Here is a 56,577-nt window from a genome sequence, read left to right as displayed (position 1 = left end):
GAACAACTCACCGCGCGCGGCTTCAGCGCCGAAGAACCAGCCGGCCACGGCGATCACCATGACCAGCGTGGGCGCGAGCGAGAATGCCGCATAGAAAGCGATGCTGGCGGCCATGGCCGCGCAACGGTCGTCGGCAAACTGTTTGAATGCGCCGATTGCCCAATTGGCCTGCTTGCGGGCCACCAGTTGAAGGTTCTCGGCGGAAAGCGTGTCGATGTCCATGGTCGTTTTTCTCAATGGGATACTGGCGCCGGATGCGCCGTGTGCGTGCCGTTGAGGTGGCATCGACGCAGTCTTCGCATCGACACCTTTCGCAAACCTTGTGCCTGTCACTATATCAAGTGCTGTTTGCGCATGGGCGTGATGCGCCGCAAGCAGGTGTGCCGTTAGAATGCCGTTGGACCTTCACTTTGATCACTATGCACTCGCACGAACCCGTAAAGCAGCTGGACATCATTCCTGCGGAACAATTGAGCGCGCATTTGCCAGCGCATGTCGTCGAGAATTTGCCGGCTCAGGGCGTCACCGTATTTGCCGTTAGCGATGACGCTTCTGACACCGCCGAATTCAGCGCGCGCTACGGCTTCGGCCTTGATGACTGCGCCAACACGATCGTGATCCGCTACAAGAAGGAGGGTGCCGAGCACTACGCGGCGCTCGTTTCGCTGGGTTCGCTGCGCCTCGACATTAACGGTGCGGTGAAGGCGGCGCTGGGTGCGCAGCGCCTTTCGTTCGCCAGGCGGGAGGCCGCGGTGGAGCATAGCGGGATGGAGTTCGGCGGAATTACTGCCTTTGGCTTGCCGGACGACTGGCGCATCCTCGTCGACGCCGCGGTCATGGAGCGCGCTCAGATCGTGATGGGGGCAGGGGTGCGGGCGGCCAAGTTGCTGTTGGCGCCCGAGGTGCTGCAGCAGTGGCCGCGTTGTGAAGTTGCCTCGCTTGTGCTGCCGGTCGAGTGAATTGTCTTCAACGCGGCCTTGAACGCGGCCATTAAAGCGACGCGCGCCGATGAAGAAGGTCGCCGTTTCCTGATATCTCAACGCCGGCCTGGGTCAGCAGGCGCAGGCTGCGCTCCGACAGATTTTTCACGCGTAGTTGCTTGCCGGCTTTCCGGTAGCGTTCGACCAGTCCCTGCAGCGCCGCCAATGCGGAATGGTCCGCGAGCATCAGATGGCTGCAATCGACCGTGATGTCGGCTGGATCTTTGACCGGGTCGAAAAGCTCGTGAAAGCGGGTGGTCGACGCAAAAAACAGCGTGCCGCGTGGAACGTAGGTTTTGTCGCCGCCGTGGTCTTCGATATGCGCGTGAATTTCGCGGGCATGTTGCCAGGCGAAATTGAGCGCGGCGATCACGATGCCACACAACACGGCAATCGCGAGATCGGAGAACACGGTAATGATGGTGACTGCAACGATGACCAGCGCGTCGTTGCGCGGCACCTTGCCCAATACCCGCAGCGAGCCCCATGCGAAGGTCTGCTGCGCCACCACGAACATCACGCCGACCAGCGCCGCCAACGGAATCCGTTCGATCAGCGGTGACAGAAACAGGATGAACATCAGGATCATCACGCCGCTGACGATGCCCGACAGCCGCGAACGGCCGCCCGAATTCAGATTGATCATGGTCTGCCCGATCATCGCGCAGCCGCCCATGCCGCCGAACAGCCCCGAGGCGATATTCGCCGCGCCCAGCGCCAGACATTCGCGATTCGGCTGGCCGCGGGTTTCGGTGATCTCGTCGGTCAGGTTGAAAGTCAGCAGCGTTTCCAGCAGACCGACGATCGCCATCAGCAACGCATAGGGCAGCACTACATGCAGCGTGTCGAGATTCATCGGTACGCTGGGTAAATGCAGGCTCGGCAGGCCGCCGGCAATGTGGGCCATGTCGCCTAGCGTACGCGTAGGCAGATGCAAAATCTGACTGAAGAGCCCCACGCCGACGATCGCCACCAGCGCGGGCGGCGCGGCGCGTGTGAGCCGCGGCAGCAGATAGACGATCAGCATCGTCAGCGCGACGAGACCGCACATCATCAGCAACGCGCTGCCGTGCAGCCATTGTTCGCCTTGCGGCGTGCTCTGCCTGAAGTGCGCCAGTTGCGCCATCGCGATGATGATTGCGAGTCCGTTGACGAAACCGAGCATCACGGGGTGCGGCACCATGCGAATCAGCTTGCCCAGCCGTAACGCGCCGAACAGCACCATCAGGATGCCGCTGAGCACCACCGTGGCGAGCAGATATTGCGCGCCGTGCTGCACGACCAGCGCCACGATCACCACAGCCATCGAACCGGCTGCGCCGGAAATCATGCCGGGCCGTCCGCCGAAAAGCGCCGTGATCGTGCAGATGAAGAAGGCGCCGTACAGACCCATCAGCGGATTGAGGTGGGCGACCAGCGCGAAGGCGATACATTCCGGCACCAACGCGAACGACGAGGTGAGACCCGCGAGGACATTGCTCTTGATACCGGGAAGATTGGCGAGCCAACCGTGAGTGGGACTAGCGGTGTTCATCTGAAGGGAGCTGTGATTGCGGGTTGCGAGCGCGTCGGTCGTGCGGCTGCGCTATCAATGTGTAAAAGGTGGCGTGCCGCCGCTTTCATACACAAAAGCCGTCCGCGAGCGGTCGGCGAAGTGGGAAGCCGGGGCAAACAGCGTGGCGATACACGAGGCGCCAGACAGAATAATGTCGTGGCCAGGAGAGAGCAGTGGCCAGCCTGGATTGCAAAACGGGTGAATTTTACAGCAGACCGGTCAATGTGACCTGGCGAGGCGAACAGAGCTGCGGCCGTGGCGCGGATGACGCCGCCAGATGGCGGCGTCACGCAGCCGGTTGCAAGGCCGCGTGACTGCGCCTGACTGTCTTTAGCGAGCGGAGCGCGCTCAGATGATCAGACGTGAGACTTTGGTGCCTTCGAGCGACAAACCAGCCATCAGGCCGCCGTTCGTCAGTACAAACGCTTCGACCGGGCTGGTGGCGGTCGAGGTATCGACCGCGCCGTTCGCGCCGACCTTCAGCACGGCGACCGTTGCATCGGCGCCGGCTGCCCATCCCTGGCTGCCGAGGAATTTATCCAGCGCCTCTTGCGTCATGAACAGAAACACGAGCGCCTTGGACTGCGCGCCGATCTGCAAACCGAACGAGCCCGCGACGGTGCTGTAGTAGCCCGTCGTGCGTCCAGCCACGCGCAACGCACCTTCACCGTACTGCCCACCGACCCAGAAGCCCGCCGAAATCACCGACGGGAATACGAGCACGCCACGCGCTTTGGCGACCAGTTCACGCGAGCCGGTGACGTTCGCGTACAGACGCGACAGCGTGGAATCGACACCGGCGTTGATTGTGTCGCGCTTGCCGGCGTTTGCCGACGGCGATGCGCTCGAGGACGGCGACGTGGTCGTGCAACCGGCAAGGCTAAAACCCGCCGTAGCCAAGGCAGCGCTCGTGGTCATGATGAATTGTCGTCTGCGCATGATTGTTTTCCTTTTTGCGTGGTGAAGGTTGCGTTTTCTTATGTGACAGTGAGTGCCGTGACGCCGGCACGTCCATACGCCTGGAGCCCGTATGCCTGCTAACCAGCATTTAGTGCTAACCAGCATTTAGCGTGCCTGACGCCACGGCTTGTGGTTCAGACAACCGTAATGCGCTGACGTTCGCGGGGATTCGCGGCATTCAACGCCGCTTCCCCCTCGATCCCTACGCCGCCGGGCGGATATTCTGATTGTGGCGGAACAAATTGCGCGGGTCGTAGCGGTTCTTCACGGCGACGAGACGCGCGTAGTTCGGCCCGTACGCGTCAGCCACCCGGGCGCCTTCCTCCTCTGTCATGAAGTTGACGTACACGCTGCCTAGTGCGAACGGTGCGGCGGCGTCGAAGAAAGCGCGGGCCCAGGCAATGCAGCGCTCGTCATCGCTCGCGTCGTCCCAACGGCCGTGCACGTTCATCGCGTATTGCGTGTCGCGGCTCGAATAGGCCGTGGCTTCGACCGGCACCCGGCTCGTCTGTGCGCCGATCTGCCCGAAGAAGATTTCGCATTGCGGCGACGGCAGCTTGCCAATCGCATCGAGCAGTGCATCGATGAGACCGTCCGATATTTTGTCGAGGTTGTGCGACTTCCAATAGTTACGGGCGCCCGGCGTCAGCAGTGGATCGAACGCCTGTTGCCACATGGCGTACGGCATCGGCCCAAGATGTTCGCCGACCGGCGTGCCGAAGCCGCGTACGGCCTCCACCACGGACGGGCCTTTTTCGACGGGGCCCGAGTAGCACATGGCGAATACAATGACCGGCTTGCCGTGCACTTCGGGCGGCAGGAACGGCAGCGGTGGCGCAAGCCGCAAAACGGCCCATACGCTCAATTCCTCCGGCATCTGTTCTGCAGCCGTGCGGTACTGGAGCAGGGCATTTTTCGCCTGATCGAGCGGCAGCACAAAGAGGCCGCCGTACACGAGCGGTCCGACCGGATGCAGCGCGAACTCGAAGCGTGTCACGACGCCGAAATTGCCGCCGCCACCGCGAATCGCCCAGAACAGATCGTCATGCGAGTCGGCGCTCGCGTGCAGCAGCTCGCCGTCGGCGGTCACCACATCCGCTGAAATCAGATTGTCGACGGTCATGCCGTATCTGCGGCTTAGCCAGCCGAATCCGCCGCCGAGCGTCAGACCTGCTACGCCGGTGGTCGAGTTGATGCCGAGCGGCGTGGCGAGCCCGAACGCTTGCGCCTCGTGGTCGAAATCGGCGAGCGTCGCGCCAGGTTCGACATACGCGCGCCGCGCCAGCGGATCGATATGTACCGATTTCATCGGCGACAGGTCGATCACGAGGCCGTCGTCGCACAGCGCGGTGCCGGCGATGTTATGGCCGCCGCTGTGCACCGCCAGCGGCAAATTGTTGTCGCGCGCGAATGCTACGCCGCGGCGCACGTCGGCCACACCGGCGCAGCGCAGGATCATCGCTGGATGCCGGTCGATCATTGCATTCCAGATGCTGCGGGCCTCGTCGAAACCCGCGTCGCCGGGCAGCAACAATTCGCCTCGGATCGCGGCTTTGAGTTCTCCGGCGGCGCTGCTGGACACGCTAACCATGACACACCTCCATAAATAATGGGAGACGCTCCCAGAACACAATTCAGCTGGGCAAAGTAAATTGAAAGCGTCTGGGCTGGCTCAAACTGCGTCCAGTAAACGGCCCTGCTTCCTTAAGTCAAACGAAGGTAAACCCGCGTCCGCGATCGACGCCGCGCGAAAGCGCGTGCGGCAAGTGTCCGCGTGTTGCGGGGCGAGTCATGGCTGGCGTCACTGCTGCATATGGTGGAAATGCTTCGGAAAAAGACCGCGAGAAGAAGTGTTGGTTGTGCGCCGTGGTGGTGGTTGCGCGGCGACACTTTTGTGGACGAACGGTGGCATTTTTGTTTGCGTGCCGTGCGGAAGTGTCGATTTACACGCTGTATCGCGGGGAGGACTATGCCTGTATCGACTCGTTCACAATCAATCGCAGGGGAAGCGTTATGTCCATGCAAGCTCTCGTTCTCAAACGGCACAACGGCCCGCTCGAACTAACTGAATTGCCGCGCCCCGAACCTGCGCGCGGCGAGGTTCTGGTGCGAATCGCCGCGAGCGGCCTGAATCCGCTCGACACCAAGATCCGCGCCGGCGCCGCCGGGCACGCGAAACACCCGTTACCGGCGGTATTGGGGATCGACATGGCAGGCGTCGTCGAGGCAGTCGGCGACGGTGTCGGCGCCTTCAAAGCGGGTGATCAGGTATACGGAATGACGGGTGGCGTGGGTGGCTTGCAAGGCTCGCTGGCGCAATACGCATGTGTCGACGCGGATCTGCTGGCCTTGAAGCCGTCCAATCTCTCGATGCGCGAAGCCGCTGCGCTGCCGCTTGCCTTCATCACGGCGTACTCGGGCATTGTCGATCGCGCGCATTTGCGCTTGGGGCAAACGGTGCTTGTACATGGCGGGGCGGGCGGGGTCGGATACGTCTCAGTGCAGTTGGCGCTCGCGCTCGGTGCGAAAGTCTTTGCGACAGTGAGCGAGCGCGACCGCAGTTTGATCGAGGCGCTCGGTGCTAGGCCGATCGACTACCGTGCGCAGTCGGTCGAGCAATATGTCCAGTCTGCGACGGATGGCGTGGGTTTCGACCTGGTCGTCGATACGGTCGGCGGGGCGACGCTCGACGCATCGTTTGCCGCCGTGAGGCATTTCGGCCATGTGGTGAGCGCGCTCGGGTGGGGCACGCATGCGCTAGCGCCGCTGTCGTTTCGCGAAGCCACTTACTCAGGCGTGTTTACGCTGCATGCGTTGCTGTCCGGCAAAGGCCGCGCGCATTACGGCGAGATGCTGCATGTGGCGGCGCGGTTCGCTGAAGAAAACAGGCTCGCGCCCCGCCTCGACGCACAGCGCTTTGATCTGAGTTCCGCGCAGCTTGCTTATGACGCACTGTCCGACGGTAGCGCGCGAGGCAAAGTTGTGGTCGAGGTGAGCTGAGCGGAACGTTGAACGCGGCGTTGCTGCGCGCCTTTCAATTAGCCCTTCACGAGGCCGCCGTCCACGATCAGATTCTGACCCGTGACCGCGCGCGCCCAAGGCGACAGGAAGAACAGCACGGCGTCGGCGAACTCTTCGGGGGTTGTGACGCGCCGCACCGGTGTTGAACTGGCGATCAGGTCGAAAACAAATTCCGGCGTGGCCGCGCTCGCGTCCGTGGTGCGTAGCAGGCCGCCCGACACCATGTTCACCGTGATGCCGTCCGGGCCGAGATCGTGAGCAGCGGTGCGCGTTAGCGACAGCAGCGCCGCTTTGGCCGCGGTGTAGTCGTGATAGGGGACCACGGGGTTCTGAAACAGATTGGTGCCGACGTTGACGATGCGGCCGAATCCGCGTGAGCGCATACCCGAGGCGGCCGCTTGCATCGTATTGAGCGCGCCCTTGAGCGAACCGTCCAACTGTTGCTGGAAGCGCGCCCAGTCGATTGAGTCGATTTTCGGGCGAGCGTCGCCGTCGAACTGGAAGTCGGCCAGCGCGTTATTGACCACGGACACGATAGGCTGCCCGGCTTGCGCCTGCGCCGTTTCGAACAGACGCGCGACAGCCGCTGCATCGGTCACGTCCGCCTGGATCGGCACGATACGGTCGCCGAGTTCGTCTCTGAGTGCGTGAGCCAGCGTTTCACTCTTACGGTAATTCACCACGACGCCCGCGCCTTCGCGTACCAGTGCACGCGTGATCGCGGCGCCGAGTCCGCGGGCGCCCCCCGTTACCAGCACCCATTGTTCGGATAAAAGCATCTCTTTTCCTGTTGTTGATGAGGTTTCGATTTTCCTATTGTCGCCTGATTCGGCTTTCTCGCTTGTTCAGTGGGGCGGCGCATCGAAAACGACAGCGTTTGTGCAGAGGAGATGTCAAGGCGCATGACGGAGTGCGCTTCCTGCCCGATGTGCACGGTGTGTGTGGTTGCCCTCACTCCTGGCTTTGTAAATTCTCGTTTGTGCCTGGGCAGACACTGATGCGAGACATTTACTCGCATCGCGGTCTACTTTTCTCCGTAGAGACTGCTCACCATTAAGTCGAAAATTCGCCCGTGATTGTTCATTTCATCTGGCGAAGATATCCGGACGGAAAAATAATGGATAGTTTGGAGTGCATATCTAAGGAAAGAAATTTCCATCGTTTTTTAAAGGCGGTAATTAACGATCTTTGACAGTCGAGCGACGCAATTAATCGAAAACCGGCCAGCAATATCGCATTGCGTGGGCTAGCGAACGGTCACTGGATGGCTCTCCGAATAACTTCAACGTCCATCAGGTCCTGCTGTGTTCTTTTCAAGGCTTTGTTCGCGCACAGCTAGTCGTTTCTCCCGGATCACGTCAAATCGGACCGGGATTATCTTCGGGAGAAAGTCCGAAGTCGCGCGGTGTTCGAGCGGATGCGGCAATGTCGACCGGGTCTTGAAGTTTCATTTTTAACAGCGAACAGAGATTCACTCGTTATCTGGATCTGTTTTTCGGAATATATGGTTAGGAGAATGAAATGAAAAAGCAAAACGGGGACGCGCGGACATTGGGGACAGGCAAAGCGGTATTGGCGGTTGCTGTGAGTCTTTATGCGGCGATGGCTGGTGCTCAAACGAGCCCGGCCGCATCTGCAGCGCTGTCGGCAAATTCGACGAAGCTGATGATTGCGCAAGTATTGCCGATCGACTGTCCGCTATTCGACGCGCTTGGCTGCAAACAGGAATACGGTGGATTGCGGGCGTCCGGTGGAATTGGTGTGGCTGCGGGAGCGGCTACGGGTCTGGGGTCGGGTTCGGGGTCGACATCGGCTTCGGGTTCGCAGAGCAGCAATGGAAGCGGAACTTCGTCGACTGGATCGGGAGTTAATAGTGGTGGAGGCGGTTCGACGTCCGGCGCGGCTGGATCCGGTGCCGGAAGTGCAGGGAGTGGCAGTGGTGGGAACGGTGGGACTGGAAGTGGTGGGACTGGAAGTGGTGGAACTGGAAGTGGTGGAACTGGAAGTGGTGGAACTGGAAGTGGTGGAACCGGAAGCGGTGGAACCGGAAGTGGCGGGACCGGCGGCAATGGTGACGGCGGTGGTAACGGTGGGCATCACGGCGGCGACGGCGGTCATGGTGATGGTGGTCATGGTGACGGTGGCCACGGCGACGGCGGTCATGGTGATGGTGGTCATGGTGACGGTGGCCACGGCGACGGCGGTCATGGTGATGGTGGTCATGGTGACGGTGGCCACGGCGACGGCGGTCATGGTGACGGTGGTCATGGTGACGGTGGTCATGGTGACGGTGGCCACGGCGACGGCGGTCATGGTGATGGTGGTCATGGTGACGGTGGCCACGGCGACGGCGGTCATGGTGATGGTGGTCATGGCGATGGTGGCCACGGCGACGGCGGACATGGTGATGGCGGTCATGGCGATGGTGGCCACGGCGACGGCGGACATGGCGATGGTGGCCACGGCGACGGCGGTCATGGTGATGGCGGTCATGGTGATGGTGGCCACGGCGACGGCGGTCATGGTGATGGCGGTCATGGTGATGGCGGTCATGGTGATGGTGGCCACGGCGACGGCGGCCATGGCAATGGCGGCCACGGTGACGGCGGTCATGGCAACGGTGGTCACGGCGACGGCGGTCATGGTGACGGTGGCCACGGCGACGGCGGTCATGGTGATGGTGGCCACGGCGACGGCGGTCATGGTGATGGCGGTCATGGCGATGGTGGCCACGGCGACGGCGGTCATGGTGATGGCGGTCATGGTGATGGTGGCCACGGCGACGGCGGCCATGGCAATGGCGGCCACGGTGACGGTGGTCATGGCGATGGTGGCCACGGTGACGGCGGTCATGGCGATGGTGGCCACGGCGACGGCGGTCATGGTGACGGCGGCCACGGCGACGGCGGTCATGGCAACGGCGGTCATGGCGATGGTGGCCACGGCGACGGCGGTCACGGCAACGGCGGTCACGGCAACGGCGGCCACGGCGAAGGTGGTCACGGTGACGGTGGCAAAGGCAGTAGCGGCCATGGCAACGGCGGCGGCTTCGGTGGCAGCGGCGGCCATGGTGGTGGTTACGGCGGTGGCCACGGTCACTGATGCAGCGAGTTCCGCACAGCGTGCGGCGGCCGGTAAACGGCCGCCCGCGTTGAGGTCCCGTCCGGAATCACATCACGCATATCTCGACCACGCGGCTCGCGGCCATCCCCTCGCGCGAGGCCAATGCACTGGGGCATCGAGTTCCCCAAACGACAACAACTCACTCTCCAATCCCGCTGTCCAATCGAATGGTTGTGCGGACAACAACTCGAAGCCGCAACCGTCCATCGAAAAGGCAGTCGGAGTACGCACAGCAATGCCGTGTCGCCTTCGACAAAACGACGCCCCCAGTCAAACTCCTTCCGCGTCATTTGCCGCTACGCGTAGGCGCCATGAATAATCGAAGGTGTTTCACAAACCTACCTTCGCACTCACGCACGGCACGCAGCCCGTGTTTAAATGCCAAGGCCCCGCTCGCCATACAAAGCGCCAAAGCCACTCCCCGGCGGGCATACCCCAACAGTCGATTCCTGACGGAGTTCGTGTTGAATAACAAACAGGCCGCGCTGCCGCAAGCGCCACTGCGAATTGCCGCAGCGCAAGCGCAACCCGTTTCCGGCGACGTCACGGCAAACATTGCCAGAACGGTTGAACTGGCCGGTATCGCCGCCGACCATGGCGCGAAACTGGTAGTTTTCCCCGAGAAATTCCTAAGCGGCTACGAGCCCGACCTGATTGCGGGTGACCCCGCAAAATACGCATTCGACCGACACGATGCACGCATCGAGCCGATTCGGGATATCTGCCGCGAGCGCGAGATCGCCGTGATCGTCGGCGCGGCAACACGTGGCGTAGGCGGGGCGAACGGCCTTCATATTTCTTCGCTGGTGTTCAACCGTTCCGGCGAGCAGATCGAGCCGTATCACAAGCAGCATCTCTACAGCGGCGAGACGAAGATTTACCGGCCGGGCACGCAAGGCTGCATGCTGGAGATCGACGGATGGCGGCTCGCGCTCGGCGTGTGCTACGACTCCGGTTTTCCGGAGCACGCGCGCCGCGCTGCGGTAAACGGCGCGCACGCGTATCTCGTGAGCGCGCTCTTCAGCGTGAAGTCTGGCTACCACCAGTCACGCATCTGGTTTCCTGCGCGCGCTTTCGACAACACCATGTATGTGCTGTTATCGAATCACGTCGGCACGACAGGCGGCTGGGAAACGTGCGGCGCGAGCGCGATCTGGGGCCCCTATGGCGACGTGGTGGAGGAGGCGAGCCGTGAACAGGAAGAAGTGATTACCGCGCTACTCGATCCGGCTGTGCTTGCCGATGTCCGCGAGCGCGAGACGGTGCTCGCGGACTTCAAGGCGTACGGCGATGACGCGGCTGCTGATTATGTGGTGTGTCATCTGGATTGACGAACAGCACGGGCGAGTGCTTACTTCAACGTAGCCGGCTGCACCGTGCTCAATCCTTTGCGTTCTGGCGCGGGCACGGCCCACAGCAGCGCGACCATGCCCACGACCAGAAGTACGGCGATAACCGCGAAACCTGCGTAGACGCTGCCGGTTTCGGCCTTCAGCATCCCGACCAATGAAGGGCTCACCGCGCCGCCAATCGCGCCGATTGCGGTAATCGTCGCGATACCGGCTGCAGCGGCGCCGCCGTCCAGATAGGCGGTGGGGATCGTCCAGAAGATGCTCAGGGTCGCGTAGATGCAGATCGACGCGACGACCAGCAGGGCGACCGTGAAGGGTACGCTATGCGCGGCGAGCGGGAGCAACAGAAAACTACCGGCCACCGCGAAGCCGCATCCCGCCACATGCCAGCGCCGTTCGGCCTGACGATCCGAGCTGCGCCCGATCACCACGATACCTATTGCTGTGCAAACCGAAATCGCGCCGCTGAGCCAGCCGATATTGCCGATCTGCTGCACGCCGACATGCCGCAGCAGTGTCGGAATCCAGAAGCCGACCGCATTGAGTCCCATGAACACGCAGAAATAGATCGCCGACAGCAGGTAGATCCGCGGGTTGCGCAACACATCGGCGAGGCGCGCGGGCGGCGCGTGCTGAACGCCGCGCTGTTTTCGATCCGCTTCGAGCGCGGCGGTGATGTGGGCCTTCTCCGCGTCGCTCAGCCATTTTGCATGCAGCGGACGATCGTCAAGATAGAGCATCGCCATGATGCCGAGCACGATCGCCGGCACACCTTCGATCAGGAATAGCCACTGCCAGCCATGCAAGCCGAGCGAGTCGTGGAAATGCACCATGATCCAGCCCGACAACGGTCCGCCGATGATGCCCGCCAACGGCACGGCCATGATGAACAGACTGGTGATGCGTCCGCGTTGCCGATCGGGAAACCAGTAGGTTAGGTAAAGAATGATGCCGGGGAAAAAACCGGCTTCGGCGGCGCCCAGTAGAAAGCGCAGCAGATACAGCATGCCCGCGCTCCTGACAAACATCAGCAGCACCGTCAAAGCACCCCACAACACCATGATCCGCAGGAGCGTCTTGCGCACGCCGATGCGCTCAAGCAGCAGATTGCTCGGCAACTCGAACACCAGATAGCCGACGAAGAACATCCCTGCCGCGAGACCGAACACGGCGTCGTCGAGTTTCAGATCTTGCAGGAACTGAAGCTTTGCAAAGCCGATGTTGACGCGGTCGATGAAATTGACCACGTAGCAGATGAACAGAAACGGCACGATACGCCGCGCGATCTTGCGATAAATCGCGTCGTCGGGCGTAAGGGCTGGCGAGCGCTGCATGGTGTCTCCTGGCGGCCCGGCACGTTGGGCCGGGCGCGTATGATGGTTTTGTGAGGCGCTGAGTCAGGCTCTGCTCGAAACTCTGATTGAGGCTCTGCCAGAGGCCGCATTCGCCTTTACTGCCAATTGCCTGTATTACCACTCGCCGAAAAAGACCCCCCAGTCCTTGTGCGTGTCGGTCTTGCTTTCGACCGTCGGGTTGTCGATCGTGACCCGCTGTTTCAACGCGCCGTACCAATCGGCGAGCTTCGCATGCATTTGCGCGTGGATGATGGCGTGACTCGCGTCGGCGCCGAGATCGACGTATTCGTCCGGATCGTTCGCCAGGTCGAAGAGTTGCGGGCGATAGCCCTGCCAGTGTACGTATTTCCAGCGCGTATCGCGCACCATCCAGCCACGGCATTCGTCGGGCTTGCGTTCCAGTGCGAGACGCGCGCCGCGGAAACTGTAATCGAGTTCGGAGACCACGTAATCGCGCCAACCTTCGGCACGGTCCGTTTCGCCGCGCGTGAGTGCGAGAACCGAGCTTCCTTCGATGCGCTCTTCATAGGCCGGCAGACCGAGTGCATCGAGCACGGTGGGCACGACGTCGATGCCCGACACAAAGCGCGTTTCGACGCTGCCGCGGGTGGCGTCAGCACGCGTCGACGGATCGTAGACGATCATCGGCACGCGCTGCACGGTGTCATAGAACAGTTCCTTCTCGCCGAGCCAATGATCGCCGAGGAAGTCGCCGTGATCGGCCGTGAACACGATCAGGGTGTCCTGCCAGCGGCCGAGTCGTTCGAGTGTGTCCCACAGTTGGCCGAGATGGTCGTCGATCTGCTGGATCAAACCTTGATAAACCGGCCGCACGGTGTTCGACACTTCTTCACGCGCGAAATTGACGCATTCTTCCTGAGTGCGATATGCGGCAACAACCGGATGGGCATTGTCGAGTTCGGCGGGCTTGCGCACGGGCGGCAGGCATTGATCGAGCGAATACAGGTTGTGATAGGGACGCGGCGCGACATAGGGCCAATGCGGCTTTACGTACGACAAATGCAACGCCCACGGCGTGTCGCCTTGCTCCTCGATGTAGCGGATCGCCTGATTCGTCATATAAGCGGTTTCGGAATGCGGCTCGGCCACCCGCGCCGGCCAGCGCACGTTGCGCATTTTCCAGCCGGAATGCACCGCGCCGCTGTCGTCTTCCACACTGATCGCGAAATCGCTCCACGGTTTGTCGCTGGCGTAGCCGTGTTCGCGTAAAAAGGCGGGGTAGCCGCTCTCCTTGCCGGGTTCGTGGTGGCCGTCATAGCGGTCGAGTTCGTCGAACGAACCGGTCGAGAGACGCTGTCCGAGCGGACTTTGACGCGCGATATCGAGGCGCTGCATGCCGTTGCCGTCGGCCATCACGTGCGTCTTGCCGGCCAGCGCGAGCGAGCGGCCATTCAGGCGCAGGTATTCGCCGAGCGTCATTTCGCCGATCGAGAGCGGCACGCGGTTCCAGTTGGCGCCGTGACTGCTCATCGTGCGGCCGGTGTAATACGACATGCGCGACGGACCGCATACGCCGGAACTGACGAAGGCATTGTCGAAACGCACGCCGCGCGCGGCCAGCGCGTCGATATGACGGGTTTGAAGGTAGGGATGGCCGTAGCAGCCGAGATGATCGCGGCGAAGCTGGTCGCACATGATGAAGAGAACGTTGCGGGTGTCCGCCATCGATAAGCACCGTCTGCGGCCTTGCGGCCTGAAGTGGGAAAAACCGGGGAGATGCTTCGATGCTAAAAACGAACCTGACGATTGACCTAATCAAATATATGTGCGAACGCACAATGCGCCGGGGCCGGTGCCGCCAAAGCGCGTCATAATGGCCGTCAAACCCTTATTGGACGTGCTCATCGTGCCCGCGACCGACCCTCAATCGATACCCGTGCTGAAGCATCCCGAGCACATCGACGAATTTCTGCTCTACAGGCTTCACAACCTGGCTCGCGTGGCGACCCAGGGCGTCGGTTTGATGTTCCGGCGCGAACTCGGCATTAGCCGGCGCGACTGGCGCATCCTCGCGTTCGTCGGCAAATACCCGGACGCGAGTCTGACGCAGCTCGCCGAATCGGCCGCGCTCGACATGGTGGTGGCGAGTCGCTGCGTCGCCAATATGGTGAAGAAGGGGTTGATTGCGAAAACGCGCCTGCCGGAGAACAAGCGGGTGACCGTGCTCGCGCTTAGCGAAGCCGGCCGTATCGCTTATGAACAGGCACGGGTGATTGGGCAACGCTATAACACTGAGTTCGCGGCTTGCCTGAGCGATGAAGAAGCGCTTTTACTCGACGGCTTGCTCAAGCGGATGGAGCAGCAAGCCGTGCAACTGACGCAACGCGAGATCGCCAGAAGCGGTCCCATGCCATTACTCAGTGAAGACGTCGAATAAGTCCACACACGCAATCATGTCGGCCAGAACATGCCGACCGCGGCGAGCCCCATTGCGGCGGTGGCGATCCAGCCGAGCCAGCGCAACCATCCGGTCACGGCGAACTGGCCCATCACTTTGGGGCTGGCCGACATGACCATCACGAGCGCCATGATCGGCACGGCCGCGACGCCATTGATCACCGCGCTCCAATACAGCGCTTTGATCGGGTCGAGCCGCATGAACGTGAGCGCAATACCGCCGACAATCGCTACCGCGATCACGCAATAGAACTGCTTTGCCAGATTCACCTGCAATGCCAGGCTGTTGCGCCATTTCATCGTGCCCGCCGCCGCGTAGGCGGCCGAACCCGCCAGCACCGGCAACGCCAGCAGACCCGTGCCGATGATTCCCAGACTGAACAGCGCAAACGCCAGATTGCCGGCAATTGGTTTGAGCGCACTGGCGGCATCGGCGGTGGTTTTGACTTCGACGTGATGCGCGTGCAGCGTGGCGGCGGCGGTAAGCATGATGAAAAACGCCACGCCGTTCGAAACGGCCATTCCGACCCATGTGTCGATGTTGATCCGCTTCAGTTGCGTGGACGCCTGGATCGGCGCGCGTAATAGCGCTTTCTGCACAGGTTCCGAGCGGATTTCCTCGACTTCCTGCGACGATTGCCAGAAGAAAAGATATGGGCTGATCGTTGTCCCGAGCACGGCGACCACGGTGGTCAGATAGCCGCCTGAAAATTGGATCGGCGGCTTCACGATACTCAGACCGACTGCTTTCCAATCGACCGGAATCACGAAGATGATGGCGACGTAAGCGAACAATGCAAGCGTTAGCCATTTCAGAATGCTGGCGTAGCGTTGGTATGGAATGAATACCTGCATCAACAAGGACGCTGTGCCGAGCAACGCCACGTAGAGTTGAACCGGGCCGCCGATCACCAGTTTGGCGGCGGCGCCCATTGCCGCGAGATCGGCCGCGATGTTGATGATGTTGGCCGCAAGCAGCACGAGCACAGCAAGATATAAAAACGGCGCGGGGTAGTGGCGGCGCAGATTGGTTGCGAGCCCGCTGCCCGTCACCCGTCCCATGCGTGCGCTGATCAACTGGATCGACACCATGAGTGGGTAAGTAATCAGCAGCGTCCATAACAATCCGAAGCCGAATTGGGCGCCGGCCTGCGAATAGGTGGCGATGCCGCTCGGGTCGTCGTCCGCGGCGCCGGTGATCAGGCCAGGGCCTAGCCGCTTCATCCAGGAGCGTTCGGCGGGGTCTTCAACGACAAGTTCCGGTTCCAGGTTGTCCGTGGTCATTGTCATCCGCCTGCAAGGGAAGTCGTATTGAGTCGCTTATATAGCGCGCGTGTGTGCGCGCCTGGTGGCGGCGGTACACGTCGCTCGTCAGGAAGTAGCATTCTCTGTGCCACTGGTCCCGGCGCTCAATTGCCATTGCATCTGCGATTATTTGCATCGCAGAGCGGCGGCCTGCAACAGCTCATCCGCTACAATGACGCGCACTACCCACCTGGAGACTCGCTTTGAAATCTATCGTTGCTTTGGTCGCCGCAGCTGTTCTTTCTTCCACGGCGATGGCCGCTTCCACCACTGAAAAGCTGCCTTCCGGCGTAATCGTTGAACATCTTACGCAGGGCACGGGTGCCCAGCCGGCCGCTGACGACGTCGTAAAGGTCAACTATCGCGGCACGCTCGCCAACGGCACCGAGTTCGATAGCTCGGCGAAGCATGGCGGCCCGGCAACCTTCCCGCTCAATCGCGTGATTCCGTGCTGGACGCAAGGCGTGCAAAAAATGAAAGTTGGCGGCAAGGCCAAGCTGACCTGCCCGGCGGCCACTGCCTATGGCGATCGCGGCGTCGGCACGATTCCGCCGAATAGCGATCTGACGTTTGAAGTCGAACTGGTGGGTATCGTCAAGTAATCCGGCGCGAAACGCGCTGAAACTGAACCCCGCTCCGGTGATCGAAGCGGGGTTTTTTCTTTTTCAGGGCACTGCATTGCTCATTGACACTGAACCCTGATGCGGTTGAAGTACCTGGATTCGTATAGGAACAACTGCCTGAGGATTACCCGCCTGTTTTAAAGCCGGTTATGCTCGCGCGGTGAACGGGCCTGACGTATTTTCAATAGCCCGGTTTTTCTGAAAGAATAGAAGTTCTGGTCTCACTCGGCCGGCGTGAATAGCATCGACACGTACACAATAGTGGACACGACGATAATGCCGACGCCGACGAAGACTTTGGTGCGATTGAATTCAAGGCCGCCGTCGAGGGCCACACCGATACCGACGACAGAAGAAAGTGTCCCGATCGTGGCCAGCAATACGTGAAGTTTGCTACGAATCAAGGTGCGCCGTTCCGGACTTGCGCCCTCTCTCCATTCATTGAATTTCATTGCAGTATCCTCTTCCGCTAGTGTGCAAGTGGCCAGAAGGTTCAATTAGAGGCAATGCGACAAAGCGCCCCGTTTCGCATCGCGACTGGTTTTCCAATTACACCAAGCATATATGAGCCGTCAGACCGTGCAAACAACAAACCTGAAAATTCAGCATCTGGTTGTCGCTGCGCGTGTTTCTCGGGGAAGGGCTGGGTGCCGGCTGGGTACAGGGCTTCAATCAACCTGCTACGGCGTGACCGCGGAAGATGCCGGGCGCAGCGGTCTGCCCGCAGTCGGTCCGTCCGGCGGACTGGAACACATCACCGGTCGGGGCGCCGCGATCTACCCGTTCAACAAGAACTGGCTCGGCGGTGCGATGATCTACTGCCAGAGATTGACGGGCTCGGCCCCCGATAGTCCAATTGTCGCGCAGCGCAGCGCGGCACGCGCAATCAGATCACGTATGGCGTCGGCGTGGCCTATGCTCTCCGTTGAGTGCGGGCGGAGTCTTTTTTAAAGTTCCGCTGTACTTGGTCGTTTACCTTCTGCGCGTGCGCTTGCGTCGTCGTTGCAACAGTCGCTTTGCGCATTCCGGAAGATCTGGCTGTCATTCGTTGAGCGTGGGGAGCGCCTGCATGAACATCGATTTTCACTACGGTGTGGTCTATATCGTCGCCCGCACTGGCGGAATGACAGCCAGCGATGCGCTCACAGTGGCGCATGCGTGCCAGTATGTCGACGATGCGACCACTTCAGGAATACTGCGTTTTTCGGGTGGCGAGACTTTCGAACGCTTCGCCACCGCGCACAAGCTATTTGACTATACCAATACGGAAAACGACCAGAACCGGCTGGTGTGGACACCGTTTCATTTTCTGCCCGCGGGTGTTGGAGAGACACTCGAAGATAAGGCGGTGTGCCGGGCGGATAGCGCTGTCGCGCGCGAAGTGGTTCGTCGGGCGATCCGGCAGCGGGACACCGATACGGCGTTGCATCGCCTGGGCGTGACGCTTCACACGTACGTCGATACGTGGGCCCACCAGGGCTTCGCCGGTATCGAAAGCCCGACGAACCGCGTTCGTATGCTGGAGGCGGAAGACTGCACGCAGGAAGGCTGGTTTGCCCACCTTACCCGCGCCACGCGGCATCTGGTCCAGCGTATCGAGGAAGATGTACTGACGCTTGCACTGCCCGTCGGCCACGGTGCCGCTTTGCACTATCCCGACCAGCCGTGGGCGAAATGGCATTACGTCGACGGCAAAAATGTGTGCGTCAAAAGGCACAATCTGCCCGAATTCATGCAGGCGGCCGAGATGACTTGCCGCGCGGTACGCGCCTACGTTGCGGGACGGGAAGATTTTGAATACCAGCCCGGACTGCCGGAAGATGTAAAAGCCGCGCTTACAACGTTTCTCGACACCAATCGGAACCCGGACGACAACAAGCGCCTGCAGACCCTTTGCGAAGCGGTGGAAGCCGGCGCCATTCCGGGCCTCTCTGAGTCAATTCCGGACTATGTACCCAAGGGGCCCGGCTCCTGGAAATACAAAGCCACCGGTTTGCGCTCCGACGACGATTCGGGGGACCGCCCCCGGTGGAGCGAAGTCTTCGAGAAAAGCGATTACCGGCGTTTTCACGATGCAGTCAAAGAGCACCGTTTCGTTACTACGCAGGAAATTCTGCCGGCTTGCGGACTGCGGATCGCGTGAACAGGTGGGCTATTCCACTCGCGCTTGCTGACGTTGCCCGGCTCGTTCTTCTGCTTGCTTCTTCGCCATGTGTCTTCCCACCAGGCAGCCGCCCATCGCGCCCACTACCGCGTGGTGCCCGGCATAATGTCCGGCGACCCCGCCCACAACCGCGCCTTTCATGCAGCCGGCCGCGTTCGCCGTGCCGACCGCGGCCGACGTCAATGCAATCGCCGCAAAGGCGGTCTTGATAAAACCAGCTTTCATCTGAAAGTACCCCCGCTATTGAGTTTTTCTAAAGTGGTGCTTTTACGCGTCATTTCAATAGCCCCCCCAGCGGCCGCGTTCATGCCATTTGTGCTCCTTTCCCTCGTGCTCCAGGTGCGATGCATCCGATTACTACCGGGTTGCCATTGCGTTGCTTCTGAGCGCGGTTCGGAGTGTAGAAGGGCGGGCCGGACACAGGTGAAACAGCGCTGCGAGATTGGTAACGCGCGGTTACGGTTAAAAAAAAGAACTGCCACCCTTTGAATCTCCGGATGCTTGCCTATAGTAGAAGCGACTATTCCCGCATTGCACAGCGGCCGGCTTCTCTTGATGGGTGACGGAGAAACAGAAATGACGCCATCGAACGCTGCGATCTGTCAAGCCCAGGCTTGCACGCCGGATTCATTACGAACGCTTGCCGGCTATCTCGAACTGGCGCTCGACGAAGGAGAAAGCGTGGTCCTGATGCGGATCGGTACGCAGGTGCGCTGCGTTTATGTCGGCAATCCGTCCGGTACGCTGGAGGATTTGACGGATCACGGCGTAGTGGCCGCTTTTCAGGCCGATGAGATGCTGGCGTTGACGCAGTTGGGGCTCAACCGGATAACCGCGGACGATCAACAGTACCGGTTCATGCGCAGCGTACGGTATATCGCCGATCGCCAGGCTGTCGTTTTTACGCCGACTTAAGCGGCTGGCCAGCAATTGGAAAGGTTAAAGAATGCAACGATTGAGTCGTGGACTCGAAAGGTTCGTACTCCACTAGATGCGTTCCGGTGTAAACCTGATGTCTTTATAGGCGCATAGATCTGCCTTTCTCGCGCCATTCATGGCATAGTTCGATCGATTACCACATAAGGAGCAATCAAATGCCCACGTTAGAGCAAATCCAGGCAAAGCTTAAGAAGCTCCAGGCACAAGCTGACGTCCTTATTGCCAGGAAAGCACAAGTCGCGGTCAACCAGATTCGCGACCTGATGCTCAAGCACGGCCTGACCACTGCAGATATCGAAGCAAAGGCAAAGGCGAGACGCGCCGCGCAGGCCTTGAATGGCCATGCCGCAAGTGGCAAGGCAAAAGCCGTCGGCGCGGGCAAGTCGCTTCCAAAGTATCGTGACCATAAAACCGGCGCGACCTGGACGGGTCACGGGCGTGCACCTGCGTGGATTGCCGCCGTGAAAGACCGGACCCAATTCCTGATCGAAGGCGCAAGCGAACTGAAGTCAACGGCAAAAGCGGCGGTTACTCGCGCCAAAGCCGGAAGCAAAGGTCAACCCAAAGGTGCCCAGCCGCCGAAGTACCTCAATCCGAAAACCGGCGCTACCTGGAGTGGGCGCGGTCCGGCACCGGCATGGCTCGCAACGGTCAAAGACCGCACCAGGTTTCTGATCGATGGCGCCGCGGCTACCCAGAATGTCGCCGCCAAAAAGGTAGTCACGGCGAAAAAGGCAGTAGTGCCCAAAGCGGCTGCGAAGAAGGGCCGTGTGGCGACTAAAAAAGTTGCGGCAAAGAAAAGCGCTGGCAGACCTGCAGCGAAGAAAGCTGCTGTGAAGAAAACCGCTGCGGCAAAGAAAGCACCGGGTCGCAAAGCGGGTAGTAAAGGTAAAGCCGGCGCGGCGAGCGCTGCAGCAGCGCCGCAAACCTCGACGGTACAAGCCGGCGCGTGAGTACAACGGAGTCGCGAAGTAGATGACTAGTACGCTCGCAACACCCCAGCAGGAAGACCACGTCGTCCTGCTGGACTCTGTTCCTCATCCGGCCGCCCATGCCGCCGAACCATTCATCGTTGTTAGCGGCCGCCGGGTGATCCTGGCTTATCCGATTGCCGAATCCGACTTTGAACGGTTCGGACCATTCGATTCCGACGACGATCCATTTTGCACGGTGCTCTTTCCAGACGCCGTCTTTCATCGACTGGGGCCACCCGGCGATGCCGATCTCGAGATCCATCCTCTCGCTTCGCAAGGTCTCAGTGGGTACTCGGTTCACGAAGTGATGAATTCGTCGCTGGCCGCCGAGATTTCGGCCGTCACATCAACCGGCCTAATGCAGCGCCATTTTGTCATCACGTTTCAGGACGCGACGTTCGAATGCGTGGCGTCGGACTATACGGTGGTCGGTGTGTATGGCGCGGGTGAGATCGCCAGCCGGGAAGCATTCTCGCTGGTCCGGTAGTGTGATCCGTTAGTGTGGTTCGTGGCTAGGGTTCGTGCTATTAGATGTAGCCGCTTCTTTCCATTCCTTTCCTGCTGCCCAAACGCTCGCGTGCTCGCGTGGCGTTTCGGGCTATCCGTGCATGCCTCGTTGAGGTATGCGCAACGCAATGCCGTTTCCTTTCAATTGGATTTCTTTTGGTATTTCGAACGTATGCGCAATGACTTTTTTAGCTTTTATTTTTGAAATATGTTAAAAAGCTTTCCGTCATCGTATATTGACATCAAGTCTTCATGCAGTGAGGCCAGACTGGCGTCAACGAATGGCGTGCCGCAGAGATTGAAGCACCGTTTTCGAAATTACATATAAATATATTACGAGGCATCGAACGCTCGATTGAAGCGCACCCTGAGTTCGGGCGCGTGTCACGGAGAGCCGGCGGACATCACGTCAGGTGATGCATGTTTTCGATGCAGCAGTGGTCGTCGCGGATCGGATTTGCCGGCACAAAGGCAAGTCGCATGGGCCTGATCCGCGGTAGTACGGCCGCAATGCGTCCGCGAATGCGGGCGCGGTATCGGTACGCATTTGCTTTGCGCAAGTGCATGCGAATACGCCATGCCCATCGAAAAACTCCTTGTTCCGCTACCGGCGGGCCTGAAAGTCTACGTTGAACGTCACGTATTCGATCCGGCCTTCGAGAGTGTCATTCTGATCAACGGCGCGCTAGCCACCACAGCGTCGTTCGGACAGACAATCAAATATCTCGGCGAACGCTACAACCCAATTTGTTTCGATTTACCTTATGCGGGTCAATCGAAAGCGCATAACGTGTGCGACTTCGTTCTTACAAAAGACGATGAAGTCGGCATTCTGCTGCATCTAATAGGCTTATTCGAGCCGAGCTTCCTGTTGTCGGTGTCGTGGGGCGGGGTGGCGTCGCTGCTTGCGCTCTCGCGGGCGCGCACCAGCGTGAGGCGCGCGGTGATTGCGTCGTTCTCGCCGCGGCTCAACGAGGCGATGACCGCGTACGTGACCGCGGCACGCGACCACATCGCCGCCGGCGAAAATCTGAAGGCCGCGCAGTTGCTCAACGATACCGTTGGCCAGCATCTGCCGCGCATCATGAAGCTCTACAACTATCGCTACCTCTCCACGCTGCCACGCGATGAGCAGGACCAGGTGGCGTTTCACGTCAACCAGATTCTGGCGATTCGTCCTGAGGACTATCTGCACGAGTTCCGCAACATCGATTGCGGATTGAAGTTCCTCAACGGCGAGCTCGACGAGTACACCACGCCAGAGGACGCCCGCTCACTCAGCACGCATCTGAAGCGCGCCGAGTTTCTTACGATCGAGCAGGCCGGGCATTTCCTCGATCTCGAAGGACGGCCCGCGCTGCGCCAGGTTCGGACGGCGATCTTCGATTACTTCGGCGCCGCGCCGGTGCCGGCGACAGGCCGTGCGCTCGATAGCTTCGACACGTTCGCCGCACGCTCGCCCATCATGCCGGTGCAGCAACCCGCTATCGCGAACGTCGCGATGCAGGCCACCGCCGATCACTCGTTCCAACAGGTCGAACTACCGTGAATATCGTTCAGAGCATCGCCATTGTCGTACCCTGGGGGCTGTGGCTGCTGTATTGGGTCGCGACGTCGAACCGCGTCAAGGAGACCGCGCGCAAGGAGGCGTCTCTTTCGCGCACGTTGCAGTCGATTCCATTGATTGGCGGTGGCGCGCTGATCGTGCTGCCGGACTTCAACGCAGCGGCGTTGTCCCTTGATCCCCATGCGATCGGGCCGCTGCAGCTTGCCGGCTTCGCCGTGCTGCTGGCGGGCCTCGCTTTTTCCGTATGGGCGCGGCTGCATCTCGGCACCAACTGGAGCGTGTCGGTCACGCTAAAGGAAGGGCATGAGCTGGTGCGCAGCGGACCGTATGGACTGGTTCGTCATCCGATCTATACCGGCTGCCTGCTGGCGCTCCTCGGGGCCGTGCTGATCGGCGCGCAATGGCGTGGCGTGGCTGGGCTATTGCTGGTTTTCGCGTCGCTGGCTTACAAGGTGCGGGTCGAGGAGAGCTGGCTGACCGGTCATTTTGGCCGAGCGTATTCGCAGTATCGACGCGACGTCGCCGCGCTGATTCCTGGTCTCTTCTGAGCCACAGGCATGGCGAGAGTCATCATCACCGCGATCGGCTCAGCGGGCGACGTGCACCCTTTGCTTGGCATCGGCGCGGCTCTGGCTGCGCGCGGTCACGAGATCGTCTTCTGCACGCATCCGCCGTTTGCTGCGGCCGTTACGCGCCAAGGCTTCGCATTCGTGCCAATCGGCACCGCCGCCGAGTATGAAGTGGCGATGGCGAACCCGGCGCTATGGCATCCGCGTACCTCGTTCCGTACGCTGTGGGCAGTGATTGCGCCGACGCTGCGGCCGCATTTCGACACGCTGGCTGCGTTGACCGATGACGACACCGTGCTGGTCGGCACGTTATGGGCCTTTTCCGCACGCTTGATGCAGGAGCTGTACCGCGTGCCATTCGTATCGGTGCAGGTGTCCCCATCGACCCTGCTCTCGGCGCATGCGCCGCCGACGCATCCGCGGCTGACGATTCCGCGTGGCTTACCGCTGGCTGTAAAAGCGGCGCTGATGCGGTTGATCGAGCAGTATGCGCTTGACAAGGTCTGTGGCCCCGCATTGAACGCGTTACGTGCGGAACTGGCGCTCGCACCGGCACGACGCATTTTCGGCGAGTGGCTGCATTCGACCGACGGCGTGCTGTGTCTCTTTCCGGAATGGTTCGCGCAACCTCAGCCGGATTGGCCGACGCCGCGCCGCCTCAGCGGTTTTCCACTATTCAACGACACGGGCGTTCAGGCGTCCGATCCGCAACTCGACGCCTTTCTCGCCGCAGGCGAGCGGCCCGTGGTTTTCACGGCGGGCTCGACCTTGATCGATCACGATCGCTATACGAATGCAGTGAGTGCTGCGCTGATGGAAAGCGGGTTGCGCGGCATTCTTCTGACGCCGGATGCGGTTCGATCCGATGCGACTACCGCTCAGACGACGGGTGTGTTGGCTGACGCCCAGGGCGTACTGCTCAAGCGGCGTTACGTGCCGCTTCAAAAGCTGTTGCCAAACTGCCGGGCGATGGTGCATCACGGCGGTATCGGCACGGCGGCGCTTGCGTATGCCGCCGGCATTGCGCAAGTCGTGACGCCCTTTGCCCACGATCAGTTCGATAACGCGCAGCGCGTGGCCGCGAGCGGTTGCGGTGTTCTGCTCGATAAACCCCTGCAGCCGCAGGCTCTCTCGCGTGCACTGAAGCATGTGCTGGGCAGCCTGTCGATCGCGACGCAATGCGGGCGCATGCAGGACCGGCTCGCGTCGTCGCCGGATGGTTGCGAGTCGGCCGCCAGCTATATCGAAGGCCTTATGCCCACCGGCGCGCGAACGCAAACGGTCGACCGCGTGTCTTTGCCGGCACTGGCAGACAGCGGGCATAGCGTATGAGCGCCGTCACGCCGTCGCCGAAGCACGCCGCATCGGCCCACGAGACGCAAAGCGTCGGCGACGACCCCGCCGGCGAGCGCAGCGTCCCCCGCATGCGCGGCGCGCAGCTCGCCTTGCTGACGTTCGCGCTGTCGCTGGCCACGTTCATCGAAGTGCTGGATTCGACGGTGACTAATGTCGCGGTGCCGGCTATTTCCGGCGGCCTTGGCGTGTCCAACAGTCAGGGTACGTGGGTGATCAGCTCGTACTCCGTGGCCGCCGCCGTCGCCGTGCCCTTGACGGGCTGGCTCTCACGGCGGCTTGGCGAAACGCGGCTGTTCCTCGGTGCGGTGATCCTTTTCACGTTGACGTCGCTGCTCTGCGGCGTGGCCGGCGATTTTCACCTTCTGGTGGTATGCCGGGCATTGCAGGGGCTCTTTTCCGGGCCGATGGTGCCGCTTTCGCAAACTATCCTGCTGCGTACCTTTCCGCCGGACAAGCGCGTCGTGGCACTGGCTTTGTGGGCAATGACGGTGCTGCTCGCGCCGATCTTCGGTCCGGTGGTTGGCGGCTGGATCATCGACAGTTTCTCGTGGCCGTGGATCTTTCTGATCAATCTGCCGATCGGCATCTTCTCGTTCGCGGTGTGCATGACGCTGCTGCGCCCCGACGCAAAGGCAGCCGCCGCCAAGGCGGCGCCAATCGATCTGCCCGGCATCATTTTGCTGGTAATCGGCGTCGGCTCGCTGCAGACGGTGCTCGATCTCGGTCACGATCGCGGCTGGTTCGATTCGCCTTTGATCTTGACGTTGGCCATTGTTGCCGGGTTGGCGATCGTGTCGCTGTTGATCTGGGAGGCGGGCGAACGGCATCCGGTGATCGATCTGAGCCTGTTCCGTGACCGCACGTTTTCGTTTTGCGTGCTGATCATTTCGCTCGGCATGATGGCCTTCTCGGTGGTCGGTGTGATTTTCCCGCTCTGGCTGCAGGCCGTGATGGGCTATACCGCGTACCAGGCCGGGCTTGCCACCGCGCCACTCGGTGTGCTCGCGCTGGTGTTTTCGATTCTGGTCGGCATTTACGCAGCGCGTGTAGATGCACGTGTGCTTGCGACATTCGGTTTTCTCGTGTTTGCGGCCGTGCTGTGGTGGGACGCGCATTTCACGCTGACGATGACCTTCACGCAGATCATTACGCCAGGTCTGATCCAGGGCATCGGCTTGCCGTGCTTCTTCATTCCGTTGACCGCGGCAACGCTGTCGCGTGTGTCCGACGACAAGCTCGCCGCAGCTTCCAGCCTGTCGAATTTCTTGCGCACGCTCTCGGCGGCGTTCGGCACGGCGATGAGCGTTACGCTATGGGATAACCGTGCGCTGTATCACTACGACGTCGTCGCACAGTCCGTGACGAAATCGTCGGGCAACACGCAGCGCTTCGTTCAGAGTCTGCACGGCATGGGCATTGACGGCGTGCGCGAACTCAGCACCTTGCATCACCTCGTGCAGCAGCAGGCTTACATGATGGCGACCGGCGACATGTTCTACATGGCAAGCATCACCTGCCTCGTGCTCGCCGCGATGATGTGGCTCACGCGTCCGAAACGTGGCGCGGCGATGGCTTTAGGTCACTGAGGGATTTCCGATGACGATCCTGGGCGCATTAATCATTCTGTTTCTTCCGAGTGAGGAGCAGCTCGCGCGCGCGGTGGCGATGCGCTCGGCGTGTGACCGCTTGCTGGTCGTCGACAACTCGCCATTGCCGGATGCGCGCGCCGCGATGATGCTGGGCGAGGCGGGCGTTGCGTTGCTGCATCACGGTAATCGCAACGGCATTGCAGGTGCTTTCAATTGCGGCCTGAGCGCGCTCTTCGAGGCGGGCGCGGATGCGGTCGCGCTGTTCGACCAGGATTCCGAGGCGCCACCTGCTTACTTCGATGTGATGCGCGACCGGTGCGCATCGATGAGTGGCCTGGCGTTTTTAGCCGGCCCGCGCATTTTCGACGAAAATGATCAACGTTTCCTGCCCGAGCTCGCAACAAGCGGTTTGACGGTGGAGAGGCTGTCCATACACGCCGACGCGGCGTTGCAGCGCTGCGCGTTTCTGATTTCGTCCGGCTGTGTCATTTCACGCGAGGCGTTCGCGCGGCTCGGCCGCTTCGACGAAGCGCTCTTTATCGACCATGTCGATACCGAGTACTGCTTGCGTGCGCTACTGAGCAATGTGCCCGTGTACGTGGTGCCGTCACTCGTACTGCTGCATCGAATCGGCTCGCGGCGCCGTCACAAACTGGGTTCTCTGGAATTGACGACAATGAATCACCCCAGTTTTCGCCGCTATTACAGCGCGCGAAACGCAATGCAACTGGCGCTGCAATACGGACCACGATTGCCGGTGGCGATCGTGCCGAACGTGCTGACGCTCTGGCAAATCGTGCAGATCGTGCTGCTGGAAAAAGACAAGCTGGCGAAGCTCAATGCGATTGCGCTAGGTCTTTTCGATGGCTTCTTCGGGCGCATGGGGCCGCTCTCGCGGACGCGTCCACGGCTCGCGGCCAAAGCGGCTAAACCTGCTAAACAGGGCAGCGCAGCGAGGCCCGGCGAGATAAACGCACCGGCGGCGGGAGAGCGTGCAATGCATCGTACCCGGCACTCATGAGGCAGCCTATGCAATTTTCCATGCCGCGCGCCTGGCCGCTGCTGCTGATTGCTGCGGCGCTGACGGGTTGCGTGAGCGATTCGGGTCTGCATACCAACGTCAACCCGCTCAAACCATCTGCCGATGCGCTCGCGCAGACCATTGGGCCAGGCGCGAACGGCGTGTGGCCCACGCCCGATTGGGTCAAGCGTTATCGCGATCCGCAACTGGATGAACTGAGCGCCGAAGCGTTGCAGAATAATCCCGACCTGCAGATTGCCAAGGCGAGGGTGGGCGCCGCGCAGGCGCAACTCGAACAGTTTGCTTCGCTCACGGGCCTCACCGGCACCGCGGGCGCGACGGTGAGCAAAACCCGTTTGCCGCAGTCGAATGACGTGGCTAACGTATCCGTCGGCGGCCAGCAGATTCCGGTGCAGTTGTTCAGCGATCCGAATGTCTCGCCAGCCGCATTGTTCGCAGGCTTGAGCTACCAGCTCGACTTGTGGGGCAAGAATGCGGCGCTGACCGGCAGCCTGCTGTCCACGCGCGACGCGGCGCGAATCGATGCAGAGCAGGCCCGGCTCACGTTGACTGTCGCGCTCGTGACGCTTTACTGTGAGCTCGATCGCGCCTTTGCGATGCAGGATATTCTGCTGCAAAAGCAACAGGCCGCGGATAGTGTCGATGCGGTGTTGCGTGAGCGCGGTGCGCGCGGCCTCGATAACGCGTACGACGCAGCTGACGCCACACTCAAGCGAAGCCGGCTCGCCTCACAACAGGCGCTGAACGACGAGCGCATCAAACTGACCGAATTGCAGATCGGCGTGCTGACGGGGCGCGGCGCGGAGCGGGGTTTGTCGCTGCATCGTCCGCAACTGGCCGCGGCGGCTGATGCGTCGATGCCCGCGCAACTGCCGGTCGATCTGCTGGGCCGCCGGCCCGACATCGTGGCGGCACGTTTGCGGGCCGAAGCCGCGCTCGCCAACATCGACGCCACGCGGGCGCAGTTCTATCCCGATGTGAACCTGGTGGCCTTTGCCGGGCTGACAGCATTGACGCCTGCTGCGCTTTTTTCGCGCGCGGCGTTGACCGGCTCAGTGGGGCCGGCGATCTCCTTGCCGATTTTCGACCGGACCCGGTTGCGCGCGCAACTAGGCGGCGATTACGCCAATGTCGACGCGGCGATAAGCCTCTACAACAAGACCGTTGACGAGGCGCTCGGCGAGGTCGCGCGCCAGCTGACTTCCCTGCGTACGATCGATACGCTCGCTACGGAGCAGACGCGCGCAGTGGACGCAGCCTCACGCATCGTCGCGATCGCCGAAGAGCGGCATCGGCGCGGTATCGGGATGCAGAAGGACGTGACGCTGGCCGACCTGTCTTTACTCGACGAACGCGCGCAGCAAGTGGATTTGCAGGGCCGCCGCAGGCTGCTGCAGGTCGCGCTGGTCGGCGCGCTCGGTGGCGGCTTCGACGTACACAAGGTGGCCGGCGCGCCGATCTCTCACTATCAGCCGACCTTTCCCTCTCACGCACGCATCACGGATACGCACTTCGATTGAATGCACAACGATAAACAGGCACAGCATGCCGCCGGCTGGACCCAGGGGCAGGAAAACCCGGCAAACACGGCAGGCATAGCGACCGACGCCCACGATTCGAAACGGACGGTGCGCCGGCGCCGTTTTGCCGTTTTCTTCGGCGTGGTGGCGCTCGCCGGTGCGGCTTGGCTGACCTATTGGATTTTGAGCGCGCGTTTCTTTGAAGAGACCGATGACGCTTACGTGGCTGGCAACATCGTGCAGATCGCCGCGCAAATACCCGGTACGGTCACCGATATTCTGGTGGACAACACGCGGCAGGTGCGCGCGGGTCAGCCGCTCGTCAAACTCGACGATGCCGAAGCGGCCGCCGCGTTCGCGCAGGCGAAAGCGCAATTGACGCTCGCCGTGCGCCAGGTGGCGAACGCGACGATCTCACGCAAGCTATACGTCCAATCGATCGACGCGCGCCGCGCCGAACTCGCGTTGGCGCAACGTGCGCTGGCCGCACGCGATCATGCTTCGGTGGAGGTCGTGTCGCCGGAAGAATTGGCGCGCGCCCGCGAAACAGTGGCAGTCGCGCAAGCAAACCTCGCTTCGGCGCAAGTCCAGCTCGACGCCGCACGCGCGCTTGGCGGAAAATTTCCGGTCGAAGCCAGCCCGCCGGTTCTGCAGGCCGCTGCGCAATTGCGGCTTGCTTATCGGAATCTGCAGCGCACTACCGTCATCTCTCCCGTCGACGGCACGGTCGGGCAGCGGTCGGTGCAGATCGGCCAGCAGGTCGGGCCGGGGCTCGCACTCATGTCGATCATTCCGCTCGAGCGTCTGTGGGTCGAGGCGAATTTCAAGGAAGGCCAGATACGCAGCATGCGCGTGGGGCAGCCGGTGCGCATCGTGTCGGATGTGTATGGCTCGCAAGTGGTGTATCGGGGGCGCGTGGAAGGCTTTTCGGCAGGCACGGGCAGCGCGTTTTCGATGCTGCCTTCGCAGAACGCGGCCGGTAACTGGATCAAGGTCGTGCAGCGCGTGCCGATTGTGATTTCGCTCGAACCTGCCGAGCTCGCGGCGCATCCGTTGCGCTTAGGGCTGTCGATGCAGGTGTCGGTGGATACGCATGTGCGCAGCGGTCATCTGATCGGCAACGATACACCCGCGGCCACGCAAAGTACTCGCGTCCACGATAGCGTCTCGCGCGACGCCGACGCGTTGATCGCGCAAATCATTCGTGAGAATAGCGATCGCGGTGGCGCTGCCGATTAGCGATCTGCGCCACTGAGGTACGCCTCGACGTACGGTACACGAGACGGTTGACTACTGGAGTCGCCAGCGGAGACAGGCACGGCAAGAATGGCTTTTGCGCGTTGATAAGCGCTGGCGAATCCCCGCAATTCCTGCGTAAACGGCCGGTCATCAAGCCGTCGGCGTAGCAGCGCTTGCGCAATGCAACGCTCGATCAGTGCGAGCTGGCTGTCGATATAGTCAAGGCACAATTGACGACAGCGCGCTGAAACACCTGCTACCGCTAACAATGCCGGCGCAATTGAAATCGTCAGGAAACCGCCTGCGGGAACGCGCGCCAACGCAGCGGGAGACTCGAACAGATCTTTGCGCAGCGATTCGAATACTGTTTTCCCCCATACTTCACGCTCGGCAGCGAGTGAGGCGCGGCGGCGTGCGAGTGCATCTTTTGCGCTCGCGTCTTCAATGCGGCCTTCAGCGACCATCAACGCAGCGCCGGTGCGTTCGCCTTCCTGAATGCAATCTGCGCCGAGGTAGGCGGCGCTCTGATTGCGTCCAGCCAATACCAGGTGTTGCAACGCATCTGGCACGAGCGGATCGAGCGGGACCACTTCGCAGGTGACGGGCTTGCCTTCGAAGTGAATCGCGCAGCGTCCATCATCTTCGAGCGCCGGGCAGCGTGCGAGGGAAGGGTAATCGTAACCCTGTGTCGTGATGCTGAATGTGTCGCCCGCGCGATGCAGCAGCGTATCCGCGATCGTATCGAAGGCGGCGATCTCCGCGTCGCTCAGTATGGTTTCGTGTTTGCCGACGCGAAGCTTTTCGTGCAATCGCCTGCGAGGCACGCGCCCAATCGCAATACAGCCGACGAACAGATCGCGATGCCGGAACAGTTCCGGCAACGACATCGCCGGCGGACTGTTGCAGCATTTGCCGCATGCCGAGCACGCGAATGAAAACGCATTCACCATGGCCGGCGTACCGAGTCCTGATAGTGCGCCAGGATGAAATGCGCGACGTCGGCGGAATGATAGGCGCCGACCAGTTGGGCAACCCACGGCTGCGCGCGGTCATCGTTGCGCACGGTCAATACGTTAGCGTAGGGCGAGCGCGCGTCTTCGAGACCGAGGCTGTCACGCGCGGGATAAAGGCCTGCGCGTGCCGCGTCGTCGCTATCGATTACGGCGAAGGCCACACTATCCAGGCTGTCGAACAGGCGAGCACGCGGCACCTGGCGGATCTTCAGCTTCAACCGGTTGCTCGTGATGTCGGCGAGCGTGGCATGCAAGCCGGCGCTGTCCCTGAACGTCAGCAGCGTGAAGTTTTGCAGCAGGATCAAGGCGCGCGCGGTGCCTGCGCGGTCGTCGGGAATCGCTATCGTCGCGCCGCGCTGCAATTGGCCGAGGTTCGTCAGTTTTCGCGAGTACAGCGCGATCGGAAACGTGACGGTAGTGGCGACGCTCGTTAAGGCGTAGCCATGCTGTTTTCGCCGCGCCTCGAAACCTGGCTCGTCTTCGAAGCTCGCGGCGTCGATCTGTTTCGCGGCGAGCGCGGCATCGATGCCATCGGGCTTGTCGAAGACAACCACATCGAGCGTGAGTCCTTGTGTGGCGGCGACACGCCGCACTTCGTCCATGATCTGCGCGTGGGCGCCGGCCGTGACGCCGATTTTCACGACCTGCGATGCGGCGGCCTGCCCCGGTTGAACCCATGAAGCCGCAATCAGCAGCACTGCTGTGATGAACGCGCGTGGCTTCATGATGCGTCCCTCAACACCGTGCGAAAGCCGATATGCGAAGCCGGCAAATCTGCTTCCTGCTGCTCGCGGGACGCCGCACGATAGCGCACGCAATAGTCGCGGGAACAGAGGAACGAGCCGCCTTTGATGACCATCGGCGTATCGTGCTTGCGGCTGAGCGGCGCGACCGCTGCCGTATCGCCATTGGTGTGCGACTGATGCGGACCACTGTAGACGTCTCGGGTCCATTCCCACGCGTTGCCGATCATGTCGTAGAGCCTGAAATCATTGGCCGCATAACAGCCGACCGGGGCGAGGCCGACGTGACCGTCCTCATTGGTGTTCAGCACGGGAAACACGCCTTGCCAGTAATTCGCACTCGGCTTGCCGTGTTCGTCGCGTGGTGCGGTGTCGAGATCCGTGCCCTCATGGCCGGCTTTTCCGGCGTATTCCCACTCGGCTTCGGTGGGCAGATCGCGGCCGAGCCAATGCGCGTAGGCGAGCGCGTCGGCCTGCGTGACCATCGTCACTGGCTGGTTCATGCGCCCGTCGAGATTGCTGCCGGGGCCCGCCGGGTGATTCCACGCGGCGCCTTTGACCCACGTCCACCACGCCAGATCGCGCGCGTTCATTTCTTCGCGCGTCGGCGTATGAAAGACCACGGCGCCGCCCTGGCGCTCCGAATCGCTGATATAGCCCGTCGCCTTCACGAATGCCGCGAACTGCGCATTCGTCACGTCGGTCTGATCGATCCAGAAACCGGTGACGTGGGTTTTGCCGTCGCCCGCAGGTCGCTCATCTTCGTAACCGAGCTTGCTGCCGAATACGAAGTTGCCGCCGTGCAGATGCACCATGCCGGCTTTCGGATCGTCGCGCCAACGCGAAGGCAAGCCGGCGTAGCGCTCGCATTGCTGTTCAGAGCCTAGCGCCACTAATGCGCGTGAGCGGTTCAGATCGTCGAACGCGCTTTGCTTACCGCCGCTCAATGCCGCTGAGGCGGCCATCGCGGCGGTAAAGGCGGCCGCAAACGCGACCGTGGCGATCGCGGCATAGGCTCCGTACCACGCCGCGGTGCTTTTCAGCTTGAATCGGACGGACATGGCGTGCTCAGTAGTAACCGCGCGGACGCAACGGTTCGACACCGCCGACGCTGCTCATATAGGTGTTCCACTGTTGCACGAGGCCGTCGATTACGGACGGATTCTGCGTCGACACGTCCTGCGTTTCGCCGCGGTCGGCGCTCATGTCGAACAGTTGCCAGTGTCCATCCACCGGGCCCAAGGGCGGTTCGGTCCACAAGGCTTTCCAGCGGCCGTCGGCGCTGCGCAGGTAGCCGCGGCCGTAGGCTTCGTCGCCGAACGACGCGGTGTGCACGGCGTCGGTAGTCTGATCGTTCAGCAAAGGCAACAAAGACTGCCCGGTGATCGGATAAACGTAGCGATTGTTGTAGACCACCTTGCCCTTGTTCTGATCGACACCGGTGAGCGTATTGATCAGCGGTGGCGCGGCTTGTGTGGGCGGCGGGATCTGCGCGACGGCGAGGAACGTGGCGGTGTTATCGGTCACGTGCGTGAAGTCACGCAGCGTGGGTTTCTGGGCGGTCTGACCCGGCAGATGGACGATCAATGGCGTGGATACGCCACCTTCACCCGAATAACCCTTCGTCAAACGGAACGGCGTGGCGCTCACTTCGGCCCAGCGCAAACCGTATTGCAGGCGCTGTGCGTTCTGCTTGCCATTGTCGGTGCCGAGTGTCGAATAGACCGGGTCCGCGGCGTTGGCTGTGTCGGTGGCGGTTGGGTCCGCGCCGGAGTCGATTGGCCAGCCCTCGGCGCCGTTGTCCGACTGGAACATGATGAAGGTGTTGTCGTATTCGCCGATGTCTTTCAGATGCTGGATCAGCAGGCCGATGTTGTGGTCGAGATTTTCGACCATGCCCGCGTAGATTTCCATGTAACGCGCCTGGGCCTTCTTCTCGGCGGGCGAGAGGCTTGCCCATGTCTTGTTCACGTTGCCTGGACCATAGTCGGTATAGCCCTGCGCGGCGCTATGCACGGCGCTCACATACTTCGCATTGGCGGTGCCGTTGTTTGCGGTGGCCGCTGTTGCTACAAGCGTTTCCGATGCGCCGCCATAAGGCACGAAGTCGTTCGGAATGATGCCGAGCGCCTTTTGCCGCGCAATGCGCGCGTTGCGGATCACGTCGTAGCCGGCATCGTATTTGCCGACGTAATTGTGTAGATAAGGATCGGGGACTTGCAGCGGCCAGTGCGGTGACGTGTAGGCCGCGTAAGCGAAGAACGGCTTACCGTCGCCCTTGTTCGAATCGATGTACGAGATCAGGCGTTGCGTGTAGAAGTCGGTCGAGTAGAACACGGCGGGGCTGCCGCCTGCGCCGCCCGGTTGCCCAGGCTGACCGGGTTGCACGTACTTGCCGTCTTCGGTGTAGTTCTGCGAGTTCGCCAGTTCGTGAGCAAAGTGATTGGTCGCGGCGCCGCCGAGCAGCGCATAGCTGTGCTCGAAGCCCCATTGATCCGGCGTCTGCCCGCCGCCCGTCGTGCTGCCGACGATACCCGAGCCAATGTGCCACTTGCCGGCCATGTACGTGTGATAACCGCCGTCTTTCAGCAATTGCGCGACCGACAGCGCGCGGTCGTTCAGATAACCTTCATAGCCAGGCAGGCCTTTGCGTTCGTCGGTGGGCACCCCCATCGTGCCTTCGCCGACCAGATGGTGATCGGTGCCGGAGATCAGCATTGAGCGCGTGATGGCGCAGACGGTGCCGGTATGGTGATTCGTCAGGATGCGGCCCGACTGGACCAATGCGTCGAGGTTGGGCGTGTTGATTTCGCCGCCAAAGGCATGGATGTCGGAATAGCCGAGGTCGTCGGCCATGATGTACAGAATGTTCGGGCGCTTCTGCGCGACCACGGGCGCAGCAGCAGCCGGTCCGGGCAGATTATCGTCGCCGCAGGAGGCGAGCACGACGAGGCTGGCGACGGCCGCGCCGATAATGCCAAGACGAAGGGTGGGGCGTTGCGATCGTTGTGTTGTCATTGTTGTGCTGACCGGATATGTCGGGTCGCCGATGTTAGCAATGACGTCAGGACGGCCAAAGATCGATTTCTGCGTTGCTATGTTCGATTGTCGATATAGGCGCTAGAGCGTGATGGGGGATATAACGCGTGGCGCTATTTCGTGCGTGTTCTATGCGCGGCTAGTTGCCCGGATCGGTCACGGGTTTGTCCGGATCCGCAAGCGTCTTATAGGGGAGCGACGCTGCGTGCGGATCGGTTGTAGTGTCGTCGATCACGCGATCGACATCCGCGGTTCTAGCGAGTTCTGCGAGGAATGTCTGTTTGTCGAAGCCCGGCGCAACGCAGCCTTGCACGTAAATGAAGCGGCGTTGCAGTGTGAGCCACAGCGTTGACTGTTCGCGCCAGTGGGTAGCGTAATTGATGTTGGCGAGACGCCGTTGGACGGCGTCGGCGATTTCCACGTCGTAGAGGTACGCGTTCCACAGACGGCAACGGCCTTCCACCCAGCAGCTATTGCCGCGCTCGATCCGGTAATGGCTGTCGTCGAGCCATTCCTGCTCGGTTTCGAGCGGGCCTAAGGGCACCGGGCATTCGCTGATCGCTTTGGATACTTGAAAGAACGGGTCGTGGCCACGGTTGACGCGTTGCGCTTCTGCGTGGGCGTGAGTGGCGGCCAGGCAGAGCAGCAGACTGAACAGAGGTTGTTGGATCAGGCGTTTCATCGTCCTGGGCTCCCGGATGTCGAGCGTGGGTAGACGGGTCGACGGTTTTGATTCTCGGCTACTCAGTTGAGATTATGCAGCGGTGGCTCAGGACCTCATTGGCTTTTACGCCGATTCTCGACGGCGAACTTGATCAACTCGGCCTGACCTTCGATATCGAGCTTGCGTTTCAGATTCAGCCGATGCGTTTCTACTGTGCGCACCGACAGGTCGTTGCGTTGAGCGATCTGCTTGCTCGAGAGGCCTTCCGCGAGCGCATCGAGAATATCGCGCTCGCGCGGTGTGAGCCGTTCAATGGGCGATTGTGTCGCCGATGCCTGAATCAATCGCGCGCCCAGCCCCGCACTGAAAAACGTCTTGCCTTCCAGCACCGCGCCGATCGCCTGAATGATTTCGGTGGCGGGGGAGTCTTTGAGCACGTAACCGCTGGCGCCCGCCCGCACCGCCTGGGTCACGTACTCGAGATTGTCGTGCATGGACAGCATCAGCACGCGTATCGCCGGGAAGCGCTCGTGAAACATGCCGGCCAGCGCGATGCCGTTCATCCCGTTCATTCCAACGTCCATCAGCACGAGATGAGGTTCGTGGCTGGCCGCGAGCGCGAGCGCTTCCTGCGCATTGCCCGCTTCGCCGACGATTTCGATGTTGCGCACGGCTTCGAGGCGGGCGCGCAAACCATCGCGTACGAGTGGGTGGTCGTCGATCAGAATCAAACGTGCGATAGCGAGTGAGATGTCATTCATGATCAGATTTCCTGCAAGGGCGGCGATTGGTGCGCAGACGCAACGACTGGCACGCGCGCGGTCACGATCGTGTGGCCGGCTTGCGAACTGAGTGACAGCTTGCCGCCCAGCGCGTCCAGCCGCTCGCGCATATTGCGCAGGCCCACGCCCGCGCGAAGACTGACGAGTGCGTGCGCCACGTCGAAACCGTGCCCGTTGTCCGAGATCGTCAGCGTAACGGCGTCGTTCGATACCTCCAGCGATAGCGCCGCGCTGGATGCGTGTGCGTGTCGCACGATATTCGTCAGCGCTTCCTGAGCAATACGGAACAGCACGGTGTTTACCGCCTCCGGCAAAGACACCGCGTTTGTATGTGCGATCTGCGTGAAGCCGATCTGGATACCCGATTCATCGCTCAACTCGCGCGTGAGCTGCTCCAGTGCGGCCGCTACGCCGAGGTCATCGAGCATCGACGGACGCAGCGCGTGGGAAATGCGGCGCACTTCACGCAAGGTGTCGCCGATGCGCGCGACGCTGGTTGATAGCGCGGCTTCCGCTGCGGGCACTCGCACGTCGCTGCGCTCGAAACGCGCCTGTGCCGATTCGAGCAGCAGTTTCACGGAAACCATCATCTGGCTGATGCCGTCGTGCAATTCACGCGACAGGCGTGCCCGTTCGTGTTCCTGCGAGTCGACCACCTGCTGCGCGAGCCGCTTCAGTTTTGCGTCAGCGCTGCGATATTCGGTGACGTTGAGCACCAGTGCGCACAATGCGATCACGGCGAGTCCGGCCACGGCGATACCGTCGATCCACTGCATCGTGCGATCGATGTTGGCCGCCGCGCCCTGATCGATGTGCGCCAGCGTGGCGTCAATATCGTCGAGATAGATGCCGGTGCCGATCATCCAGCCCCAGCGTTCGAGCGGCACCACGTAGCCGAGTTTCGACGCGAGCTTGCCTGTCGACGGACGATGCCACACGTAACGCACGTAACCACCGCCGCGCGAGGCCGCAGCGAGCAGTTGCTGGATCGTCAGTGTGCCCTGCGGATCGCGCAGCGCCCATAGATCGCGTCCGACGAGGTCGGGCTCGCGCGGATGCATCAGCGAACGGCCGTGCATGTCGTAGACGAAGAAATAGCCGTCCTTGCCGAAATCCATTTTTTCGAGCATGTCGAGCGCGCGGGTACGCAGCATCGCATCGTCGCGCGCGTTGTCGTGGCCGGCGTTGTAGAGCGGGGCGATCGCCGTGGTCGCAAGCTCGACGTAGTGTTTGAGTTCGATTTCCTTGCTGGCCATGTACGCGGCCTGGGTGGTCGCGTGCTGCGTCTCGGCGAGCGCCGTGGCTTCCTGACGGACACCGGTTTCAATGCTGGCGATGGCCGCCAGAAAAGGCACGATCGCCAGCAGGACAATCTTCGCTTTGAGTTTCATCGTTGAAAGGGCGGCCGATGGGCTACGTAGTAGTACGTAGCCGGCTTACGTAGTTGCGCGCTTGTGAGGACGCTCACGAAGGCGAATACTACATCCCCGCGACGTATCGCGCCTTCTGGCGTGCGGTGTCGCGGTGTCCGGGCCGCCCCGGCATTTTTATAATCAGGCAGGAGACATATGAATCCGGTTTCAATGCCAGTGTGCGTACTGTCGCAAGGCGATGGCGCTTGCCGTCGCCGCGAGCGGGCATCTGCACGCCCCGTGCATGACGTGCTTCGAGGCCATTGCTCATTCGTATGAACGTTCGACTCGCCGGGGTGTAGCGGCCGTCGCGCTCTGGCGCTGTGCAAAAAGCAAACTCCGGTTTTGCCGCCTAATATCAGGTAACCGGTTTTCCGCGTGCCCGGCCACAAGTCATGGCGCGCGGTTTCAATAATAGACTTAGGAGAAGTGTGTGGAGACCTCCCAATCTGCCGGCCGTTCATGGCTATGGCTTATCTTGCTGATCCCGTACATTGCGTTGCTGTGGTTGCCGTTTTATAACGACACGCGTCCCTCGTTCGCCGGCTTCCCGTTCTTTTACTGGTATCAGTTCTTGTGGGTTCCGTTGACCTCGCTACTGATTTACGTCGTGTATCGAGGTGTCAAATGAGCGATGTCAATCCTGTGAACCCGGTTGCGATGACCGTCTTTATCGCGTTCTTTGTTCTCGTCACCGTGATCGGTTTTTTTGCCGCGCGCTGGAAGCGGGGCGATCTGACGCAATTGCACGAGTGGGGTCTGGGTGGCCGCCAGTTCGGTACGGTGATTTCGTGGTTCCTCGTGGGCGGCGACTTCTATACCGCCTATACCGTGATCGCGGTGCCCGCGCTGGTGTATTCGGTGGGCGCGTATGGCTTCTTTGCGCTGCCGTACACGATCATTGTCTATCCGTTCGTGTTCGCGGTGATGCCGAAGCTGTGGAAGATCGCTCATGCGAAGAACCACATCACGGCAGCGGACTACGTGCAGGGTGAATACGGCGGCAAGTGGTTTCCTGCTGCCGTTGCGATCACCGGTATTGTCGCGACGATGCCGTATATCGCGCTACAGCTCGTGGGGATGCAGGTGGTGATCAAGGGGCTCGGCGTGACCGGCGAAATGCCGCTGATCGTCGCCTTCGTGATTCTTGCGCTGTACACGTACGCGAGCGGCTTGCGGGCGCCTGCGATGATCGCGTTCGTTAAGGACATCATGATCTACATCGTCGTGATCGCGGCTGTATGGCTGATTCCTGCGAAGCTCGGCGGCTATGCGCATGTGTTCGATGCAGCCGATACGTATTTCAAGGCCAAGGGCGGCGCAACCGGGATCATTTTGAAGCCGACGCAATTCACCGCTTATGCATCGCTTGCTTTGGGCTCGGCCCTGGCGGCGTTCATGTATCCGCATACGATGACGGCGGTATTGTCGTCATCGTCGGCGAATACAGTGCGTAAGAATGCAATTTTTCTTCCGGCATACACGCTGTTGCTGGGACTGATTGCGTTGCTCGGCTATATGGCGATTGCGGCCGGCGTGCATGTGAAGTCGGCGTCCGACATGGTGCCGGCGTTGTTCAATACGCTGTTTCCGTCGTGGTTCGTCGGTTTTGCGGCCGCGGCCATTGCGATTAGCGCGTTGGTGCCCGCCGCGATCATGTCGATTGGCGCGGCCAATCTGTTCACGCGGAATTTGTGGCGCCCGCTCGTCTCGCCGAATATCACGCCTGAGGCGGAGGCATCGACCGCGAAGATTGCTTCGCTCGTCGTGAAGTTCGGCGCGCTGTTGTTTATTGTGTTTTTGCCGACGCAGTATGCGATTGATCTGCAGTTGCTGGGTGGGGTTTGGATTTTGCAGATTTTCCCGGCTATTGTGTTTTCTTTGTATACGCGGCGGTTGAACACGCCGGGATTGTTTCTTGGGTGGCTTGCCGGGATTGTGATTGGGACGGGGATGGCCATTTCGCAAGGGCTTAAGCCGGTGTTTGCTCTTCATATCGGTGATGCGACCTATCCGCTTTATATTGGGTTGATTGCGTTGGCGGCTAATATTGTTGTGAGTTTTGTGGTGTCGGTTTTGTCGCCGAGGAGGGGTGTGGTTGCGGTTTGAAGTTGGGGTTTGGCTGGCTGGCGCTTTATGTCTGGTTGCCTACGGCGTTGCCTTGTTTTGTTTGCCCGCGCGGCGCTTTTTGGTTGTGTGCCTGCGGTGTTGGCCTTTCCTTGAATTGTTATTGGTTTATTAGCGTTGCCCCTGTGCGGGGCAGGCACTTACTTCTCTTTGCCGCCGCAAAGAGAAGTAAGCAAGAGAAAGCGGCTCACACCGCTAATTCTTAAGCGGGTCCCCCGCACAGTTGCGGTAGTGGTGCATCTGGAATCCGTATCCTCGTACATTCCGCGTGAGTGACAAAGCGCTCATCAGCTCCCACTCCGCACTGCGTGCGTCGCGGATGGGTCTGCCAGGGAAACCGGGGGCTTCGTTTGGGCGCGGTGGGAGCCGTCGGCTTCGCCTCGGCGAGACGCATCCGCACTCATGCCCCTCTTCGAATGAAATGTCAGTGTGTGGATGTTGCAGCCATAGGCATAGCCGTGGCTGCAGTTTCAGTTGCCGTGGCAGTGGCAGTGGCAACGCAACGGCGAGCGACGGCACTGGGTAAAAAGTGGGAGCGTAAAACGCAGCGGGTGGTTTTATGAGGTGCGCGTCGGCGCGCGCGGCGCTGCCGGAAGTATGACAGCCTTGTCACGAACGCGGAGTGTGCGGGAACACAGATTCCAGATGCACCACTAACCCTTCCAAGCCAGGGGACCCACTTAAGAGTTAGTGGTTTGAGCTGCTTTCTTTTGCCTACTTTTCTTTGCAGCAGGCAAAGAAAAGTAGGTGCCTGCCCCGCACAGGGGCGACGCTAATAAACCACTAACAATTCAAGGAAAGGCCAAAGAAGCCAGATCAAGAAAAGTCCAAAACCGCAGGTAAACAGACAACACCAAAACCAATCCAGACAGACAAAAAAAACACTACGGCATGCTACGCGAAACACCAACCGGCTGGGACCGCCCAATTGCCGCTGGAATAGCCGAACTGGCGGGCGAACTTTCATCGATCGTAGTACGGCCACCATCGCGGAAGAAGGCGAGCTCCGCAGCCTTATTCAGCACGAGGATGCTGATGCGCCGATTGGTCGGTTCGTCGGCGACATTGCTGTTCAGCGGCAACACATCGGCAAGCCCGCGCACCTGCAGCAGTTTCTCGCCATGCATGCCGCCGGCCACCAGCGCGCGGCGCGCGGCATTGGCGCGCTCTGACGACAACTCCCAGTTCGAATAGCCTTCCGGCCCGGCCGTGTAGGGCACCGCGTCGGTGTGGCCGGCAATCGAGATGCGGTTTTCCACATCGTTGAGCGCGGCGCCGATTTGCGTCAGGATCGTCACGGCGTAAGGCTGCAGCTTCGGACTGCCGGACGAAAACATCGGCCGGTTCTGCGAGTCGACGATCTCGATGCGCAGGCCTTCGTTGGTGATCGAAATGCGTATCTGATCCTTGAAGGCCTTTAATGCCGGGCTCTGTTCGATCAAGGCAGTGAGCTTCTCTTTTAACTGCTGGAGCCGCGCCGCGTCCGAGGGCGCTATGGCCGATGGGGCCGCAGCCGGTGGTGTGGGCTCAGTCTGGCTCTTCTTGCCAACGCCGGGCCGGGAGTCGGAGATGTCGCGGCCGCCGCCTTGCACGACGCTCGGGCGCGCCGCGGCCGTGCCCTCATTGCCGCCGAGCAGGCTCGACAACGGAGTGTTGAAATAGTCCTCGATGCCCTGCTTGTCGTACTTCGACGTCGAGCCGAGCAGCCACATCAACAGGAAAAACGCCATCATCGCGGTGACGAAGTCGGCGTAAGCGATTTTCCATGCGCCGCCGTGATGGGCGCCATGATCGTCGCCCTTTTTCGAGCGGCGCACGATCACGGCCGCGGGTATTTCGCCCTGCTGCGACGCACTCGATTTTCTTTCACTCATGATGCCGCTCCATTTCAGGCCGATTTGGGCATCTTGGTAGCGCGCACGGCGTCATCGAGTTCCTGGAAGCTCGGACGATCGGCGGTGAATAGCACCTTGCGGCCGAATTCGACGGCAATCGGCGGGGCATAGCCGGAAAGCGAAGCGAGCAGCACGGCCTTCACGCATTGATAAGGTTTGGCTTCGGCGCGGCCCTTGGCATTGAGCAGATCGGCGACGGGGCCGATAAAACCATAGGCGAGAAGAATGCCGAGGAACGTGCCGACCAGCGCACCGGCGATCATTTCGCCGAGCACGGCGGGCGGCGCGCCGACCGAGCCCATCGTATGGACCACGCCCATCACGGCGGCCACAATGCCGAATGCAGGTAAGCCATCGGCCATCTTCTGAATCGCGTTGGCCGCGATCGACGCTTCCGCGTGATGCGTGGCCAGCTCTTCGTCCATCAGATCCTGCACCTCGAGCACGTTCACGTTGCCGCCGGACATCATGCGCAGATAGTCGACGATAAAGTCGAGCAGATGATGGTCCTCCAGCACGTGCGAATACTTCTGGAACAGCACGCTTTCCTGGGGCGCTGCGACGTCGGCTTCGAGCGACATCATGCCTTCCTTGCGCGCCTTCTGAAGCAACTCGTAGAGCAGGGCGATGAGTTCGAGATATTTCTCTTTCGTGTAACCGCCGCTTTTGAAGCACGAAGGAATCGTCTTGATGGTTTTCTTCAGCGTGGAGGTCGGATTGCTCACGACAAACGCGCCGATCGCCGCGCCGAAAATACAGAGTAATTCGAACGGCTGAACGAGCGCGAGAAGATGCCCACCCACACCGAGAAAACTACCGATGACAGAACCGATTACCACCACCCAGCCAATTACGACAAACATGCTTTCTCCGATTACCCTTGCGCGACGAACGTTCGACAGAACAGGCCCCATTTCAGGAGTCTTTTCGCGCGCGTCACAAAAGTTTCGTATGTACCGGTAAACGGCTGGATTCGCGATGTCTGAAGTGTCGACTACCCGTAGAAATGAAAATATTCACCAATTGGTTAATTCTTCGAATCGGCTTCCGGTAATTTTGTCCACATTGCGGCCTATCGTTGCGACTGCAACCAATTATGGATATTCCCGGACTGGATAATTGACAACGTCGACGCAGGGCAGATCTATTCAAAATGCATGTCGCCAAGTGCTCTGCTAGCATGGCAAACAATTTGTAAAGACGACCGGTCCCGGCGCTCAAAGCCGTCATCCGGCTTCTCGTCGGCTCATGAATCCCGGCAGCGACAGCGGCCCATCCGGAGTGTGAACTGCATGCAGAATCTGAATTCGGCTGTTAGCCGCAGGCTGGCAATCACGGCGGCTTCGTGCATCGCCGGTCTCCCTCTTCTGTTCTCATCCAGCGTCGTCCATGCTCAGGAGTTTTCGCTATTTGGCGGTGGCTCGCGCGCGGGGAACACGAACACTTACACGTGGGCGTTCAACTATCAGGAGGGGCTCGGGCAATACTTCGCCGCGAGCTTCACGTGGCTCAATGAAGGGCACATTCCCGATCATCATCGCGACGGCCAGATGGTCCAGCTATGGGGCCGCATTCCCGTGGGGAGCCCACAGTTCGTCCTGCAGGCGGGCGTCGGCCCATACCGTTACTTCGACACCACTACCGCCGTGCAAGGCGGAAGTTATTCCGACACCCACGGCTGGGGTGTCGTGTATAGCGTGCGCGCGGCGTACTACGCGTCGAGCCGGTGGATTACACAACTGCAGTTGAATCGCGTGCATGTGCAACGCGGGCCGGATGCGACAAGCGTGATGTTCGGCGTCGGCTATCAGCTCGATGCCCCAGGCACCCCGGGGCCGCGCGACTGGGCGAGCGGCAGCACGCACAAGGTCACCAACAACGAAGTGGCGGTGTACCTTGGCCAGACCATCATCAATTCGACTGACTCGCCGAGCGCGCTGGGCGGCGCGATCGAATACCGTCGTGGCCTTGCGAAATACCTCGACGTGACGGTCGGCTATCTGCACGAAGGCAGCAGCAAGGCGTCGCGTCGCGACGGTATCACCAGCCAGTTGTGGGCGACCCGTGCGTTCCTCAACGACAAAGTTACGCTGGGACTCGGCGTGGGCGCTTACTATGCGATCAATGAGTACGAAAACAGCCTGACGCCGGGCCCGGGCGCCGGGAAGTTTTCCGGCCTCGTCACGATCGCGGGCTCGTATCGCCTGACCGATCACTGGGACGCGCGGCTCGAATGGAATCGTGTCGTGACACGCTATGATCGTGATTCAGATGTGATTTTCGGCGGTGTGGGTTACCGTTGGTGATGGCTCACGTAACTGCGTAGTTCGATGCACCCGGCGGCGTGGCATTCGATACTGAATGCCCGCACACCGTTTCATAAGACGTCCCGTTTTACCGTGCCAGCAGAAGCAGTCTTCTAGAACCGATAGTCAAGATTCGTACAGAAACCGGAGAAGAGCATGAAAGCCAGCACCATCGCCGAGCGGGAGGCCCGTGGCCGTGCGGCCCGCGAACACTCGAAACGTTCGAGCCATCGTACGGTAGGGGAGTTGAACCGCAACCCCATCGAGTTGCTCAGGCAAAGCAGCGAGGGACGCATTACGAATCTGGTGCCGCTGCGCTATGGGCGCATGGCCGTATCGCCTTTCACCTTTTTTCGCGGTACCGCGATCATTCAAGCCCACGACCTAAGCCAGGTTCCCGACACCGGCCTCATCATGCCGATTTGCGGCGACGGCCATCTGATGAATTTCGGCGGATTCGCGACGCCGGAGCGTCAACTCGTATTTGATCTGAACGACTTCGACGAAGTCGCGATCGGTCCTTTCGAATGGGACCTGAAACGTTTGACTGCGAGTCTTGTAGTCGCCGCGCGGCACATGCGTTTGAGCAGTGGTACGGCAGAAAACCTGGTGATGACAGCCGTTAGCGAATACCGTGATCGCATGGCGCAATACGCGCAATGCGGCGCACTCGAACTATGGTACGACCGCATCACCTTCGATCGGATGGCGGAAACCGCCCTGACCCCCGAGCGTCGTCGCACCGTGCGCCGTGGCATGGAAAAGGCCGCGAGCCGTACGCACGAAAACCTGCTGGAGAAAATGGCGGAACGCGACGGCGACCACTGGACGATCCGTGATGCGCCGCCGGCGTTGTTCCACGTGTTGGGTGCGAATACGCTATTTACGCCGGAAGAGAGTGACGTATACAGGGCGGGCAACTGGCGCAAGATGCTCGAGCGCATGTGGGGCGAGTACCTGAAGACGATGTCGCACGACCGGCGTGAGCTGCTGAGCCATTTCACCGTACAGGACATTGTGTTCAAAGTGGTGGGCGTCGGCAGCGTGGGCACGCGCTGCATGGTGGTGTTGAGCGTCGATCACATGGACAAGCCGCTGTTTCTGCAGATCAAGGAGGCGCGGCCGTCGGTGATCGCCCGGTACTATAAGTCGCCGCCCATCAAGCACGAGGGCGAACGCGTCGTGCAGGGGCAGCGTATGTTGCAGGCGGCGAGCGACATTTTTCTCGGCTGGGCGAGTGGACCGGCGGGGCGCCATTTCTATTTTCGGCAACTGCGCGACATGAAATTGTCGGCGAACATCGAGTTGTTCGACACCGATCTGCTGGAAGGTTACGCGAAACTCTGTGGCTGGATCATGGCGCGCGCGCATGCCAAAGCGAGCGGCCAGGCGATCGAGATCGGCGCGTATATCGGCCGTGGCGATCAGTTCGCGGAATCGCTGGCCGGCTACGCCGCCAGCTACGCGAACCAGGTGGAGCGTGACTACGACGTGTTCCTGAAGGCCTGCCGTAGTGGCGAGCTCGAGGCGCGCACGGACGAAGACATGGCAGCGGATTTCCGCGTTTGACCGCGGTGTTGGCGCGGCTTGCTGATGAATATGTCAGCGAGCCGCGCGGAAGGTGTGCCCGGTTCAGTCGTCGATACGTGCTTCACGCAGCGTCACGAACCGCAAATGCTGCCGGCGCGCCGCGTCGATCACGCGTGGCAGAACGGCGAGTATCAGCGGTTTACCCTCGATGGTGAGCGCGGCATTGCCGTCGTGCAGCAGCAGAATGTCGCGCGGGGCAAGGCCGTCGAGCAGCCGGTGCGTAACCACCTGCGGATCGCGCTCGCGCGTGTCGTAGCCGCGCCGCGTCCACGCCGCGAGTCGCAAATCGAGTTTGCGCAGCACGGGCTCGAGAAAGATGTTGCGCAACCCCGCCGGTGCACGGAAGAACATTGGCCGCTCACCGCTCAATGACTCGAAGGTGCGCTGCGCGGCGTCGATCTCGCGTGTGAGTGCGCCCGGAAACGTGATCGAAAACGTGTGCACGTGAACCTGCGAGTGGTTTTCGAGCGTGTGGCCGCGCGCGACGATTTCGCGTGTGAGGTCCGGATAGCGCTGTGCTTTCGCGCCAATACAGAAGAAGGTGGCGCGCACATCGAAGGCATCGAGCAGATCGAGCACTTGCGGTGTGACAACAGGGTCGGGACCGTCGTCGATGGTCAGTGCGATCGCGTCTGCGTTGCGCGTGCCCTCTGGCAGGCGCGTCCAGTTTGGGCCCAGCAGCGAGGTGCGCGGCAACAGGCCGGCCACGGTGAAAATAGCGTGATTCGCGAAGATCGCGGCCAGCCACCATGGCCACGCGGCGGGCGCCAGCAGCCATCCGGCCAGCACGAAAATGTGCCAGGCGGCGGTGGCCGTGAGCATCGCCGGATAGCCGGTGCGCGGCCAGCGGCGCTGCGGCGCGGACGGGGCGCCCTGCGGCGGCGTGGTGAATTCGTTCATAAAAGCGTGCTTCCTGTCTTCCTCCCTCCGTCCTGGGAAGGTCTTGAATCGCGCGTGACGCGCAACGGCAAACCATACCATTGATGCGTCGTTCGACGCTGTTGCGGAGGGTAACCAGAAGTAATGAAAGCACGCTGAAAGACACCATGCTTCGCGACAACGGCTGTGACGTTGCGTTTGTGATGGACGATCGGCTGTTGTATGGTGCTAGGGCCAAAAACGGAGCAGGAGACGCACGGTGACAGGAACGGGAATCAGGAAAGTCGCGCTGGTGACGGGCGCGGGCAGTGGTATCGGCCGAGCCTGCGCGCTCAAGCTGCTGGAACACGGCTATAGCGTCGTACTCGCGGGCCGTCGCCAGGCGCCGCTCGACGTCGTGGCTGAAGAAGCACGGCAACTCGGCGGCGACGCGCTCGCCGTTGCCTGCGACGTGACGGATGCCGACAGCGTCGCCGCGTTGTTCGACACGATCCGCGCGCGGCTAGGCCGGCTCGACGTGCTGTTCAATAACGCGGGCCGCAACGGCTCGCCCGTGGATATCGACGAACTGGCTATCGACGAATGGCGCTCGGTGGTCGACACCAATCTCACCGGCGTATTTCTCTGCACACGCGCGGCCTTCGGTCTGATGAAAACGCAGACGCCGCGGGGCGGCCGAATCATCAACAATGGCTCGATTTCGGCGCATGCGCCGCGGCCGAACAGCATCGCCTACACGGCGACCAAGCACGCAATTACGGGCATCACAAAAGCGGTTTCGCTCGACGGCCGCAAATACGACATCGTCTGCGGGCAGATCGACATTGGCAATGCCGCGACGGAAATGGCCGAGCGGATGGCGCGCGGCGTGCCGCAGGCGAACGGCGAGATCGCGGTCGAGCCGTTGATGGACGTGCAGCACGTCGCCGACGCAGTGCTGCATATGGCGGAATTACCGCTCTCGGCGAATGTGCAGTTCATGACCATCATGGCGAGCACGATGCCGTTCGTCGGCAGGGGCTGAGCGCGGCGGCGCGGCGTTCGGGCGTGAGCGGGCAGAAGGAAAGGGCCTGGATGTGAATTGAAGACGCGGGCTCAAGTCGCGAGCCGCCGCCGCGCGTATCGCGGGAGATCAACTTATACTGAGGCCTTCCCGCTTTCGAAAAAGCCATTCGCCGTGCCCCGAGCCACACCCAAGGACGACCCACAGCCGGTGCCGCCCGTGCAGCCTGACCTCGACGATTGTTGTCATAGCGGCTGCAATCCGTGTGTCTTCGATCTCTACGATGAAGCGCTCGATCGCTATCAGTCGGCGCTCGCCGAGTGGCAAGCACGGCAGGCGGCGCTGAAGGCGCGAACGGCGCGAACGGCACGAACGGCGCATGCGCCGCAGAGCAAACCGCGCACGCGCCGCTGAACGGCGTTTCCGGTTTTTACGCCCAGGCCACAGCCATACCACGTCTCCGTCATGACCGACCTCCCGCTCGCGCACATCGAACCCTTCAACGAATCGCACACGCTGGACGACCTGCATACCTTCGTGCAGCGTTATCCACGACTGTTCGTGCTGACCGGCGCGGGCATCAGCACCGACTCTGGCATTCCAGGCTATCGCGACGACAACGGTGAATGGAAGCGTTCACCGCCGATCACGCTGCAGGAATTTCTTGGCACCGTGGCGATGCGTCAGCGCTATTGGGCGCGCAGTATGGTGGGCTGGCCGGTCGTGGCCGACGCGCAGCCGAATGCCGCGCATACGGCATTGGCGCGGCTCGAGGCAGCGGGCCATGTGCCGACGCTCGTCACGCAGAATGTCGACGGTTTGCATCAGCGGGCGGGCAGCCGCGAGGTGATCGAGCTGCATGGCGGTATTGACGGAGTGACCTGTCTGGACTGCGGAATGCAGCATTCGCGCGCGTCGATCCAGCAGACACTCGAAGCCGACAACCCCGCGCTGCTGAACGTCACCGCCGAAACCGCCGCCGACGGCGACGCGCATCTGGAGTGGCACGATCTCGAATCTTTTCGCATCCCGGCGTGCACGAACTGCGGCGGTGTGCTGAAGCCAGCGGTGGTGTTCTTCGGCGAAAGCGTGCCGCGCGAGCGTGTCGAAGCGGCTTCGCATGCGCTCGACGCGGCGGACGCCGTGCTGGTGGTCGGCTCGTCGCTGATGGTCTATTCGGGCTACCGCTTCTGCGTGTGGGCGCAGAAGCTGGGTAAGCCGATCGTCGCGATCAATCTGGGGCGCACGCGCGCCGATGCGCTGCTGTCGCTGAAAATCATCGCACCCTGTGCCGATACGTTAACCGCGCTGACGGGCCGACTTGCGCTGGGCTGAGCCGGCCGCTCGAAACCTGCCGCCCAACGGGTCGCCCGAGTCACGCGCGGCCCGCGTAAATCGCCCATAATCCCAGTCCGAATCTCGCTTCACGCAGCACCGCTCTCACTCAAAGCAACCGCCACACACAAGGTAAGCCGATGTTGACGACGATGGAACAGCTCGAAGCAATCTACGGTCAGCCCCACGAGCGCGCTGTGCGCAAAGAAATTCCCTACGTCAACGAAGACTATCGCGCGTTCATCGAAGTCGCGCCCTTCGTTGTGCTCGCCACCGCCGGTCCCGAAGGTCTCGACTGTTCACCGCGCGGCGACGCGCCGGGCTTCGTGCGAGTGATCGACGAACGTACGCTCGCGCTGCCGGACCGCATCGGCAACAATCGCATCGATAGTCTGCGCAATATCATCGCCGAGCCGCATCTGGCGCTGCTGTTCATCATTCCGGGCGTCGGCGAAAGTTTGCGCGTGACCGGCCGCGGCCGCATTTCCAACGATCCGGAATTGCTGGACAGTTTCGCCGTCGAAGGTAAACTGCCGCGCACCGTGCTGCTGATCGACGTCGACGCGGTGTACTTTCATTGCTCGAAGGCGCTGGTGCGCTCGAAATTGTGGGATCCGGCGCGTCATGTCGAACGTTCACGCCTGCCGAGTGCGGGCGCGATCCATCAGCGCATCAACGGTGCGAGTTTCGATGCCGTGACCTACGACCGTGAACTTGCCGAACGCGTGCGCACGACCCTGTACTGAAACAAAGTGAACATGACTGATTCCCATCTGGCGCTGCGGCAACGCTCGCCGTCCGCGGAACGCAATCGCGAACCGATCCTTGCTGTATTGCGCGAGGTGCTGCCCGCCACCGGCCGCGTGCTGGAAATCGCGAGCGGCACGGGCCAGCACGCTATCTGTTTTGCCGGCGCGATGCCCGGGCTTGACTGGCAACCGAGCGATCTCGATGCGGATGCGCGCGCGTCGATTGCCGCGTGGATCGCGCACGAAGGGCTCGCGAACGTGCGCGCACCGCTCGCCCTCGACGTGCATCAGACGGATTGGGGCGTGCAAACGCTGGATACGCTCAATAAGCTCGACGCCGTAGTCTGTATCAACATGATTCACATCTCGCCGTGGAGCGCGACGCAGGCGCTGTTCGCCGGCGCGAGCCGCCGTCTTGTCGATGGCGGTGTACTGTATCTGTACGGTCCTTACAAACGGGGCGGCGCGCAAACTTCACCGAGCAACGACGCGTTCGATCAACAATTGCGCAGCCGCGATCCGGCGTGGGGCGTGCGCGACATGGAAGCCGTGGTAGCGTTAGGCGCATCGGTCGGATTCGTGTGCGACGAACCGATCGCGATGCCGGCGAATAATTTCAGTCTGGTTTTCAGGAAACACCTGGACGTGGCGCGAGTCTGACAGACGTTCGGTTGCGTGAGGCGCCGCGCGCGGCGGAAAGTCCCGCTCCTTGCCCGCCAACGAGCGCCAAGCCGGCATTTCTTTTATCCTTTCACCCTCGACGTCCCGCCGACGTTTCTTCCGGCGCGGCGTCTCGACATTTTTTGGACTCTGGAGAATTCACATGGGCAAACAGGCAATCGGCGTGGTGGGGCTGGCGGTCATGGGCCGCAATCTGGCGCTCAACATCGAAAGCCGCGGCCACGCGGTGTCGGTATTCAACCGTAGCCGCGAGAAAACAGACGAACTCATCGCCGAATATCCGGACAAGAAACTGGTGCCGGCCTTCACGCTGGAAGAGTTCGTGGAGTCGCTGGAAAAACCGCGCCGCATTCTACTGATGGTCAAGGCAGGCGAGCCGACCGACGCCACCATCGCGTCGCTCAAGCCGCTGCTGGACAAGGGCGACATCCTGATCGACGGCGGCAATACGCATTTCACCGACACCATCCGCCGCAATCAGGAACTGGCAAAAGCCGGCCTGCATTTCATCGGCACGGGCGTGTCGGGCGGCGAAGAAGGCGCACTGAAAGGCCCGTCGATCATGCCGGGCGGTCAGCGCGACGCCTATGACCTGGTCGCACCGATCCTCACCGAAATTGCCGCCAAGGCGCCGGACGGTGAACCGTGCGTTGCGTACATGGGGCCGGACGGCGCGGGCCACTTCGTGAAGATGGTGCACAACGGCATTGAATACGGCGATATGCAGCTGATCGCCGAGAGCTACGCGGTGCTCAAGCAGGTTGTCGGTCTGTCGAACGAAGAGTTGGGCAAGGTCTATACCGAGTGGAATCAGGGCGAACTCGACAGCTATCTGATCGAAATCACTTCGAAGATTTTCGGCAAGAAAGACGAGGAAACCGGCAAGGACCTGGTCGACGTGATCCTCGATCGCGCGGCGCAGAAGGGCACGGGCAAGTGGACCAGCCAGAACGCGCTCGACCTTGGCGCGCCGCTGCCGCTGATCACGGAAGCTGTGTTCGCACGCGTGCTGTCTTCGCTGAAGACGCAGCGCGTGGCCGCAAGCAAGGTGCTGGAAGGGCCGGCGGCCAAACCGCTCGGCGCCGAGCGCGACGCGTTCATCGAGTCGGTGCGCCGTGCCCTGTACTTCAGCAAGGTGATTTCGTACGCGCAAGGATTCGCGCAACTGCGAGCGGCGTCGGAAGAATACAAGTGGGATCTGGACTACGGCACGATCGCGAAGATTTTCCGCGCCGGCTGTATCATCCGCGCCCGCTTCCTGCAGAAGATCACGGACGCCTATACGAAAGACAAGGGGATCGCCAATCTGCTGCTCGATCCGTACTTCCGCGACATCGCGAAGAACTATCAGTCGGCGTTGCGCGAGGTGGTGATTGCCGCCATCAATGCGGGTGTACCGGTGCCGGCATTCGCGTCGGCAGTGGCGTATTTCGACGCTTATCGTTCGGAACGCCTGCCGGCGAATCTGGTGCAGGCACAGCGCGATTTCTTCGGCGCGCATACGTTCGAACGTATCGACAAGCCGGGCAGCTTCCACGCGAACTGGAGCTAAGCGTTTGAACCCGTAGCCTGGCGCGCGCTTGCCATAAGGTGCGCCGGGCTGCAGGTCCGATTGAAATCGAGACAGACAATTATTGCTCAAAGCTATTGGGCAAATAGCATGGCGGGGCGACAAACCGTCTACTGTTGCGAAAATCGAAATAGAGTTTCGTCGTTTTAGGGGTTTCCCCTAAGTGTCGGCGCTCCTAAACTTGTACTTAAGCGCTACGGGACAACGAGCCCAAAGCGAATCAAAACAAGTTCTGGAGGTTTACATCATGAAGACTCTTATCTCTGCAGTTGTCGTCGCCGCCGCTCTGGTCGCTCCTGTTGCTTCGTTTGCCCAGTCGAACCAGCCGGTTACGCGCGCTGAAGTCCGCGCTCAACTCGTGCAACTCGAAAAGGCCGGCTACAACCCGATCGGCGATCAAATCGACTATCCGGCTAACATTCAGGCCGCACAAGCACGCGTCGATGCGCAGAACGGCACTGCTCAAGCTGTGAACAGCGGCTACGGTTCGCCGATCGCAGGCACCTCGCAAGCCGGCCGTCCGGTGAGCGGCAACGACCGTAACTCGGTTTACTTCGGCAACTAATCTGCGCCGAAGCTGATGCAAACGCCGCCTGGCTGACAGGTAGCGGGTAATAAAAAACGCCGACCGGATTGCCGGGCGGCGTTTGTCGTTTACGGCGCGGGTCAGCCGTCGGTTTGATTTCAGGCTGCGACTCAACGATTCGGCAAATGCGGAATTCCTTCGTTGCTGGTCAGATTGAGCTGATGAATCTGCCGATGCGCCTTGTTCAGATGCGCCTGCGCGGCCACGCGTTGCGCTTCCAGTTGCGACACCTCCTTGTGCAACTGATGCTGACGGTTCGACACCGTCTGTTCCTGTGCACCGCGCCGTTGCAGATCCGTGCGCAGCCGTTCGGCCTGCGCCTCGGAGCGCGCGATCATGCGCGCAAGCTGTTCGTTTTGCGCCTCAAGTTGCGCGCGGCGCGTTTCGCCGTCCGAGAGCCGTGTCGCCTGTTCCTCGAAGTGATGGAAGGCCGCTTCGGCAGCTTCGAGGTCGGCGGCTTTGAGCGCGCGCCACAGCGAGCCGTCCTGATACAGCGCGACGTAGTAGGTTAGTTCCTTCGCGTGAAAAAGCAGGCTCACGGAATAAGCGAAGCTGCGGAACACGCGGAACGGCGTCAGCGCTTCCTCTTCGGCGAGCCATTCGATTTCGGCGGTGTCGGCCATCTGCACGCCGCGCGCGCTGACCTGGGAGGGCACCACCGGCACCGGCCGTAATGTCGTCACCGGCCGCGCCGGCTCAGCGGCCGGGAGGGGCGCAGCCGCGGTAGCGGCGGGTGTCACGCCGGCCGCCGCGGCCAGCGCCGCGTCCTCCCTGTCGTCGAGCGAGACGGGATCGGCGGCGTTCTCTCGCGCGACCTGCACGAGATGCGATGGGCCTGCCAGTACGCTGCGGCGGTTCAGGAGACTTTTCACGGCGGTTCCTCCGGTTGACTCGCCCGAAACCTTCAGACGGCGCCGACGGTCAAGCATGCCGGACAATCTGGCGGTTCGAGCGGTGAGCGAAAAGTGGCGGACCGGCGGCGCTTTTCGGTGAACGCCGAGGGTGCGCAGCAATGCGGATGCGTTTGCGCGAGCGCGGCTTTAATGCAGGGTGCGGTGCCGGCGGCCTATTTCATCGAACAACGCGCGGCTGGGTTCCAGGGCAAGCAACCAGGATTCGTCGTAACCGCTGAGATTGTCGAGCGCCTCACGCAGCCGTTCGATCGCCAGAGCCGGAATCTCGACGCTGGCTTCAACGCCACTCGCCAAGCCCGCGATACTGGCAAGCTGGACCAGCGCGTCGGCGGCTTCGGCAACGTCTGCCGCGAAAACCAGGTGCGTGTTCAGCAACTCGACCAGACCGGGCGACGCCGCAATATCGTCGACGTTGAGTTGCACGGCCAGAAACGTGGCTTTGTTCATCCCCAACTCCTCGCAGGATCCAGGCGTTTTGCGTACGGTGCGTTCCGGCAGCATGACTGAGTATAGGCGAGGGTTGAAAGGATTCAATAATCACACGAATGTGCTCGAGCGATCTCGTGCCAGCGGTCGTGCCTGCCGCAACACCTATAATAGGGCCAGTCGAAACGCGTGATCCTGCCGGGCCGGATGGTTCGGTATGCGGCACGGATAACGCGCCGGCAGCGTCTGCTTCTCAACCTGCTATTCACCATGAAGATCATTCGCAGCAAAAGCTTCACCGCGACGCGTCCATGGGGCGCGCTCGATATCGCCAACATGCGCGGCATCACGACGCGTCTGCATTGGACCGACCAGCCGTACAAATGGCATGTCAACGACGGCGAGGAAGTATTCGCCGTGCTCGATGGTCGCGTGGAGATGCGCTACCGCGAAGGCGGCGTGGAACAGTCGGCCATTCTGGAAACGGGCGATGTGTTCTACGCGTCGGTGGGCACTGAGCATGTCGCGCATCCAATTGGTGTGGCGCGCATTCTGGTGGTCGAGGCTGAGGGCAGTGTCTGACGATTCCCTGCGCCGATGCTGTGTCAAAGCCATCGCCGATACACACGGCGGCATAATGGACAGGCGCCGCGGCGAGCGGCACGGCAAATGCGTCGGGCTGGTTGAATCCGATTGAATCAAATGTCGAGGAAAATCACATGACAAGACAATGGCAATTCACGGCGACCCGGTTGCTGATCGCAGCCACATTCGGCGTGATGATCAGCGGCTGTACGTCGATGCCGTGGGACAGCACGCCGTTCTACAGCAGCGCGCCATCCCATCCGACCACCCTTGGCACGGTCCCTGTGCCGGCCGGTTACTACCGCGCCAATCCGGGTGACACGCTGGCGGCCATCGCGTCGGCGTACGGCCGTAGGCCGCAGGAGATTGCCGCATGGAACGGCCTCGCGTCGAATTCCGCGGTCAATCCGGGGCAGGTTCTGCGGGTGGCGCCGCCAATGGCGTCGGGTAGTGTGGTGACACCGCCGGTTAATGTTGCCGGTCAGAATGGTTCGGCCACGACGCCTGGCGCCGCTGGTGTTGCGCAGCAAGGCGTGCTGCTGTGGCCGTTGCGTGGTCCCGTGCTGAAGACCTTTGCGCCGGGCAAGTCGAACGGTATTGTGATCGGCGGCCACCCGGGCGATCCGGTCAAGGCCGCCGCGACCGGCCGGGTGGTTTACGCGGGCACGGGTATCGAGGCGTACGGTCCGCTTATCATCATCAAGCACGACGACTCGCTGATTACCGCCTACGGGCAGAACAGCACGCTGCTGGTCAAGGAAGGCGACGCTGTCGCGCAAGGGCAAACGATCGGCGAAGTCGGCGTGGATAGCCGGGGCGTGGCGTCGATCCAGTTCGAAGTTCGCCAGAACGGCCAGCCGGTCGATCCGCTTGCGTGGCTGCCGAAGTCAGGCGGGTGAGCCGGGCGGCATGAATCCCACACGTAGCGTAGACAAACAGAGACATACAAGGCTTTCATCATGATCGATTTGCGCAGCGACACCGTAACCCGTCCGACCGCGGCCATGCTCGCGGCAATGTCGGCCGCCGAAGTGGGCGACGACGTCTGGGGCGACGACCCAACCGTGCTGCGTCTGCAGGCAACGGTCGCGGAGCGCGCCGGCAAGGAAGCGGGCCTGTTTTTCCCGAGCGGCACGCAAAGCAACCTGGCGGCGTTGATGGCGCATTGCGCGCGCGGCGACGAATACATCGTTGGCCAGTTGGCGCACACCTATAAGTACGAAGGCGGCGGCGCGGCGGTACTCGGCAGCATCCAGCCGCAACCGCTCGAGAATGCCGCAGACGGTTCGATTCCGCTCGAGAAGATCGCCGCCGCGATCAAGCCGATCGACAATCACTTCGCGCGCACGCGGCTGCTGGCGCTGGAAAACACCATCGGCGGCAAGGTGCTGCCGGCGGGTTACGTCGCCGAGGCGGTGCAGTTGGTGCGTCAGCGCGGATTGTCGGCTCACCTCGACGGCGCACGGGTTTACAACGCGGCAGTCGCATCGGGCAAACCGGTTGCGGCGCTGTGCGAACCGTTCGATTCGGTCTCGATCTGTTTTTCGAAGGGGCTGGGCGCGCCGGTCGGCTCGGTATTGGTCGGCAGCCAGGCGTTGATCGAGGTGGCCCATCGCTGGCGCAAGGTGCTGGGCGGCGGCATGCGCCAGGCCGGCGTGCTGGCGGCGGCTTGCCTGTACGCGCTGGATCACAACGTCGAACGTCTCGCCGACGATCACGCGAACGCCGCGCATCTGGCCGCCGGTCTCGAATCGATCGACCACGTCAAGGTGCAGTCAATCGCGACCAACATGGTGTTCGCGCAGTTTCCCCAGCAGGATTGCGTGCCGCTCGAAGCGTGGCTCAAGGAGCGCGGCATCCTTACGCAGATGCTGTACGCGTCGCGATTCGTTACGCATAAAGATGTGTCGCGTGCGGATATCGATACGTTTATCGCCGCAGTGAAGGGTTATTTCGCCGCGCGTTGATTGATCGGAACGGCGATGTTGGGAATCCCGGATTGAACAGCCGAGTTGAAAGACCGGGATTGAAGGGCTAAGATCGGAATGCCGGGAAGGAAAAGCGGGCGCACTGCCACAGCAGTGCGGCCCCCGGGGGTTTTTTTTGGTGGGCGTTTTGGT

The 56,577-nt window shown here is 61.3% G+C and carries 53 protein-coding genes and 1 pseudogene (1 of these 54 only partly in view); 31 read left to right on the top strand and 23 right to left on the bottom strand.

From position 1 onward, the window contains the following. A protein-coding gene (locus PQR40_RS18025) for a YihY/virulence factor BrkB family protein (RefSeq protein WP_408387865.1) crosses the window boundary here: on the bottom strand, positions 1–222 show its 5' portion. The gene continues 1,089 nt to the left of window position 1, outside the view; the window shows 222 of its 1,311 coding nt (coding positions 1–222); the start codon lies at positions 220–222; its stop codon lies beyond the left edge, outside the window. Between the two features lie 197 nt (positions 223–419). On the opposite strand from PQR40_RS18025, the gene PQR40_RS18020 reads away from it, so the two are divergent. Beyond that, positions 420–959: a YbaK/EbsC family protein gene (locus tag PQR40_RS18020; protein ID WP_408228551.1), complete on the top strand. Its 540-nt coding sequence runs from the start codon at positions 420–422 to the stop codon at positions 957–959. A 31-nt stretch (positions 960–990) separates the two neighbouring features. On the opposite strand, the gene PQR40_RS18015 is transcribed toward PQR40_RS18020, so the two are convergent. The 3 genes from PQR40_RS18015 to PQR40_RS18005 all read right to left on the bottom strand — a co-directional run bounded on the left by PQR40_RS18015 (position 991) and on the right by PQR40_RS18005 (position 5,086). After that, entirely contained in the window at positions 991–2,514 is a 1,524-nt protein-coding gene (locus PQR40_RS18015) for a SulP family inorganic anion transporter (RefSeq protein ID WP_408228108.1), read from the bottom strand. Positions 2,515–2,883: 369 nt separating this feature from the next. Then, positions 2,884–3,474: a BPSL1445 family SYLF domain-containing lipoprotein gene (locus tag PQR40_RS18010; protein WP_408228105.1), complete on the bottom strand. Its 591-nt coding sequence runs from the start codon at positions 3,472–3,474 to the stop codon at positions 2,884–2,886. Between the two features lie 223 nt (positions 3,475–3,697). Continuing rightward, entirely contained in the window at positions 3,698–5,086 is a 1,389-nt protein-coding gene (locus PQR40_RS18005) for an FAD-binding oxidoreductase (RefSeq protein WP_408228102.1), read from the bottom strand. A 422-nt stretch (positions 5,087–5,508) separates the two neighbouring features. On the opposite strand from PQR40_RS18005, the gene PQR40_RS18000 reads away from it, so the two are divergent. Beyond that, a complete protein-coding gene (locus PQR40_RS18000; protein ID WP_408509511.1) occupies positions 5,509–6,495 on the top strand; it encodes a zinc-dependent alcohol dehydrogenase family protein in 987 nt (328 codons plus the stop codon). A 38-nt stretch (positions 6,496–6,533) separates the two neighbouring features. On the opposite strand, the gene PQR40_RS17995 is transcribed toward PQR40_RS18000, so the two are convergent. Together PQR40_RS17995 and PQR40_RS17990 are read right to left on the bottom strand one after the other, a co-directional pair. Further along, positions 6,534–7,295 (bottom strand): 3-oxoacyl-ACP reductase, encoded by a 762-nt coding sequence (locus tag PQR40_RS17995; protein ID WP_408228096.1) that lies wholly within the window; start codon positions 7,293–7,295, stop codon positions 6,534–6,536. 919 nt (positions 7,296–8,214) lie between these two features. Next, on the bottom strand, positions 8,215–9,615 hold the full coding sequence (locus tag PQR40_RS17990; protein WP_408509510.1) for a hypothetical protein: 1,401 nt from the start codon (positions 9,613–9,615) through the stop codon (positions 8,215–8,217). Between the two features lie 485 nt (positions 9,616–10,100). On the opposite strand from PQR40_RS17990, the gene PQR40_RS17985 reads away from it, so the two are divergent. Then, a complete protein-coding gene (locus tag PQR40_RS17985) occupies positions 10,101–10,970 on the top strand; it encodes a carbon-nitrogen hydrolase family protein (RefSeq protein ID WP_408387859.1) in 870 nt (289 codons plus the stop codon). A gap of 20 nt (positions 10,971–10,990) precedes the next feature. Here the strand turns inward: PQR40_RS17985 and PQR40_RS17980 are convergent, their stop codons facing one another. After that, entirely contained in the window at positions 10,991–12,325 is a 1,335-nt protein-coding gene (locus PQR40_RS17980) for an MFS transporter (protein WP_408387857.1), read from the bottom strand. A gap of 135 nt (positions 12,326–12,460) precedes the next feature. Next, complete coding sequence (locus tag PQR40_RS17975) at positions 12,461–14,032, bottom strand: sulfatase-like hydrolase/transferase (protein ID WP_408340331.1); 1,572 nt, start codon at positions 14,030–14,032, stop codon at positions 12,461–12,463. A gap of 148 nt (positions 14,033–14,180) precedes the next feature. Between PQR40_RS17975 and PQR40_RS17970 the strand changes: the two genes are divergently transcribed. Next, positions 14,181–14,744, top strand: a complete 564-nt coding sequence (locus PQR40_RS17970) for a MarR family winged helix-turn-helix transcriptional regulator (RefSeq protein WP_408240529.1) — start codon at positions 14,181–14,183, stop codon at positions 14,742–14,744. A 14-nt stretch (positions 14,745–14,758) separates the two neighbouring features. Here PQR40_RS17970 and PQR40_RS17965 read toward each other — a convergent pair whose 3' ends face one another. After that, positions 14,759–16,048 (bottom strand): NRAMP family divalent metal transporter, encoded by a 1,290-nt coding sequence (locus tag PQR40_RS17965; protein WP_408340333.1) that lies wholly within the window; start codon positions 16,046–16,048, stop codon positions 14,759–14,761. A gap of 275 nt (positions 16,049–16,323) precedes the next feature. On the opposite strand from PQR40_RS17965, the gene PQR40_RS17960 reads away from it, so the two are divergent. Continuing rightward, a complete protein-coding gene (locus PQR40_RS17960; protein ID WP_408212261.1) occupies positions 16,324–16,671 on the top strand; it encodes an FKBP-type peptidyl-prolyl cis-trans isomerase in 348 nt (115 codons plus the stop codon). Positions 16,672–16,913: 242 nt separating this feature from the next. Here PQR40_RS17960 and PQR40_RS17955 read toward each other — a convergent pair whose 3' ends face one another. Continuing rightward, positions 16,914–17,144 (bottom strand): hypothetical protein, encoded by a 231-nt coding sequence (locus tag PQR40_RS17955; RefSeq protein WP_408240523.1) that lies wholly within the window; start codon positions 17,142–17,144, stop codon positions 16,914–16,916. A 112-nt stretch (positions 17,145–17,256) separates the two neighbouring features. Here PQR40_RS17955 and PQR40_RS17950 point away from each other — a divergent pair, with 112 nt between their 5' ends. Both PQR40_RS17950 and PQR40_RS17945 read left to right on the top strand, forming a co-directional pair. Then, the gene (locus tag PQR40_RS17950) at positions 17,257–17,643 is read left to right on the top strand and encodes a MipA/OmpV family protein (RefSeq protein ID WP_408340334.1); all 387 of its coding nucleotides are present in this window, start codon (positions 17,257–17,259) and stop codon (positions 17,641–17,643) included. Between the two features lie 118 nt (positions 17,644–17,761). Continuing rightward, positions 17,762–18,835: a DUF6765 family protein gene (locus PQR40_RS17945; RefSeq protein WP_408240547.1), complete on the top strand. Its 1,074-nt coding sequence runs from the start codon at positions 17,762–17,764 to the stop codon at positions 18,833–18,835. A 9-nt stretch (positions 18,836–18,844) separates the two neighbouring features. Here PQR40_RS17945 and PQR40_RS17940 read toward each other — a convergent pair whose 3' ends face one another. Continuing rightward, complete coding sequence (locus tag PQR40_RS17940; protein ID WP_408240517.1) at positions 18,845–19,081, bottom strand: hypothetical protein; 237 nt, start codon at positions 19,079–19,081, stop codon at positions 18,845–18,847. Between the two features lie 351 nt (positions 19,082–19,432). On the opposite strand from PQR40_RS17940, the gene PQR40_RS17935 reads away from it, so the two are divergent. The 10 genes and pseudogenes from PQR40_RS17935 (at position 19,433) to PQR40_RS17890 (ending at position 30,158) form a co-directional block, all read left to right on the top strand. Further along, a complete protein-coding gene (locus tag PQR40_RS17935) occupies positions 19,433–19,771 on the top strand; it encodes a hypothetical protein (RefSeq protein WP_408509509.1) in 339 nt (112 codons plus the stop codon). A 179-nt stretch (positions 19,772–19,950) separates the two neighbouring features. Beyond that, complete coding sequence (locus PQR40_RS17930) at positions 19,951–20,748, top strand: H-NS family nucleoid-associated regulatory protein (protein WP_408240511.1); 798 nt, start codon at positions 19,951–19,953, stop codon at positions 20,746–20,748. Between the two features lie 22 nt (positions 20,749–20,770). Further along, on the top strand, positions 20,771–21,256 hold the full coding sequence (locus PQR40_RS17925) for a hypothetical protein (protein ID WP_408340338.1): 486 nt from the start codon (positions 20,771–20,773) through the stop codon (positions 21,254–21,256). A gap of 597 nt (positions 21,257–21,853) precedes the next feature. Continuing rightward, complete coding sequence (locus PQR40_RS17920) at positions 21,854–22,825, top strand: alpha/beta fold hydrolase (RefSeq protein WP_408387855.1); 972 nt, start codon at positions 21,854–21,856, stop codon at positions 22,823–22,825. Then, positions 22,822–23,391, top strand: a complete 570-nt coding sequence (locus PQR40_RS17915) for a methyltransferase family protein (RefSeq protein WP_408483976.1) — start codon at positions 22,822–22,824, stop codon at positions 23,389–23,391. Before PQR40_RS17920 ends, PQR40_RS17915 begins: the two co-directional genes overlap by 4 nt. Before the next feature lie 9 nt (positions 23,392–23,400). Continuing rightward, a complete protein-coding gene (locus PQR40_RS17910; protein ID WP_408483977.1) occupies positions 23,401–24,744 on the top strand; it encodes a glycosyltransferase in 1,344 nt (447 codons plus the stop codon). A 92-nt stretch (positions 24,745–24,836) separates the two neighbouring features. Next, complete coding sequence (locus PQR40_RS17905; protein ID WP_408387981.1) at positions 24,837–26,354, top strand: DHA2 family efflux MFS transporter permease subunit; 1,518 nt, start codon at positions 24,837–24,839, stop codon at positions 26,352–26,354. A 10-nt stretch (positions 26,355–26,364) separates the two neighbouring features. Further along, positions 26,365–27,261, top strand: a pseudogene (locus tag PQR40_RS17900) (glycosyltransferase family 2 protein); the annotation flags it as partial. 125 nt (positions 27,262–27,386) lie between these two features. After that, positions 27,387–28,919, top strand: coding sequence for an efflux transporter outer membrane subunit (locus PQR40_RS17895; RefSeq protein ID WP_408340346.1), 1,533 nt, complete (start codon positions 27,387–27,389; stop codon positions 28,917–28,919). After that, positions 28,920–30,158, top strand: a complete 1,239-nt coding sequence (locus PQR40_RS17890) for an HlyD family secretion protein (protein WP_408387850.1) — start codon at positions 28,920–28,922, stop codon at positions 30,156–30,158. On the opposite strand, the gene PQR40_RS17885 is transcribed toward PQR40_RS17890, so the two are convergent. From PQR40_RS17885 to PQR40_RS17855, 7 genes are all read right to left on the bottom strand, one after another. Further along, positions 30,155–31,108: a hypothetical protein gene (locus PQR40_RS17885; protein WP_408509508.1), complete on the bottom strand. Its 954-nt coding sequence runs from the start codon at positions 31,106–31,108 to the stop codon at positions 30,155–30,157. The genes PQR40_RS17890 and PQR40_RS17885 overlap by 4 nt on opposite strands. Continuing rightward, the gene (locus PQR40_RS17880; protein WP_408509507.1) at positions 31,102–31,896 is read right to left on the bottom strand and encodes a MetQ/NlpA family lipoprotein; all 795 of its coding nucleotides are present in this window, start codon (positions 31,894–31,896) and stop codon (positions 31,102–31,104) included. Before PQR40_RS17880 ends, PQR40_RS17885 begins: the two co-directional genes overlap by 7 nt. After that, positions 31,893–32,975, bottom strand: coding sequence for a formylglycine-generating enzyme family protein (locus tag PQR40_RS17875; RefSeq protein WP_408509506.1), 1,083 nt, complete (start codon positions 32,973–32,975; stop codon positions 31,893–31,895). Before PQR40_RS17875 ends, PQR40_RS17880 begins: the two co-directional genes overlap by 4 nt. A gap of 7 nt (positions 32,976–32,982) precedes the next feature. Beyond that, a complete protein-coding gene (locus PQR40_RS17870; RefSeq protein ID WP_408509505.1) occupies positions 32,983–34,932 on the bottom strand; it encodes an arylsulfatase in 1,950 nt (649 codons plus the stop codon). A gap of 160 nt (positions 34,933–35,092) precedes the next feature. Beyond that, positions 35,093–35,635 carry a hypothetical protein gene (locus tag PQR40_RS17865; RefSeq protein WP_408387842.1) on the bottom strand — a complete coding sequence of 181 codons (543 nt, stop codon included), beginning with the start codon at positions 35,633–35,635 and terminating at the stop codon, positions 35,093–35,095. Between the two features lie 95 nt (positions 35,636–35,730). Next, entirely contained in the window at positions 35,731–36,378 is a 648-nt protein-coding gene (locus tag PQR40_RS17860; protein WP_408240478.1) for a response regulator, read from the bottom strand. A gap of 2 nt (positions 36,379–36,380) precedes the next feature. Further along, complete coding sequence (locus PQR40_RS17855; RefSeq protein ID WP_408240475.1) at positions 36,381–37,790, bottom strand: cache domain-containing protein; 1,410 nt, start codon at positions 37,788–37,790, stop codon at positions 36,381–36,383. A gap of 454 nt (positions 37,791–38,244) precedes the next feature. Here PQR40_RS17855 and PQR40_RS17850 point away from each other — a divergent pair, with 454 nt between their 5' ends. Beyond that, positions 38,245–38,442: a DUF3311 domain-containing protein gene (locus PQR40_RS17850; RefSeq protein ID WP_093634922.1), complete on the top strand. Its 198-nt coding sequence runs from the start codon at positions 38,245–38,247 to the stop codon at positions 38,440–38,442. Beyond that, positions 38,439–39,920: a monocarboxylate uptake permease MctP gene (gene mctP, locus PQR40_RS17845; protein WP_408240472.1), complete on the top strand. Its 1,482-nt coding sequence runs from the start codon at positions 38,439–38,441 to the stop codon at positions 39,918–39,920. Before PQR40_RS17850 ends, mctP begins: the two co-directional genes overlap by 4 nt. Before the next feature lie 902 nt (positions 39,921–40,822). Here the strand turns inward: mctP and motB are convergent. Together motB and motA are read right to left on the bottom strand one after the other, a co-directional pair. Further along, positions 40,823–41,812 (bottom strand): flagellar motor protein MotB, encoded by a 990-nt coding sequence (gene motB / locus PQR40_RS17840; protein WP_408240470.1) that lies wholly within the window; start codon positions 41,810–41,812, stop codon positions 40,823–40,825. A 14-nt stretch (positions 41,813–41,826) separates the two neighbouring features. Continuing rightward, positions 41,827–42,696, bottom strand: coding sequence for a flagellar motor stator protein MotA (gene motA / locus PQR40_RS17835; RefSeq protein WP_408240467.1), 870 nt, complete (start codon positions 42,694–42,696; stop codon positions 41,827–41,829). A gap of 429 nt (positions 42,697–43,125) precedes the next feature. Between motA and PQR40_RS17830 the strand changes: the two genes are divergently transcribed. Both PQR40_RS17830 and PQR40_RS17825 read left to right on the top strand, forming a co-directional pair. Beyond that, positions 43,126–44,139, top strand: coding sequence for a hypothetical protein (locus tag PQR40_RS17830; protein WP_408240464.1), 1,014 nt, complete (start codon positions 43,126–43,128; stop codon positions 44,137–44,139). A 156-nt stretch (positions 44,140–44,295) separates the two neighbouring features. Beyond that, on the top strand, positions 44,296–45,708 hold the full coding sequence (locus PQR40_RS17825) for a DUF2252 domain-containing protein (protein WP_408509504.1): 1,413 nt from the start codon (positions 44,296–44,298) through the stop codon (positions 45,706–45,708). A 63-nt stretch (positions 45,709–45,771) separates the two neighbouring features. Here the strand turns inward: PQR40_RS17825 and PQR40_RS17820 are convergent, their stop codons facing one another. Continuing rightward, complete coding sequence (locus PQR40_RS17820; RefSeq protein WP_408240458.1) at positions 45,772–46,629, bottom strand: polysaccharide deacetylase family protein; 858 nt, start codon at positions 46,627–46,629, stop codon at positions 45,772–45,774. Between the two features lie 238 nt (positions 46,630–46,867). On the opposite strand from PQR40_RS17820, the gene PQR40_RS17815 reads away from it, so the two are divergent. The 7 genes from PQR40_RS17815 to PQR40_RS17785 all read left to right on the top strand — a co-directional run bounded on the left by PQR40_RS17815 (position 46,868) and on the right by PQR40_RS17785 (position 52,511). Next, entirely contained in the window at positions 46,868–47,632 is a 765-nt protein-coding gene (locus PQR40_RS17815; protein WP_408509503.1) for an SDR family oxidoreductase, read from the top strand. 153 nt (positions 47,633–47,785) lie between these two features. After that, a complete protein-coding gene (locus PQR40_RS17810; RefSeq protein ID WP_408387834.1) occupies positions 47,786–48,025 on the top strand; it encodes an oxidoreductase-like domain-containing protein in 240 nt (79 codons plus the stop codon). A gap of 51 nt (positions 48,026–48,076) precedes the next feature. Continuing rightward, positions 48,077–48,946, top strand: a complete 870-nt coding sequence (locus PQR40_RS17805; protein ID WP_408387832.1) for an NAD-dependent protein deacetylase — start codon at positions 48,077–48,079, stop codon at positions 48,944–48,946. Between the two features lie 140 nt (positions 48,947–49,086). Further along, positions 49,087–49,692 carry a pyridoxamine 5'-phosphate oxidase family protein gene (locus tag PQR40_RS17800; protein WP_408387830.1) on the top strand — a complete coding sequence of 202 codons (606 nt, stop codon included), beginning with the start codon at positions 49,087–49,089 and terminating at the stop codon, positions 49,690–49,692. A 12-nt stretch (positions 49,693–49,704) separates the two neighbouring features. Beyond that, positions 49,705–50,355: a DUF938 domain-containing protein gene (locus PQR40_RS17795; protein ID WP_408387828.1), complete on the top strand. Its 651-nt coding sequence runs from the start codon at positions 49,705–49,707 to the stop codon at positions 50,353–50,355. Between the two features lie 163 nt (positions 50,356–50,518). After that, complete coding sequence (gene gnd / locus PQR40_RS17790) at positions 50,519–51,928, top strand: NADP-dependent phosphogluconate dehydrogenase (protein ID WP_408240439.1); 1,410 nt, start codon at positions 50,519–50,521, stop codon at positions 51,926–51,928. Between the two features lie 265 nt (positions 51,929–52,193). Further along, positions 52,194–52,511, top strand: a complete 318-nt coding sequence (locus PQR40_RS17785; RefSeq protein ID WP_408240436.1) for a DUF4148 domain-containing protein — start codon at positions 52,194–52,196, stop codon at positions 52,509–52,511. A 131-nt stretch (positions 52,512–52,642) separates the two neighbouring features. Here the strand turns inward: PQR40_RS17785 and PQR40_RS17780 are convergent, their stop codons facing one another. Then, a complete protein-coding gene (locus PQR40_RS17780; RefSeq protein ID WP_408509502.1) occupies positions 52,643–53,404 on the bottom strand; it encodes a DUF2968 domain-containing protein in 762 nt (253 codons plus the stop codon). 168 nt (positions 53,405–53,572) lie between these two features. Then, entirely contained in the window at positions 53,573–53,893 is a 321-nt protein-coding gene (locus PQR40_RS17775) for a hypothetical protein (RefSeq protein WP_408240431.1), read from the bottom strand. Positions 53,894–54,142: 249 nt separating this feature from the next. On the opposite strand from PQR40_RS17775, the gene PQR40_RS17770 reads away from it, so the two are divergent. The 3 genes from PQR40_RS17770 (at position 54,143) to ltaE (ending at position 56,424) form a co-directional block, all read left to right on the top strand. After that, positions 54,143–54,454 (top strand): cupin domain-containing protein, encoded by a 312-nt coding sequence (locus PQR40_RS17770; RefSeq protein ID WP_028198297.1) that lies wholly within the window; start codon positions 54,143–54,145, stop codon positions 54,452–54,454. A 137-nt stretch (positions 54,455–54,591) separates the two neighbouring features. Further along, a complete protein-coding gene (locus PQR40_RS17765) occupies positions 54,592–55,356 on the top strand; it encodes a peptidoglycan DD-metalloendopeptidase family protein (protein ID WP_408240426.1) in 765 nt (254 codons plus the stop codon). 60 nt (positions 55,357–55,416) lie between these two features. Continuing rightward, complete coding sequence (ltaE, locus tag PQR40_RS17760; protein WP_408509501.1) at positions 55,417–56,424, top strand: low-specificity L-threonine aldolase; 1,008 nt, start codon at positions 55,417–55,419, stop codon at positions 56,422–56,424. Positions 56,425–56,577: the final 153 nt, after the last annotated feature.

The sequence above is a fragment of the Paraburkholderia sediminicola genome, from assembly GCF_046026855.1.
In the GTDB taxonomy this organism is placed as follows: domain Bacteria; phylum Pseudomonadota; class Gammaproteobacteria; order Burkholderiales; family Burkholderiaceae; genus Paraburkholderia; species Paraburkholderia sediminicola_A.
This window is presented reverse-complemented; position numbering and strand designations above follow the sequence as displayed.

Excerpts from the sequence above, each read along its gene's own strand:
- PQR40_RS17980 (WP_408387857.1), bottom strand. The coding sequence starts at position 12,325 with ATGCAGCGCTCGCCAGCCCTTACGCCCGACGACGCGATTTATCGCAAG.
- PQR40_RS17920 (WP_408387855.1), top strand. The coding sequence starts at position 21,854 with ATGCCCATCGAAAAACTCCTTGTTCCGCTACCGGCGGGCCTGAAAGTC.
- PQR40_RS17955 (WP_408240523.1), bottom strand. The coding sequence starts at position 17,144 with ATGAAATTCAATGAATGGAGAGAGGGCGCAAGTCCGGAACGGCGCACC.
- PQR40_RS17995 (WP_408228096.1), bottom strand. The coding sequence starts at position 7,295 with ATGCTTTTATCCGAACAATGGGTGCTGGTAACGGGGGGCGCCCGCGGA.
- PQR40_RS17825 (WP_408509504.1), top strand. The coding sequence starts at position 44,296 with ATGAAAGCCAGCACCATCGCCGAGCGGGAGGCCCGTGGCCGTGCGGCC.
- PQR40_RS17885 (WP_408509508.1), bottom strand. The coding sequence starts at position 31,108 with ATGGTGAATGCGTTTTCATTCGCGTGCTCGGCATGCGGCAAATGCTGC.
- PQR40_RS18010 (WP_408228105.1), bottom strand. The coding sequence starts at position 3,474 with ATGCGCAGACGACAATTCATCATGACCACGAGCGCTGCCTTGGCTACG.
- PQR40_RS17865 (WP_408387842.1), bottom strand. The coding sequence starts at position 35,635 with ATGAAACGCCTGATCCAACAACCTCTGTTCAGTCTGCTGCTCTGCCTG.
- ltaE (WP_408509501.1), top strand. The coding sequence starts at position 55,417 with ATGATCGATTTGCGCAGCGACACCGTAACCCGTCCGACCGCGGCCATG.
- PQR40_RS17895 (WP_408340346.1), top strand. The coding sequence starts at position 27,387 with ATGCAATTTTCCATGCCGCGCGCCTGGCCGCTGCTGCTGATTGCTGCG.
- PQR40_RS17945 (WP_408240547.1), top strand. The coding sequence starts at position 17,762 with ATGAACATCGATTTTCACTACGGTGTGGTCTATATCGTCGCCCGCACT.
- PQR40_RS17905 (WP_408387981.1), top strand. The coding sequence starts at position 24,837 with ATGCGCGGCGCGCAGCTCGCCTTGCTGACGTTCGCGCTGTCGCTGGCC.
- PQR40_RS17890 (WP_408387850.1), top strand. The coding sequence starts at position 28,920 with ATGCACAACGATAAACAGGCACAGCATGCCGCCGGCTGGACCCAGGGG.
- PQR40_RS18020 (WP_408228551.1), top strand. The coding sequence starts at position 420 with ATGCACTCGCACGAACCCGTAAAGCAGCTGGACATCATTCCTGCGGAA.
- PQR40_RS17935 (WP_408509509.1), top strand. The coding sequence starts at position 19,433 with ATGACGCCATCGAACGCTGCGATCTGTCAAGCCCAGGCTTGCACGCCG.
- mctP (WP_408240472.1), top strand. The coding sequence starts at position 38,439 with ATGAGCGATGTCAATCCTGTGAACCCGGTTGCGATGACCGTCTTTATC.
- PQR40_RS17965 (WP_408340333.1), bottom strand. The coding sequence starts at position 16,048 with ATGACCACGGACAACCTGGAACCGGAACTTGTCGTTGAAGACCCCGCC.
- PQR40_RS17860 (WP_408240478.1), bottom strand. The coding sequence starts at position 36,378 with ATGAATGACATCTCACTCGCTATCGCACGTTTGATTCTGATCGACGAC.
- PQR40_RS17785 (WP_408240436.1), top strand. The coding sequence starts at position 52,194 with ATGAAGACTCTTATCTCTGCAGTTGTCGTCGCCGCCGCTCTGGTCGCT.
- PQR40_RS17870 (WP_408509505.1), bottom strand. The coding sequence starts at position 34,932 with ATGACAACACAACGATCGCAACGCCCCACCCTTCGTCTTGGCATTATC.
- PQR40_RS17795 (WP_408387828.1), top strand. The coding sequence starts at position 49,705 with ATGACTGATTCCCATCTGGCGCTGCGGCAACGCTCGCCGTCCGCGGAA.
- PQR40_RS17765 (WP_408240426.1), top strand. The coding sequence starts at position 54,592 with ATGACAAGACAATGGCAATTCACGGCGACCCGGTTGCTGATCGCAGCC.
- gnd (WP_408240439.1), top strand. The coding sequence starts at position 50,519 with ATGGGCAAACAGGCAATCGGCGTGGTGGGGCTGGCGGTCATGGGCCGC.
- PQR40_RS18005 (WP_408228102.1), bottom strand. The coding sequence starts at position 5,086 with ATGGTTAGCGTGTCCAGCAGCGCCGCCGGAGAACTCAAAGCCGCGATC.
- PQR40_RS17800 (WP_408387830.1), top strand. The coding sequence starts at position 49,087 with ATGTTGACGACGATGGAACAGCTCGAAGCAATCTACGGTCAGCCCCAC.
- PQR40_RS17970 (WP_408240529.1), top strand. The coding sequence starts at position 14,181 with ATGGCCGTCAAACCCTTATTGGACGTGCTCATCGTGCCCGCGACCGAC.
- PQR40_RS17875 (WP_408509506.1), bottom strand. The coding sequence starts at position 32,975 with ATGTCCGTCCGATTCAAGCTGAAAAGCACCGCGGCGTGGTACGGAGCC.
- PQR40_RS17940 (WP_408240517.1), bottom strand. The coding sequence starts at position 19,081 with ATGAAAGCTGGTTTTATCAAGACCGCCTTTGCGGCGATTGCATTGACG.
- PQR40_RS17925 (WP_408340338.1), top strand. The coding sequence starts at position 20,771 with ATGACTAGTACGCTCGCAACACCCCAGCAGGAAGACCACGTCGTCCTG.
- PQR40_RS17805 (WP_408387832.1), top strand. The coding sequence starts at position 48,077 with ATGACCGACCTCCCGCTCGCGCACATCGAACCCTTCAACGAATCGCAC.
- PQR40_RS17855 (WP_408240475.1), bottom strand. The coding sequence starts at position 37,790 with ATGAAACTCAAAGCGAAGATTGTCCTGCTGGCGATCGTGCCTTTTCTG.
- PQR40_RS17880 (WP_408509507.1), bottom strand. The coding sequence starts at position 31,896 with ATGAAGCCACGCGCGTTCATCACAGCAGTGCTGCTGATTGCGGCTTCA.
- PQR40_RS17820 (WP_408240458.1), bottom strand. The coding sequence starts at position 46,629 with ATGAACGAATTCACCACGCCGCCGCAGGGCGCCCCGTCCGCGCCGCAG.
- motB (WP_408240470.1), bottom strand. The coding sequence starts at position 41,812 with ATGAGTGAAAGAAAATCGAGTGCGTCGCAGCAGGGCGAAATACCCGCG.
- PQR40_RS17930 (WP_408240511.1), top strand. The coding sequence starts at position 19,951 with ATGCCCACGTTAGAGCAAATCCAGGCAAAGCTTAAGAAGCTCCAGGCA.
- PQR40_RS17975 (WP_408340331.1), bottom strand. The coding sequence starts at position 14,032 with ATGGCGGACACCCGCAACGTTCTCTTCATCATGTGCGACCAGCTTCGC.
- PQR40_RS17770 (WP_028198297.1), top strand. The coding sequence starts at position 54,143 with ATGAAGATCATTCGCAGCAAAAGCTTCACCGCGACGCGTCCATGGGGC.
- motA (WP_408240467.1), bottom strand. The coding sequence starts at position 42,696 with ATGTTTGTCGTAATTGGCTGGGTGGTGGTAATCGGTTCTGTCATCGGT.
- PQR40_RS17950 (WP_408340334.1), top strand. The coding sequence starts at position 17,257 with ATGAGCCGTCAGACCGTGCAAACAACAAACCTGAAAATTCAGCATCTG.
- PQR40_RS18000 (WP_408509511.1), top strand. The coding sequence starts at position 5,509 with ATGTCCATGCAAGCTCTCGTTCTCAAACGGCACAACGGCCCGCTCGAA.
- PQR40_RS17775 (WP_408240431.1), bottom strand. The coding sequence starts at position 53,893 with ATGAACAAAGCCACGTTTCTGGCCGTGCAACTCAACGTCGACGATATT.
- PQR40_RS17830 (WP_408240464.1), top strand. The coding sequence starts at position 43,126 with ATGCAGAATCTGAATTCGGCTGTTAGCCGCAGGCTGGCAATCACGGCG.
- PQR40_RS17960 (WP_408212261.1), top strand. The coding sequence starts at position 16,324 with ATGGCCGCTTCCACCACTGAAAAGCTGCCTTCCGGCGTAATCGTTGAA.
- PQR40_RS17910 (WP_408483977.1), top strand. The coding sequence starts at position 23,401 with ATGGCGAGAGTCATCATCACCGCGATCGGCTCAGCGGGCGACGTGCAC.
- PQR40_RS18015 (WP_408228108.1), bottom strand. The coding sequence starts at position 2,514 with ATGAACACCGCTAGTCCCACTCACGGTTGGCTCGCCAATCTTCCCGGT.